62 protein-coding genes and 3 pseudogenes (2 of these 65 running past the window's edge) are annotated in these 57671 nt (G+C 37.9%); 18 read left to right on the forward strand and 47 right to left on the reverse strand.

Annotated elements, in window-relative coordinates; all coding sequences use genetic code 11:
• The 4 genes from J2S07_RS04775 to J2S07_RS04790 form a co-directional block, all read left to right on the forward strand.
• On the forward strand, positions 1-703 hold the 3' portion of the coding sequence (locus J2S07_RS04775; RefSeq protein WP_307149261.1) for a type I restriction-modification system subunit M. The gene continues 866 nt to the left of window position 1, outside the view; 703 of the gene's 1569 nt are visible here — the last part of the coding sequence; its start codon lies beyond the left edge, outside the window; it ends in the stop codon at positions 701-703.
• A complete protein-coding gene (locus J2S07_RS04780) occupies positions 700-1896 on the forward strand; it encodes a restriction endonuclease subunit S (protein WP_307149262.1) in 1197 nt (398 codons plus the stop codon). Before J2S07_RS04775 ends, J2S07_RS04780 begins: the two co-directional genes overlap by 4 nt.
• Entirely contained in the window at positions 1893-4994 is a 3102-nt protein-coding gene (locus J2S07_RS04785) for a type I restriction endonuclease subunit R (RefSeq protein ID WP_307149263.1), read from the forward strand. Before J2S07_RS04780 ends, J2S07_RS04785 begins: the two co-directional genes overlap by 4 nt.
• 70 nt (positions 4995-5064) lie before the next feature.
• Complete coding sequence (locus J2S07_RS04790; RefSeq protein WP_307149264.1) at positions 5065-5961, forward strand: abortive infection family protein; 897 nt, start codon at positions 5065-5067, stop codon at positions 5959-5961.
• A 90-nt stretch (positions 5962-6051) separates the two neighbouring features.
• Here the strand turns inward: J2S07_RS04790 and J2S07_RS04795 are convergent, their stop codons facing one another.
• The 18 genes from J2S07_RS04795 to J2S07_RS04880 form a co-directional block, all read right to left on the reverse strand.
• On the reverse strand, positions 6052-7557 hold the full coding sequence (locus J2S07_RS04795) for an FAD-dependent oxidoreductase (protein WP_307149265.1): 1506 nt from the start codon (positions 7555-7557) through the stop codon (positions 6052-6054).
• Positions 7558-7949: 392 nt separating this feature from the next.
• Positions 7950-9764 (reverse strand): tetratricopeptide repeat protein, encoded by a 1815-nt coding sequence (locus J2S07_RS04800; protein WP_307149266.1) that lies wholly within the window; start codon positions 9762-9764, stop codon positions 7950-7952.
• Between the two features lie 13 nt (positions 9765-9777).
• The gene (locus tag J2S07_RS04805) at positions 9778-10719 is read right to left on the reverse strand and encodes an ATP-binding protein (RefSeq protein ID WP_307149267.1); all 942 of its coding nucleotides are present in this window, start codon (positions 10717-10719) and stop codon (positions 9778-9780) included.
• Positions 10716-10943, reverse strand: coding sequence for a hypothetical protein (locus J2S07_RS04810; RefSeq protein WP_307149268.1), 228 nt, complete (start codon positions 10941-10943; stop codon positions 10716-10718). The genes J2S07_RS04805 and J2S07_RS04810 overlap by 4 nt, the downstream gene beginning before the upstream one ends.
• A 454-nt stretch (positions 10944-11397) precedes the next feature.
• Complete coding sequence (locus J2S07_RS04815) at positions 11398-11826, reverse strand: SMI1/KNR4 family protein (RefSeq protein WP_307149269.1); 429 nt, start codon at positions 11824-11826, stop codon at positions 11398-11400.
• Between the two features lies 1 nt (position 11827).
• Positions 11828-11950 carry a hypothetical protein gene (locus J2S07_RS04820; RefSeq protein WP_307149270.1) on the reverse strand — a complete coding sequence of 41 codons (123 nt, stop codon included), beginning with the start codon at positions 11948-11950 and terminating at the stop codon, positions 11828-11830.
• A 411-nt stretch (positions 11951-12361) separates the two neighbouring features.
• Complete coding sequence (locus J2S07_RS04825; RefSeq protein WP_307149271.1) at positions 12362-12664, reverse strand: barstar family protein; 303 nt, start codon at positions 12662-12664, stop codon at positions 12362-12364.
• A 17-nt stretch (positions 12665-12681) separates the two neighbouring features.
• Positions 12682-13935, reverse strand: a complete 1254-nt coding sequence (locus tag J2S07_RS04830; protein WP_307149272.1) for a T7SS effector LXG polymorphic toxin — start codon at positions 13933-13935, stop codon at positions 12682-12684.
• A gap of 14 nt (positions 13936-13949) precedes the next feature.
• Positions 13950-14231, reverse strand: a complete 282-nt coding sequence (locus J2S07_RS04835) for a YwqI/YxiC family protein (RefSeq protein ID WP_307149273.1) — start codon at positions 14229-14231, stop codon at positions 13950-13952.
• Between the two features lie 5 nt (positions 14232-14236).
• Positions 14237-14566 carry a hypothetical protein gene (locus J2S07_RS04840; protein ID WP_307149274.1) on the reverse strand — a complete coding sequence of 110 codons (330 nt, stop codon included), beginning with the start codon at positions 14564-14566 and terminating at the stop codon, positions 14237-14239.
• Entirely contained in the window at positions 14556-16277 is a 1722-nt protein-coding gene (locus tag J2S07_RS04845; protein WP_307149275.1) for a sulfate adenylyltransferase, read from the reverse strand. Before J2S07_RS04845 ends, J2S07_RS04840 begins: the two co-directional genes overlap by 11 nt.
• A gap of 82 nt (positions 16278-16359) precedes the next feature.
• Positions 16360-17895, reverse strand: a complete 1536-nt coding sequence (locus tag J2S07_RS04850) for a solute symporter family protein (protein ID WP_307149276.1) — start codon at positions 17893-17895, stop codon at positions 16360-16362.
• Positions 17896-17907: 12 nt separating this feature from the next.
• On the reverse strand, positions 17908-18237 hold the full coding sequence (locus J2S07_RS04855) for a DUF485 domain-containing protein (protein WP_307149277.1): 330 nt from the start codon (positions 18235-18237) through the stop codon (positions 17908-17910).
• Positions 18238-18385: 148 nt separating this feature from the next.
• Positions 18386-19135, reverse strand: a complete 750-nt coding sequence (locus J2S07_RS04860; RefSeq protein ID WP_307149278.1) for a LytR/AlgR family response regulator transcription factor — start codon at positions 19133-19135, stop codon at positions 18386-18388.
• On the reverse strand, positions 19132-20901 hold the full coding sequence (locus J2S07_RS04865; RefSeq protein ID WP_307149279.1) for a LytS/YhcK type 5TM receptor domain-containing protein: 1770 nt from the start codon (positions 20899-20901) through the stop codon (positions 19132-19134). The genes J2S07_RS04860 and J2S07_RS04865 overlap by 4 nt, the downstream gene beginning before the upstream one ends.
• A complete protein-coding gene (locus tag J2S07_RS04870) occupies positions 20889-22442 on the reverse strand; it encodes a solute symporter family protein (RefSeq protein ID WP_307149280.1) in 1554 nt (517 codons plus the stop codon). Before J2S07_RS04870 ends, J2S07_RS04865 begins: the two co-directional genes overlap by 13 nt.
• Positions 22439-22714, reverse strand: a complete 276-nt coding sequence (locus J2S07_RS04875) for a DUF485 domain-containing protein (protein ID WP_307149281.1) — start codon at positions 22712-22714, stop codon at positions 22439-22441. The genes J2S07_RS04870 and J2S07_RS04875 overlap by 4 nt, the downstream gene beginning before the upstream one ends.
• Positions 22715-22895: 181 nt before the next feature.
• Positions 22896-23438 carry a hypothetical protein gene (locus J2S07_RS04880; protein ID WP_307149282.1) on the reverse strand — a complete coding sequence of 181 codons (543 nt, stop codon included), beginning with the start codon at positions 23436-23438 and terminating at the stop codon, positions 22896-22898.
• 206 nt (positions 23439-23644) lie between these two features.
• Here J2S07_RS04880 and trmL point away from each other — a divergent pair, with 206 nt between their 5' ends.
• Positions 23645-24115: a tRNA (uridine(34)/cytosine(34)/5-carboxymethylaminomethyluridine(34)-2'-O)-methyltransferase TrmL gene (trmL, locus tag J2S07_RS04885; RefSeq protein ID WP_307149283.1), complete on the forward strand. Its 471-nt coding sequence runs from the start codon at positions 23645-23647 to the stop codon at positions 24113-24115.
• A gap of 177 nt (positions 24116-24292) precedes the next feature.
• Positions 24293-25990: a M3 family oligoendopeptidase gene (locus J2S07_RS04890; protein WP_307149284.1), complete on the forward strand. Its 1698-nt coding sequence runs from the start codon at positions 24293-24295 to the stop codon at positions 25988-25990.
• A gap of 120 nt (positions 25991-26110) precedes the next feature.
• Here J2S07_RS04890 and J2S07_RS04895 read toward each other — a convergent pair whose 3' ends face one another.
• The 6 genes from J2S07_RS04895 to J2S07_RS04920 all read right to left on the reverse strand — a co-directional run bounded on the left by J2S07_RS04895 (position 26111) and on the right by J2S07_RS04920 (position 32951).
• Positions 26111-26695, reverse strand: coding sequence for a HipA domain-containing protein (locus J2S07_RS04895; protein WP_307149285.1), 585 nt, complete (start codon positions 26693-26695; stop codon positions 26111-26113).
• Positions 26696-27020: 325 nt separating this feature from the next.
• The gene (locus J2S07_RS04900; RefSeq protein ID WP_307149286.1) at positions 27021-28322 is read right to left on the reverse strand and encodes an McrC family protein; all 1302 of its coding nucleotides are present in this window, start codon (positions 28320-28322) and stop codon (positions 27021-27023) included.
• A gap of 12 nt (positions 28323-28334) precedes the next feature.
• On the reverse strand, positions 28335-30683 hold the full coding sequence (locus J2S07_RS04905) for a DUF8426 domain-containing protein (protein WP_307149287.1): 2349 nt from the start codon (positions 30681-30683) through the stop codon (positions 28335-28337).
• Between the two features lie 346 nt (positions 30684-31029).
• A complete protein-coding gene (locus J2S07_RS04910; RefSeq protein ID WP_307149288.1) occupies positions 31030-31494 on the reverse strand; it encodes a hypothetical protein in 465 nt (154 codons plus the stop codon).
• Positions 31495-31607: 113 nt separating this feature from the next.
• Positions 31608-32285 (reverse strand): DUF6946 family protein, encoded by a 678-nt coding sequence (locus J2S07_RS04915; RefSeq protein ID WP_307149289.1) that lies wholly within the window; start codon positions 32283-32285, stop codon positions 31608-31610.
• A gap of 204 nt (positions 32286-32489) precedes the next feature.
• Positions 32490-32951: a glycine zipper domain-containing protein gene (locus tag J2S07_RS04920; RefSeq protein ID WP_307149290.1), complete on the reverse strand. Its 462-nt coding sequence runs from the start codon at positions 32949-32951 to the stop codon at positions 32490-32492.
• A gap of 139 nt (positions 32952-33090) precedes the next feature.
• Between J2S07_RS04920 and J2S07_RS04925 the strand changes: the two genes are divergently transcribed.
• On the forward strand, positions 33091-33900 hold the full coding sequence (locus J2S07_RS04925) for a DUF4362 domain-containing protein (protein ID WP_307149291.1): 810 nt from the start codon (positions 33091-33093) through the stop codon (positions 33898-33900).
• 63 nt (positions 33901-33963) lie between these two features.
• Here J2S07_RS04925 and J2S07_RS04930 read toward each other — a convergent pair.
• The 3 genes and pseudogenes from J2S07_RS04930 to J2S07_RS04940 all read right to left on the reverse strand — a co-directional run bounded on the left by J2S07_RS04930 (position 33964) and on the right by J2S07_RS04940 (position 36458).
• Positions 33964-35033 (reverse strand): annotated as a pseudogene (locus J2S07_RS04930) (RNA-guided endonuclease TnpB family protein).
• A 30-nt stretch (positions 35034-35063) separates the two neighbouring features.
• Positions 35064-35483 (reverse strand): DUF4275 family protein, encoded by a 420-nt coding sequence (locus J2S07_RS04935; RefSeq protein WP_307149292.1) that lies wholly within the window; start codon positions 35481-35483, stop codon positions 35064-35066.
• 99 nt (positions 35484-35582) lie between these two features.
• Positions 35583-36458 carry a YitT family protein gene (locus J2S07_RS04940; protein ID WP_307149293.1) on the reverse strand — a complete coding sequence of 292 codons (876 nt, stop codon included), beginning with the start codon at positions 36456-36458 and terminating at the stop codon, positions 35583-35585.
• Positions 36459-36889: 431 nt separating this feature from the next.
• On the opposite strand from J2S07_RS04940, the gene J2S07_RS04945 reads away from it, so the two are divergent.
• Entirely contained in the window at positions 36890-37072 is a 183-nt protein-coding gene (locus tag J2S07_RS04945; protein WP_307149294.1) for a hypothetical protein, read from the forward strand.
• A 128-nt stretch (positions 37073-37200) separates the two neighbouring features.
• Here the strand turns inward: J2S07_RS04945 and J2S07_RS04950 are convergent, their stop codons facing one another.
• The 4 genes from J2S07_RS04950 to J2S07_RS04965 all read right to left on the reverse strand — a co-directional run bounded on the left by J2S07_RS04950 (position 37201) and on the right by J2S07_RS04965 (position 41279).
• A complete protein-coding gene (locus tag J2S07_RS04950) occupies positions 37201-38214 on the reverse strand; it encodes a C45 family autoproteolytic acyltransferase/hydrolase (protein WP_307149295.1) in 1014 nt (337 codons plus the stop codon).
• 169 nt (positions 38215-38383) lie between these two features.
• On the reverse strand, positions 38384-38668 hold the full coding sequence (locus tag J2S07_RS04955) for a hypothetical protein (protein ID WP_307149296.1): 285 nt from the start codon (positions 38666-38668) through the stop codon (positions 38384-38386).
• A gap of 109 nt (positions 38669-38777) precedes the next feature.
• Positions 38778-40388, reverse strand: coding sequence for an ABC transporter permease (locus tag J2S07_RS04960; RefSeq protein WP_307149297.1), 1611 nt, complete (start codon positions 40386-40388; stop codon positions 38778-38780).
• A 9-nt stretch (positions 40389-40397) separates the two neighbouring features.
• Positions 40398-41279, reverse strand: a complete 882-nt coding sequence (locus J2S07_RS04965) for an ABC transporter ATP-binding protein (protein WP_307149298.1) — start codon at positions 41277-41279, stop codon at positions 40398-40400.
• A gap of 181 nt (positions 41280-41460) precedes the next feature.
• Between J2S07_RS04965 and J2S07_RS04970 the strand changes: the two genes are divergently transcribed.
• The 4 genes and pseudogenes from J2S07_RS04970 to J2S07_RS04985 all read left to right on the forward strand — a co-directional run bounded on the left by J2S07_RS04970 (position 41461) and on the right by J2S07_RS04985 (position 43471).
• Positions 41461-42042 (forward strand): TetR/AcrR family transcriptional regulator, encoded by a 582-nt coding sequence (locus J2S07_RS04970; RefSeq protein ID WP_307149299.1) that lies wholly within the window; start codon positions 41461-41463, stop codon positions 42040-42042.
• A 182-nt stretch (positions 42043-42224) separates the two neighbouring features.
• A complete protein-coding gene (locus J2S07_RS04975) occupies positions 42225-42611 on the forward strand; it encodes a hypothetical protein (RefSeq protein ID WP_307149300.1) in 387 nt (128 codons plus the stop codon).
• 98 nt (positions 42612-42709) lie between these two features.
• Positions 42710-43015: pseudogene (locus tag J2S07_RS04980) on the forward strand (NUDIX hydrolase); the annotation flags it as partial.
• A gap of 210 nt (positions 43016-43225) precedes the next feature.
• Complete coding sequence (locus J2S07_RS04985) at positions 43226-43471, forward strand: hypothetical protein (RefSeq protein WP_307149301.1); 246 nt, start codon at positions 43226-43228, stop codon at positions 43469-43471.
• A gap of 128 nt (positions 43472-43599) precedes the next feature.
• Here the strand turns inward: J2S07_RS04985 and J2S07_RS04990 are convergent, their stop codons facing one another.
• Positions 43600-44493, reverse strand: coding sequence for a LysR family transcriptional regulator (locus J2S07_RS04990; RefSeq protein WP_307149330.1), 894 nt, complete (start codon positions 44491-44493; stop codon positions 43600-43602).
• A 134-nt stretch (positions 44494-44627) separates the two neighbouring features.
• Here J2S07_RS04990 and J2S07_RS04995 point away from each other — a divergent pair, with 134 nt between their 5' ends.
• Both J2S07_RS04995 and J2S07_RS05000 read left to right on the forward strand, forming a co-directional pair.
• The gene (locus J2S07_RS04995; protein WP_307149302.1) at positions 44628-45815 is read left to right on the forward strand and encodes a YbfB/YjiJ family MFS transporter; all 1188 of its coding nucleotides are present in this window, start codon (positions 44628-44630) and stop codon (positions 45813-45815) included.
• 21 nt (positions 45816-45836) lie between these two features.
• Positions 45837-46040: a tautomerase family protein gene (locus J2S07_RS05000; RefSeq protein WP_307149303.1), complete on the forward strand. Its 204-nt coding sequence runs from the start codon at positions 45837-45839 to the stop codon at positions 46038-46040.
• 149 nt (positions 46041-46189) lie between these two features.
• On the opposite strand, the gene J2S07_RS05005 is transcribed toward J2S07_RS05000, so the two are convergent.
• Both J2S07_RS05005 and J2S07_RS05010 read right to left on the reverse strand, forming a co-directional pair.
• Positions 46190-46516, reverse strand: a complete 327-nt coding sequence (locus tag J2S07_RS05005; RefSeq protein WP_307149331.1) for a YnfA family protein — start codon at positions 46514-46516, stop codon at positions 46190-46192.
• A 208-nt stretch (positions 46517-46724) separates the two neighbouring features.
• On the reverse strand, positions 46725-46904 hold the full coding sequence (locus J2S07_RS05010) for a hypothetical protein (RefSeq protein WP_307149304.1): 180 nt from the start codon (positions 46902-46904) through the stop codon (positions 46725-46727).
• A gap of 209 nt (positions 46905-47113) precedes the next feature.
• Here J2S07_RS05010 and J2S07_RS05015 point away from each other — a divergent pair, with 209 nt between their 5' ends.
• Entirely contained in the window at positions 47114-47554 is a 441-nt protein-coding gene (locus J2S07_RS05015) for a cell wall hydrolase (RefSeq protein ID WP_307149305.1), read from the forward strand.
• Between the two features lie 71 nt (positions 47555-47625).
• Here J2S07_RS05015 and J2S07_RS05020 read toward each other — a convergent pair whose 3' ends face one another.
• The 4 genes and pseudogenes from J2S07_RS05020 to J2S07_RS05035 form a co-directional block, all read right to left on the reverse strand.
• Positions 47626-47982 (reverse strand): VOC family protein, encoded by a 357-nt coding sequence (locus J2S07_RS05020; RefSeq protein WP_307149306.1) that lies wholly within the window; start codon positions 47980-47982, stop codon positions 47626-47628.
• 48 nt (positions 47983-48030) lie between these two features.
• Positions 48031-48389, reverse strand: a pseudogene (locus J2S07_RS05025) (PEP-utilizing enzyme); the annotation flags it as partial.
• A gap of 385 nt (positions 48390-48774) precedes the next feature.
• Entirely contained in the window at positions 48775-49110 is a 336-nt protein-coding gene (locus tag J2S07_RS05030) for a DUF6054 family protein (protein ID WP_307149307.1), read from the reverse strand.
• A 104-nt stretch (positions 49111-49214) separates the two neighbouring features.
• Entirely contained in the window at positions 49215-49469 is a 255-nt protein-coding gene (locus J2S07_RS05035) for a hypothetical protein (protein WP_307149308.1), read from the reverse strand.
• Between the two features lie 216 nt (positions 49470-49685).
• Between J2S07_RS05035 and J2S07_RS05040 the strand changes: the two genes are divergently transcribed.
• The gene (locus tag J2S07_RS05040) at positions 49686-50021 is read left to right on the forward strand and encodes a PTS sugar transporter subunit IIB (protein WP_307149309.1); all 336 of its coding nucleotides are present in this window, start codon (positions 49686-49688) and stop codon (positions 50019-50021) included.
• 168 nt (positions 50022-50189) lie between these two features.
• On the opposite strand, the gene J2S07_RS05045 is transcribed toward J2S07_RS05040, so the two are convergent.
• From J2S07_RS05045 to J2S07_RS05060, 4 genes are all read right to left on the reverse strand, one after another.
• Positions 50190-51104, reverse strand: coding sequence for an MBL fold metallo-hydrolase (locus J2S07_RS05045; RefSeq protein WP_307149310.1), 915 nt, complete (start codon positions 51102-51104; stop codon positions 50190-50192).
• 259 nt (positions 51105-51363) lie between these two features.
• A complete protein-coding gene (locus tag J2S07_RS05050; protein ID WP_307149311.1) occupies positions 51364-51801 on the reverse strand; it encodes a VOC family protein in 438 nt (145 codons plus the stop codon).
• Positions 51802-51971: 170 nt separating this feature from the next.
• Entirely contained in the window at positions 51972-52343 is a 372-nt protein-coding gene (locus J2S07_RS05055; RefSeq protein WP_307149312.1) for a hypothetical protein, read from the reverse strand.
• Positions 52344-52698: 355 nt separating this feature from the next.
• Positions 52699-53619, reverse strand: a complete 921-nt coding sequence (locus tag J2S07_RS05060) for a YcnL family membrane protein (protein ID WP_307149314.1) — start codon at positions 53617-53619, stop codon at positions 52699-52701.
• A gap of 219 nt (positions 53620-53838) precedes the next feature.
• Here J2S07_RS05060 and J2S07_RS05065 point away from each other — a divergent pair, with 219 nt between their 5' ends.
• Entirely contained in the window at positions 53839-54402 is a 564-nt protein-coding gene (locus J2S07_RS05065; protein ID WP_307149315.1) for a Uma2 family endonuclease, read from the forward strand.
• A 44-nt stretch (positions 54403-54446) separates the two neighbouring features.
• Complete coding sequence (locus J2S07_RS05070; RefSeq protein ID WP_307149316.1) at positions 54447-54689, forward strand: carboxymuconolactone decarboxylase family protein; 243 nt, start codon at positions 54447-54449, stop codon at positions 54687-54689.
• 69 nt (positions 54690-54758) lie between these two features.
• On the opposite strand, the gene J2S07_RS05075 is transcribed toward J2S07_RS05070, so the two are convergent.
• The 5 genes from J2S07_RS05075 to J2S07_RS05095 form a co-directional block, all read right to left on the reverse strand.
• A complete protein-coding gene (locus J2S07_RS05075; protein ID WP_307149317.1) occupies positions 54759-55181 on the reverse strand; it encodes an NUDIX hydrolase in 423 nt (140 codons plus the stop codon).
• Between the two features lie 89 nt (positions 55182-55270).
• Complete coding sequence (locus J2S07_RS05080; protein ID WP_307149318.1) at positions 55271-55774, reverse strand: phosphoribosylanthranilate isomerase; 504 nt, start codon at positions 55772-55774, stop codon at positions 55271-55273.
• Between the two features lie 132 nt (positions 55775-55906).
• A complete protein-coding gene (locus J2S07_RS05085) occupies positions 55907-56374 on the reverse strand; it encodes a regulatory YrvL family protein (RefSeq protein WP_307149319.1) in 468 nt (155 codons plus the stop codon).
• Positions 56375-56454: 80 nt separating this feature from the next.
• Positions 56455-57111, reverse strand: coding sequence for a DUF6518 family protein (locus tag J2S07_RS05090; RefSeq protein WP_307149320.1), 657 nt, complete (start codon positions 57109-57111; stop codon positions 56455-56457).
• Between the two features lie 29 nt (positions 57112-57140).
• Positions 57141-57671 carry the 3' portion of an FMN-binding negative transcriptional regulator gene (locus J2S07_RS05095; protein WP_307149321.1) on the reverse strand. 93 nt of this gene lie beyond the right edge of the window, so 531 of the gene's 624 nt are visible here — the last part of the coding sequence; its start codon lies beyond the right edge, outside the window; its stop codon occupies positions 57141-57143.

Genomic DNA, 57671 nt, shown 5'->3' on the forward strand with positions numbered 1-57671 from the left:
ACTAACAGATCCGCAACATTGGGATGATGAGCCTTTTGAAGCCATTGTATCAAATCCACCTTACTCTATTAAATGGAAGGGCGACAATGATCCTATTTTGATTAACGATCCCCGTTTTTCTCCAGCGGGAGTATTGGCTCCTAAGTCTAAGGCAGACCTTGCTTTTATTATGCATAGTCTCTCTTGGCTTGCAACAAACGGAACAGCGGCTATCGTTTGTTTCCCCGGTGTAATGTACCGAGGAGGCGCTGAAAAGAAAATCAGGCAGTACCTGATTGATAATAACTATATCGACTGTATCATTCAGTTACCGGATAACTTGTTTTATGGTACCAGCATTGCTACCTGCATTATGGTGCTGAAGAAGTCTAAATCAGAAAATAGCACCTTATTTATCGATGCATCAAAGGAATTTGTCAAGGTTACGAATAACTACAAGCTTACACAAGAAAATATTGAGACCATTCTTAACGCATTCAAAGATAGAAAAGATATAGAGCATTTTGCTAGGCTTGTGCCAAACAGTGAAATAGCTGAACAAGATTATAACCTGTCTGTTTCTACCTATGTTGAACAGGAGGATACCAGAGAAAAGATTGATATTGTTGCCCTCAATGCTGAGATAGAAAAAATTGTGGCGAGAGAGCAGATTTTGCGGGAAGAAATAGATAAGATTATTGCAGAAATTGAGGTGGGCAAATGAGTAAGTTAGATGAATTGATTGCTGAACTTTGTCCAGATGGAGTGGAGTTTGTAACAGTGGAAGAAATTTGTGATATTACACGTGGGAGAGTAATGTCCAAAAATTATCTAAGAGAAAATACTGGTGTTTATCCCGTTTATTCATCACAAACAGCAAATAACGGTGTTTTTGGCTACATAAATACTTTTGACTATGACTGCGAATCCGTAACATGGACAACAGATGGAGCAAACGCTGGTTCTGTTTTTTATCATATTAACGAAAAATTTAGTATAACAAATGTTTGTGGATTATTAAGGGTTAAAAATAATGAACTGGTAAGTACTAAGTTTCTATTTTATGTTTTGCAAGTATATGCAAAAAAATATGTTAATGATGGTATGGGTAACCCAAAATTGATGAGCAACGTCATGGCAAGGATTTCCGTTCCCCTTCCCCCTCTAGCTGTTCAGCAGGAAATTGTCCGTATTCTGGACAATTTCACAGAGCTTACAGCAGAGCTTACAGCAGAGCTTACAGCAGAGCTTACAGCAAGGAGAAAGCAGTATGAGTATTATAGGGATCTACTATTGACTGATCTTAACGAAGATACTGTTAAATGGATTTCGCTTAAAGAATGCACCCTACCAACATCAAATATAAAATGGTCTTTGGAAGATGAATCAACAACTTACAAATATATTGATTTAACGTCAGTTGATAGAGAACTACATTATATTACTGAAACACAGGAAATCAATAAAAACAATGCACCAAGTAGGGCACAACAAATCGTAAAGGCAGGCGATATTTTGTTCGCTACTACAAGACCTTTATTAAAAAGATATTGTTTAATTGATAGTGAGTATGATGGACAAATATGTAGCACTGGATTTTGTGTTTTAAGGGCAAATACAGATATTGTTCTACAAAAATGGGTTTTATATCACATTGCATCTTCTTCTTTTTATTATCATGTTGAAAAGTATCAACAAGGTGCAAGTTATCCAGCAATATCCGACACAAATGTTAAGGATTATCGGATTCCTGTCCCTCCCATTGAGGAACAAGAGCGCATCGTAGCTATCCTCGATCGCTTTGACGCTCTCTGCAACGACTTAACCAGCGGCATTCCGGCCGAAATCGAAGCACGGCAAAAGCAATATGAATATTACAGAGATAAACTGTTATCTTTCAAGGAGGTGACGGCATGAGCATTTACAACATCGTTGCCAGTACTGATGAAGCAACGGTTGTTGCTGAATATGCAGCTGAATATAATGTCCGTCCTGAAAAGTATCAGAGCGAGGCAGAACTTGAGCGGGAGTTTATCAGGCAACTAACTTCACAAGGATATGAATATATTTCAGTACACAATGAAGCTTCATTGATAGAAAATCTCCGAAAGCAACTTGAACTGCTTAATGACTTCACTTTTACTGACAGTGAATGGGATAGATTTTTCACAGAATGTATTGCCAATACAAATGAGGGTATTGTTGAAAAAACCAGAAAGATTCAAGATGACCATATCCAGATTCTAAAACGTGAAGATGGAACAACAAAGAACATATACCTTTTGGATAAAAAGAATATCCATAACAATCGCCTGCAGGTTATTAATCAATACGAAGAAGCTGGTGGAAAGCACGAAAGCCGATATGATGTGACTATACTTGTCAATGGACTTCCACTAGTTCATGTGGAGTTAAAGCGTCGCGGTGTTGCTATCCGTGAAGCCTTCAACCAGATAAAAAGATACCAGCGTGACAGCTTTTGGGCGGCTTCTGGTTTATTTGAGTATGTACAAATATTCGTAATCTCCAATGGCACCCATACAAAGTATTATAGTAACACCACAAGAAATGCTCATATCAAGGAGCAAAGCAGCAGTGAACGTCGAAGAAGCAAAAAAACAAGCAACAGCTTTGAGTTTACCAGCTTTTGGGCAGATGCAAATAACAAAATTATTCCTGACCTTGTGGACTTTACTAAAACATTTTTTGCCAAGCATACCCTCTTAAATATACTAACAAAATATTGTATTTTTACATCTGAAGATCTGCTACTTGTAATGCGTCCTTATCAAATAGCTGCTGCAGAACGTATATTATCACGTATTGTAGTATCAACCAACTACAAGAAGATGGGCACAACTGCAGCTGGAGGATATATTTGGCATACAACAGGCTCTGGTAAGACATTGACCAGTTTTAAGACAGCCCAATTAGCTTCTGCCTTGCCTTACATAGACAAGGTATTGTTTGTTGTTGACCGTAAAGACCTAGACTATCAGACCATGAAGGAATATGATCGTTTTGAAAAAGGGGCAGCTAACGGTAATACGTCCACAAGAGTTCTTCAAAGACAATTGGAGGACAGGGATGAAAAAGGAAATCCTCATGAATACAAAATCATTGTAACCACTATTCAGAAGTTGGATATATTCATCCGTAAAAACAAACAGCATGATATTTACAAGAAACATGTGGTACTGATTTTTGATGAGTGCCACCGTTCCCAATTTGGTGAAATGCATCAAGCTATTACGAAGAGCTTTAAGAACTATCATATCTTCGGCTTTACGGGAACCCCAATTTTTGCTGCCAATGCTAGTTCAGGAGGTAACCCATTGCTCCGTACAACCGAGCAGGCCTTTGGAGAAAAGCTACATACTTATACCATTGTAGATGCCATCAATGATGGGAATGTTCTGCCTTTTAGAATAGATTTTATCAATACCATTAAGATGCCTGATTACGTTAATGATAAAAAAGTCTATAGCATAGATAGAGAAAAAGCCTTAGCAGATCCACAGCGAATCAGTGAAATTGTTTCTTACGTTCTTGAACACTTTGATCAGAAGACGAAGCGCAATAGTTATTACACATTCTCTGCGAAATGGGAAGAAGCAGATAAGCACAACCCTAAAAAGATGATTGAAAAGCGTGAAACAAGGCGAGTTGCCGGTTTCAACTCCATATTTGCTGCTGCATCCATCCCAATGGCAATCAGATACTATAATGAGTTTAAGAAGCAGATAGCGGAAAAGAACCGTAACCTTACCATTGCAACTATTTTCAGTTTTAGTGCAAATGAGGAGGAGCCAGATGGACTGTTGCCTGAAGAGGATTTTAATATGGAAAACCTTGACCAGAGCTCCAGAGATTTTCTTGAGGCAGCTATCCGAGATTACAATTCCACATTTAGTACGAATTACGATACTTCCTCGGATAAGTTCCAGAATTATTATAAAGACCTTTCTCTTCGTGTAAAGAATAGGGAGATTGATATATTGATTGTTGTTAATATGTTCCTGACAGGCTTTGATGCAACAACCCTGAATACGCTATGGGTAGACAAAAATCTGCGACAGCATGGACTGATTCAGGCTTTTTCAAGGACTAACCGCATCCTAAACAGCGTTAAGACTTATGGTAATATCGTTTGCTTTAGAGATTTGAAAGAAGAAACAGACAAAGCTATTGCACTATTCGGCAATAAGGATGCTGGCGGTATTGTACTGTTAAAAACATACGAAGAATACTATAACGGCTATGATGATAAAGGTGAGTATAAGCCGGGCTATGCAGAACTGATTGCAACTCTTACAACACAGTATCCCCTTGGCCAACCTATTATCGGAGAAGAAGCAGAAAAAGACTTTATCCGGTTATATGGAGCAATACTTCGACTCAGAAATATTCTTACTTCCTTCGATGACTTCGAAGGAAACGAGATTTTATCTGAAAGGGATTTTCAGGACTATCAGAGCATTTATATTGACCTGTATCAGGAATATAGAAAAGGTGCTGATGGTGACAAAGAAACTATCAATGATGACATAGTTTTTGAGATTGAACTGGTCAAACAGATAGAGGTAAATATTGACTACATCCTTATGCTTGTAGCTAAATATCAACAATCCAACTGTAAGGATAAAACCATTCTTACGACCATTGATAAGGCTATCAATTCGAGTATTGAACTTCGAAGTAAGAAAGAACTTATCGAGCGTTTTATTGAGCAAGTCAATGTATCGACCAAAGTGGATGAGGATTGGCGTAAATTCCTCGACGAGCGTAAGGAAGCGGATATTTCAGCAATTATAGAAGAAGAGAAATTAAAGCCTGAAGAAACCCGCCGATTCATCGATAATGCTTTCCGAGATGGAATGCTTAAAACGACCGGTACAGCCATTGATAAAATCATGCCACCTGTGTCTCGCTTTGGCGGAGGCAGAGCTGCGAAAAAGCAAGGAATTATTGAAAAACTGATGTTATTCTTTGAGAAGTATTTAGGGTTGGTGTAGCAAATAATCAATACAGCAGATTAAATAAATTGATAGGTTACTATAGAATAAATATTGTGAGGTGAAATGATTGCATAAAAAGCAAAAATCTCCATTTGAGCTATTAAGAAATAAGGCTATTCTAGCTATTTTAGACGGTGATTCTCAATTTGGAGAAATAGATGATGTAGAGATTTCAATGCCTTATTTAAGTGGCCCGACTATAGTAGAAATTTCCCAATTATTTGGACTGTCTGAAACATACGGATGGAATGGAGGAGCATTAAGTAGATGGAATTACTTAGATAACCTTCTTAAGCATGGAATTGAGACTAACCGAATTAATGATATTCTTTCCTATCTATTTTCAAAACAGCAATTTACAGATAAACTTAAAAGGAAAACACCAGATCAGATTGAAGAGATCTATAATTATATCGTTAAGACAGTAATAGAACAGATTAATGGAATACTTTATTTTGGTGGCAATAAACTTACTATCATCAATCAAAGATTTCATATTATTCCAATAAATTCTACGATTAAAGTAACTACTCCTCAAGTAAAAAACATTGATCGAGAATACATTAAAGATATTTCTGAGAGGGCAATGCTTGATGTGGTAAATGGAAGTTATGACAGTGCAATCACTAAATCTAGAACATTATTAGAAGAAGTATTTTGTTATGTTATCGAAAACAAGAATGAAACGCCAACAGACAGTGGAGACATAGGTAGGCTTTATAAGCAAGTAAAAGGGTTATACAATATGCACACAGATAAAAACCTTGATAGACGAATCAATACACTACTTTCAGGTTTGGAAAAAATCGTTTCATCTATTGCTGAGATGAGAAACAATAATAGTGATGCGCATGGTGTTGGAAGTCAAAGAATTAGTATATCTGAGCATCATGCTAGACTTCTTGTAAATTCTGCAATGACTATGGCTGAATTTATACTTTCAGTGGGAAATAATACAAAATAATAAAGAGACCAGCCACATCAAGCCATTAAGTTTAAATGTGACTGGTCTTTTACTTTTGCCCCGCTTGAAGCTGTTCATTTAAGTTTTTCTTCAATCCCTAAGTGAACGCTTCTTTACGCCGCCTTTTGTTCCTATATCACCAGGATATACCCGTAATGCATAAAAAGGGGCTTTATCTAGTACATCTAAGTTCGGATTCTTCAATGTCGGATCTCCATAATATCGGTCGTAAGGATTATCGCCTCTGCCGAAATCCTCATCCTTCCCGTTTCGAGCAAAACCGTTGAAACGCTCGATTGTTTCTTTTAGTTTTTCAGGTTTCATGCCTAATTTCTCCGCCAGCTCTTCTACAGTGTTGCCTATTCTTACGATGTCTTTTTCATAGTATTCTTTCGGAAAATCTTGTCCTGGAAAGAGAGTATCAAATAGATATCTCGATTTGGTTCTTTTATCAACAATGATCCAAGAATGAATCGCTTTTCCTTTTGTTTTTGTATCATGTTCATACATTTTATCGACAAACTCATGATATGGAATGGCTTCGTTTAAGTATCGATCTCCATTTTGGTCAATGATGATCATACTTGGAATGGCCCTGTCAGCAACGAGGAAATAGGGCTTCCCTTCATGGTCAATAATGGAGGGCGCTCCCCATACCTTATCCATTAAATCAAATTTCACCCCTAGTTTTTCAGCTGGTGTCAGAAGGTCTCCTGTTTGACCTTCTGGAGAGGAAGTCCATTCGTGATTGGTTGGTTTGGGCAAATATTTTTCCCTTTTTTCTTGATCCTTTGAAAATCCACCAGAGCCAAAAATCACTCCTTTTCGGGCTTTTAAATACATCTCTTTGCCGTCTTTTTTCACCTTGATCCCAATGACTCGATCATTTTCTACAACAAAATCTTCAAAGGCTGTATTAACGCAAAGCTCCCCGCCCGCTTCCTTGTAGGATAAAGCGAATCGAGCAATTAATGCTTGACCTAAAGACACAAAGCGGGCACCAGTTATTTTTGATTTAATCATCCTTAATCCCAAACGTAATGCTCTCATTTTGCCTTGCCACGTCCGGGTTAACATATTGACATAACGAAAATCTTGTCCTGTCATGACAAATCCAGCAGTGTCTAAGGTTGGCTCTAACATGAGTTTTTCCCAATCATCTAATTTTCTCGCATCAAAAATCAGTGGTTCAATGGAACGACCATGAGCCTTGCCACCTGGAAAATGAGCATAATAATCCGAATAATCCGTTGCATATGAAAAGCGCATATGATTGGTTTTTGTATGGAAATAGTCTAACATTTCAATACCCTTATGCAAATACGTCTCCTTCATTAAATCGGATGTTCGTTCTCCAATTGTGGAGTCCATGTATTGTTTTGCCTCTTCAAAGGTATCAGCAACACCTGCTTCCACCAAATAGCGATTATTCGGTACCCACACTCCTCCGCCAGAGAGTGCTGTGGCCCCGCCAAATTTCCCTTCCTTCTCGATTAAAAGCGTTTCCATTCCTTCTAATTTTGCAGTTAACGCGGCAGAAAAGCCCGAGGCCCCCGAGCCTACCACCAAAACATCATACTCTTTATTCCAATTCATTTATATTCCCCCTAGACATAAGCGTTTACTGATTAATTACCTATCCTTTTTTTTACATAAAAGTGAGAGTTTTACTATTATATGATAGTTATACTATCATAGTACAACTTTTTGGTCAATTCAAAATAATTAATGAAATCATCATCGGCTTTTAATCAATGAAAGGTAAGTATAAAAACGGGAACGGATCCTCCATTTCCTTTGTTTAGCAGACCGTACTTCCCGCTAAATCCACTTAACAACCATAAAAAATAACCCGCCCACGATCGGACAGGTTATTCTCATACTAGGTTGGGTGCAGTTGCTCATGATTATTTTCTCACTAAATCTCGCTCTTTTTTACTTGCTAGCAAAAAACAAATACTCTTTCATAGAGAATTGATATACACCATTTATAAACTCTGTTCAGTAATTTCGGCAATATCGATTCCCTTCGTTTCAATATGGTTTAACCATTTTTGATATTCCTCTATTTCCGTTTCGGTTTGACTCCAATCTTCGGCATAGAGATGAGTCAGCTTTCCAAAGGTGATTTCTACCACTGCCTTTATATTTTCCTCCTCATTCACCAATAAAAAATACGATGATGTTATCGAGGTGCTAGCCCTTTGTATGTTAGCATTCGCCAATTGACTAAGAAGTGGATGGTCAATATTTTCCTTGATGACCTCTTCGTAGCCTTGATAAATAATATCGCTCATATTGCCGATAGCATTCTCATCCCCTAATGATTGCGTAAATTGGGTAACAACAGGCAGATAATTTTGTATATTCATTTTTACTTCATTCAGCCTTTGGTCCTCTTTAAACGCTGTCATTGATTGTTGGGTTTCAACTGGAAGAGGTTTTGGACGATTCGCTTTCTCAATCATTCCTGGGACGTACCGAATGGTTATGCTAAGTGCTATGGCAAAGATCATGACAAATACAGGCCATCTACTATATTCTTTTGGCCATTCAATCGGTGTTGGATTCTCCGTCTTACCTGGAGTATTTTTAGATGATTCTTTTTTCGTAAGAGCAGCTTTTTCTTTTTCTTTTGCCTTTTCCTCTTCTTTTGCTCTTTCTTCTGCCTTAGCTTCCGCTTCAATTTTTATTTCTTCAATATTAGCTGAATCCCATATTTCGGATAATTGCATTTCTAGCTTCGCAGATGGTAACATTTCTTCTTTTTCAATGGCAACCTCTTTGTTTTTGGCTATTTCCTTTTTCATTTTCTTTAATGCTGCCTTGCGCTGTGATTTCGCTTCCTTTTCCATCGTTTCTTCTTCTATATTGGATAATCCAGCGGCTTTGAGCATTGATTCTTTGATTCTCAAACCGACAAATATGATAAGAAAATAGAGTCCAAGCAAAATAAAAAATGATTTCGTTCCTATTATGAGATAAAGTCCACCCAATTCCGCAAGAAAAACAAGGAAGAGTAGAAATTCAAAGGAAATTTTGTTGCCAATAATCTTTGAAATATAAATTGCTGGGTAACCTACAAGCATTTTAAACAAAAAAACATGTAACTGAATTCCAGAACGTATAAAAACATTTTTAGTAGGATAGATAGTCTTATAAGAATCACGTACGTTTTGATTGTTCGGCTCCAGTCTCATTGCTTCATCTATTAGCCATTGTGCTTTTTTGAATTTTTCATCATCAAAAGCAATCTTAGCAAATTTTAGCAAATTATTTACATCTTCAGGATTTGCTTGAAGAGCCAATTGTTCATATTTTTCAGCTTCCGTTCTCTCGTTTAATGCATATAAATAGGCAGCGTAATTCCCTAAATATAACTCCTCATGCGGCTTAAGCCGAATCGCCTCTTGATAAGACAATTTCGCTTGTTCAATATTTGTTGCTTTATGAATATGTGCATACTGCGCATGGAAACTAGCATTCTCAGGAAAGAGGCGAAGACCCGTCTCGACAAGTTCTTTCCATTTCTCTTGATCACATTGCAAATCCTGATAAATATAGGAGATAAACTCGATGACAGCTTCATCCTCTGGTCCCCTTTGAAGCGCCTCGTCACTCCAATTGATGACCTCCTCATTTTGTCCAACCATATAGTAATGATAGACCATTAAAATATAGCCAATAGGGGATTCAGGGTTGTCTTGAAGGACTGCTTCAGCTTGCTCTATAGATTTCTCTATTTCGCCCTTATCTATATAATATTTCATTAAAGAAAATTGATTGTTTAAAGACCCTGTCATGTTATTCATTCCCTTATTTCAAATTATTTTTGTAAATATAATTAAGGACATCCTTATATTCCTGATTGACATCGCTGAACAGGGCATAGCTTTTCGCTGTTGCGAACCATTCAAGCGTTGTTGCTTGCCGTTTCTCCATTGCCTTCATGAAGTCTTCATTCGTCAATGGTTGTATCTCGCCAGTCTCAAAAGAACGTGCAATAGCAAAATTAATCGCATCCTTCACGAGGTGGTCTAGGTCCGCACCAGAAAAATGTTCTGTATACGCCGCAATCAGATCCAACTGTATTTCTTCTTGAGGTTTGCCTTTTATTTTCAAAGCTAGGATGGCTTTGCGTTCCTCTAATTGTGGCGGCGGAAGGAAAATTAATGAATTAAAACGACCTGGCCGCCTCAGTGCTGGGTCTAAATACCATGGAGTATTGGTTGCACCGATCACGTAAATCCCCTCATTATTTGACGCCGAACCATCCAATTCGATCAGTAACTGGTTAACTAGTAATCGATCATGATGGGCAGACATCTTTTGCCTATTTCCGCCAAGTGCGTCTAATTCATCAATAAATAGAACACAAGGCGTTCTCTTTCGGGCATCCTCAAAAAAGTCATGTAAATTTTGTTCGGCCTCCCCTGACCATTTTGATAAAATGCTTTGTAAATCTAAATGAACGAAGCGAGCATTGATTTCTCCAGCAACAGCACGGGCTAGAAAGGTCTTTCCACAACCAGGAGGCCCGTAAAACAAAAGCCCGCCTCCTATTTCCTTTCCGAATGCTTGGAAAATCTCGGGTGACTGGATAGGAAGAATAAAATCTATTTTTATTTGTTTCTTCACTTCCTCTAGTCCACCCACATCAGCAAATGTATCTCTTTTCTCCTCTATTTCTACTATTTGATTCTTTTCCTTATCGAAAGAAATAACCTTCAACTTATCTCGTTGGGATTCTTGATTCATGTGTTTTCCTCCTCTTCATCCGCTAAATGTAAAATACTCATCGCAGTCAACAGTCGGATGTACTTTTTCTCTATTTGAAGCCACTTTGCATTCCTTATTCCTAATACAGACATAGCCACTACTCCTCCGAAAAAAGCAACATAAAATAGATTCGCAATATTATAGCTTTTTGTTCTTTCTACTTCCCTGGTGGCTAAAGTAGGAGAATATAAGTCCTCTCGCATTTTGGACCTCCTATTTTTTGCATAATTATGTATATTATACCTATTTGTTTTTTATTCAACCACCGTATTTCTGCCTAATTTACTATGAGGCTTATAGGTGAAATCTATTTCGAAAATCCTATTCCAACATGCCCCTATATCAATGCTGTGAGTTTGGTTCTAAACCTCCACCTAGGGCTAGTACCTTGTTTCTAGCTTGTTCATATGTTTTGACCTTATCTAATGTTTGTTCTCCTTTTCCTATATCCTTAGATAGGTCATAGGTTTTAAAGGTTTGTACGTACTAAAGAATTTGTTAAAACATCATATAGAGATTACAAGGATTAGCCTTATTCTCTGTATGAATAATGCTTTATTCGGCACTAGGTTAGCCCTCACAAAAAAGAAACCTTGAAAGGCATTTAGCCATCAAGGTATTAAGAAAATCTTTGAATTAACTTTTATTGGACCATAATTAACAATTAAAATATGCCTTCAAGAAATCAAAAAACGATGACCAACTTGCCTTTAACTCACCTTTAATAAGCAGTTCATCTCCACCCTCAAAATTAACTATATAAACTTTATCTGTTACAGTATCCAGTGCTAATACAGCATTTGCTGACATTGCACTTAAAACCAGATATTGCTTCGGAAAACCATGTTCCTTTCTAGAAATGAGTGTGTATGATTCAATATTGTTTTCTTCATCTGCTATATCTAGTAATTCAAAGGGTATATGCTCTTCCCAAAAAGGTCCTGCATACTGGATATAAAATTCTTGGAAAGTATCCGATGCGTTTACACCTAGCCTTATTAAAGCATCCTGAACTAGATTGCTATCTTCACGTTTATATATTTCTTCTCCTAGAACTTCATCTAGTCTCTCAGGCAAAATACTCATATTATCTTCCTCCTAAAGCATCTTCTCCTCGAATTTTCCAATAATTAATAGAATCTACTTTTTGAAACGCTCCTCTAGTTGTCTCATCCATTGGATAAAATGGGTTTAATCCGACAACGTTCAATTTTCAGCCTCCGTTACGAAGATTACAATTTATGTAACACTTTTTAAACGAATAACGAGTATTATACGACCATCTCTAGTAAAAATACAACCCAAAATTAATGAGTCAAAGACAATAAAAGAGCGCTCTTTTACGTTACCCATTGTTTATCTCCAAGAGCTTTGTCAATCTCGTTAGTTTGTTAGCTATTCCATGTCATAACACCCCTGCCATATAAAATGGTTTATCGCCAAATTCTCACACTTGTCATCCCTCCAAATATTAAAACGATACTCCATGATGCTACAACCATCATGAGCTCGATTCTCAAACAAATCATTATCGTATTGTCCCACTCAAATATTAGCCGATTTAATCTAAACTAAAGTAAAAAACCTTGAAAAGCATTTAGCCAATCAAGGTTTTAAAATATTATTTATAAACGACTTTGCATTTCCAATGTGGATATTGTTCGTTAAAATCATTTAAGAGGTTAATGAAGATTTGGGAATCTTTTGGTAGTCTCTCTTCAACGTTGCTCCACCCCTCAAAAATCAAAGTTTCAGGTAATTCAATTAGTCCAGTAATTGCATCCCAAAATGCATCCCAGTTCATTCCATAAAAATCGGGTAATTCAAGATTCTTTTTTAACAAACAATGAAGTTCAGTTGAATTTTGAACTGCACTCACATCCAATATAAGTTTATCTTGTTTTGATTCATTCTCCTGTGTCATCAATATAATCCCTCTCTTTATTTATAAGTTCCGATAAAATGAACTGTTTTATAATGATCAGTAGTAATATACATTTGCCCATCATTAGAATAAAGTAGTCTTGAACCGGGCTGTTTACTTCTTGCCATTGTGTTTTTTAGGCCTACATCCGCTTCATACCACACTCTTCCAGGGGCATTAGGTAGCACATTTGTAGTATTTTTGAATACATCTCCTCCAAGTTGCCCACCAGATACATAGTTATTAAGTGCTTTTCCCGGTTTCCAGCCGTTTAATACAGCCACATCTTTATTAACATAATATGAAGGTAATTTACCAGTTTGTCTTAAACTATCAACTATTGGATTAGCTGACTCAGTAACTTTAAGAACTTCCTTGTATTTAGCATAAAATGCGATATTGTCTGCCCCAGATTTACCCGTACCCTTAGACATCTTAGGCAACAATCGCTTACTTATAACCTTAACAACTTTTCCGAGTTCGCCAACCTTGATGATTCTTCCAGGGCCCCAGGGTATCTCCCCTTTTGAAATAGGTATTTCAGTTTTCTCAAGTCCTATTATCTTATCGAGTGCACTTTTATTTTCTTCCTCTGTAAACGAATATAATTCGGCAACTAGATTCCGATATCCTTCCCCTTCCATTAATTTCTCTGGATTGAAGTCGATGATGATACGTTTGTCACCTTCGAACATCGCATTTGCTTGTTGGACAAATTCAGTCATCGTTTGAATATCCTTCTCGACGATGTCTAGGGATCGGGTTGCTTGCTGGTCGAAAAAATAGAGATCCTCAATCGTCTTCTTCGCCCTTACTCTCCCTTGTTCGATTCCTCTTAAGGTTGCCTCATCCTGCAATCTCGGTAAGAAGACGATATCCTGTACGGATGCCATGATTTGATTGGCTTCATTTGTGAGCGATTCAGTAATATCCCTTATTTTCTTCAGCCCTTGTGGGACATTCATATCGACGAATCCCTCATGGATAAATCCATTTTCGGCTGGTTCAAATTGCTGCAGCGCTCGTTGCATTTCTCCGATTATCGTATCATAGTTGGTTAGGAAACTTTGAAAGAATTGGAGAAAGGTCTCGTGAATGTGTTGGTAGTAGTTGCGGATCGATTCTCCACCTTTTCCCTTCAGAGAATCTTCTAAGTGGATGATCTGATTCACTGCCTCCCGAATGGCTTCGATTTGCTCCTGTAGAAGCTTGATATTTTTCTGGATTTCCTTTGTCCCTGTATGGAATCCATGCACATCTAATACTTTCATCCTCTCCCTCCCTACTAGTTCGGTCCAATGAATGGTTTCGAGATTCGCCCGTCAGTTTCGATCCATTGTTGCACCGCCTCGTTTGTAGCTTTTTCACTTCTGTGAAGGAAGGCTTTGTATTCAAGGAGGAGCTGTTCAAGAGAGACTCCGAGTTCATTTAAGCGGGTGACCACATCCAGGGCATTCCTTTCCCCAATAGCGGTAGGAAACGTAGTTTGAAGCAGCCCTGCCTTTTCCTTCAACTGCACTAACGCCTCATCAATCTCTGAATATTTCCATTTTACTTCCACACTCATTCATTTCACATCCTTTTACTCGATGTACTCTCTTTTAAACGGGCTGATTCTTGTTGGATAGCTATTTCGAGAAGGGCGATCTCTCTTTTTGTTTCTTCAATTTTCATGCTTAACACCTGAAGAGAACGATTCATTTGGTGACTTTCTATGTCTTGATAGTTTAGTAGGATTTCATGGTGACGGATGCGCTCAAATTGTCTAGCGAGCTGACCATGCCATGTCACATTGCTTAATTCAGGTAGCAGACAGAATGGTTCGTTCGAAAAAAATAACCCGCCCACGATCGGACAGGTTATTCTCAACGAACTTATTTCTAAGCAAATCCTATTCCTCATCACTACCCCGATACCGCTTATATGGCAGTGGGTTCCATGTTCGGTATTCGAGATCCTCTCTACGCAAAGCAGCAGGAATATCCTGAAGGATTTTTTCCGCTACCTCTAGCTCTTGCTCGGCTTCTGATTTATCCTGATACAAGAATTCATCTGACGCTTTCTCCATGGCACGCTCTACTTTTTCCTTCAAGTTCTCAACAACCATTTCCTGCTGACGATAGATCGATTCTCGAGCTTCCGCCACCCACTGGGGCTGCACAGAACGAAGGTGATCGGTAACATAGCTGAACTCTTCAAAGATGTCCTTGTACACACGGTCTGCATTTTCGCGAACATCTTTAATGGCGGCTTCTAAATCTTCAATCGTTAGTTCACTCACCTCTAATGGGCGCTTGCGCTTGGAGCCTCCGATTCCTTTTGAATGGAGATAGTAAGGAAAAATAGACTTGATCGTCTTTCCAACCGGTGCAATGGCAAGCCCTTCCTCATCTACCCCTTTAGGCTGCACACCTTGCATAGCAATACGGGCAGACTCTGGCCTGACGATTTCCTTCGGCGGTAATACACCATACCTTAGCAGCTCACGAATCCCTGTTCCGGAAATATTAATTCGGTAGCGATCATCATGAGGACAGGTTTGCTCAGTTGCGGAGGTGTCACAGCGAGTGCAATAGAACACCTCATGAAATAGCCGAATATCAATACCTAGCTCCTCTTTCGTAAACTGATCGAAAATGGTGTGACTTGCGTATTTATCATAATAATCACCAACCCCCGCATGATCTCGACCGATTAATGCATGGGTACAGCCATAATTCTTCATAATGAGGGCATGGAGTACGGCCTCACGAGGACCCGCAAAAATATAGGTCACACGTAACGGGGAAAGAATGGTTCTTTCCTTGGGATAATACGTATCAAGCACCGCCTGATAGGATAACATCCGGAATTCATGTCTCGTATACTCTCGCTTCGCCATCTCGACTAACGGCTGAACAAATAGACCATCCATTTCCTCCAGGGCATTGCGATGAATGTATTCGTGACCACGATGCAAAGGATTTGCCCCTGTGATAAAACCAGCCACCGAGTTGAATTTTTTCTCCTCGTAAAAGAGCTTCCAAGTATCCTTCGGTTCAATTCGTAATTGTTCAAAGGGCCCCCAATGGACACGGCGAAGTAACTGTATCGGACCCCCTAATGCGGTATCCCCCATTCTGCGATAGATGGAATCGACCCCGGGGTGATTGCGGTCTGTCGTCCCAAATAGCTGCTGGGCACGGAATTCTCGGTCGTAATCGAAAATATCTTCCAATTGTAAGATCGCTACCGGCTCCTTCGATTCATCCACTAAGGCGACCTCTTCTCCCACCGATAGAGATTGAATCACCTGCTTATTGATTTCACCAATCGGTGCAAAGCTTAGCGGTACAGGCCATACAACTCCATTCGCAAGGCGCCCTTCGGTTAATACGGACTTATAATCTGCTTCATTCATGAACCCTTCATTTGGAGATAGTACGCCCGTTGCAATCATTTCAAGAGTAATGACCGCCTCTAAATCAACCATAATATAAGGAAGCTGACGTGCCCGCTCCATCGCTCGGTCCCGCTCTTCTCCAGTTAAAACACGGTCAACTAATTTTCCCCCATGTGGCTGTTGAGGATATTTTGTCACTTTTTCTTCAATTATTTCTTTGTTCAATACCAATCCGTCTCATCCCCCTAATCAAATGTTTAATATATTTTATTTTTATAAGCTCTCTATCTCTAAATCGATGTCAAATTGACACTCAATCCGCCTTCTTATAGCCTGTATGTGCCCTCACTGCAACTTCTGCGTAGCGTCTAAAATCATTTTCCTTTGAGAAAATGGTTCCGAGATAACCACCAAGGAAGCCTAATGGCACACTCACAAGGGCGGGATTGTCTAATGGGAAGATCGGGTTGCCGACAAATAAAGCGGCCCCTTCCACAGGGGAGAATACGCTTGGACTCATTGACACGAGAACCAATGCAGAAATCAATCCTGATAGAACTCCCCAAACAGCACCAGACGTATTAAAGCGCTTCCAATATACTGTATATAGGATAACTGGTAGGTTTGCACTTGCTGCGATACAGAATGCTAAAGAAACAAGGAAGGCTACGTTTAAGTACTGAGCCCCTAATGATAATAAAATAGATACAACCGATACACCTAGTGCGGCATAGCGAGCGGCTAACATTTGTTCTTTTTCAGTTATCTTTCCTTTTTTAATGATTTGTCCGTAAATGTCATGGGCAAATGCCGATGCTCCTGATAACACAAGGCCCGCAACGACCGCTAAGATGGTCGCAAATGCAACCGCTGAAATGAATGCAAATAGGATATTTCCACCAATTGCCTCAGCTAAAAGTGGTGCAGCCATGTTACCGCCCTTGTTCGCTGCCAGAATTTCACTTTCCCCTACGTAAATGGCAGCTCCAAAGCCAAGGAATAACGTTAGGATATAAAAGATACCAATTGTCCAAGTAGCTGTAATAACAGAGCTTCTAGCCGTTTTTGCATCCTTTACCGTGAAGAAGCGCATCAAGATATGTGGCAAGCCAGCAGTTCCAAGGACTAAGGCAAGCATTAATGAAAGCGTTCCCAAAGGATTTTTGTATTTAATGCCTGGATTTAGATAATCAGCACCATGACTCGTTGCCGACTTCACTTCCGTAAACATAGCCCCGATATTAAAATTAAATTTCATGAGTACGAGGAAGGAGATGATAATCATTCCTGCCATCAACAGGACAGCCTTTGTAATCTGTACCCAGCTCGTTGCGATCATTCCACCAAAGAGAACGTAAATCGTCATCATAACCCCAACAATTAACACGGCGATCCAATACGGGATATCGAATAAAAGCTGAATAAGAGCACCGGCACCAACAAGCTGTGCAATCATGTAGAAGAGAACAATCGTAATTGTACTAAGTGCAGCAGCCCCTCTTACCTTTTTCGCATCAAAGCGCGAATTGATCATGTCTGCTAATGTGTATTTCCCAAGGTTCCGTAATGGCTCTGCCACTAACAGCAACACAACTAAATAGGCGATCAAGAACCCAATACTATAGAAAAATCCGTCAAATCCTTGTAAAGCAATCATTCCTGCAATCCCAAGGAACGAGGCAGCCGATAAATAATCGCCAGCTATCGCGAGGCCGTTCTGCCATCCAGTCAGTCCACCACCTGCCGTATAAAAATCACCAGTGGATTTCGTTTGTTTTGCTGCAACATAAGTGATAATCAATGTAAGAATGACGATTGCAAGAAAAAGTGTAACGACGATCGGATCCATCTACATTCCCCCTTATCTTAATTGTTCTTGAATAATTTGTTCAGCCTCTTTATCAAAGGTCCCTGCCTTCTTGACATAGATGCCACTTAACACCCACACCATCACAAACTGGGAGAAAGCAAAAATCCAAGTCCATGAAATATCTCCAAAAGCTGAGGTGTTTAGAAATTTCGTGTAGGAGGTGAAAATCGGCAATAAGAAGTAAAAAATCATGAAAAATATGGTCATCGGTACAATAAATTTGTTCTTTCTGCTCAAAAATTGTTTAAACTGCGGACTGCTTTCAACCTTCACAAAATCAATTTCCTTCATGCTGCTCGTCACTAATTCCTTTTGAGCCAAAATCAACCATCTCCTTCCATTTATATAAAAGTAATTATATATATTCTGAATATTATAAATTTGAAAAATGGTTAAACGGTTGAAATCCATGCATGAATGGTTATTTATGAGATGTGAATGGTTACCCGGCCTCACGGAAGCCAGAACCTCATTTAAAGATATCCAATATGGTTTTGCTCGCAGCGCGACTGACCGGGATTTTTGTCCGATTTTTATCCTTTAATGTCAAATTGCTTGTTCCATTGAACCATGGGGTTATTTCTAAAACATGATTTAGATTGACTAGATAACTACGATGGGGACGAAAGAATACATGTCCCTCCAGCTGATTCTCTAATTCTTGTAAAGTCATCCGACTCATAATCACCTTATCCTCAGTATGAATCTCTAAATATCGTTTATTTGGTACGGCATAGTAAATAGACTCTGGAGAAACGACCACCATCCGTTCTCCGTCATCAATTAACAGCTTAGATACAGTGGTTTTCACCTTTTTTTCCGTTGGTGCAAGATGATTCCTTCGATTTGCGATACTTTTTCGTATACGGCTCATCGTCCTTTGAAATCTGATCTCGTCATATGGTTTTAATAAGTAATCCACTGCTTCTACGTCAAAGGCATCCATCGCATACTCATCATAGGCCGTGGTGAACACAAATAAGGGAGTCGTCGCCGTTTCCTGTTTGATAATCGTTCGGGCTGCCTCCATTCCTGTTAAGCCCGGCATCTCCACATCCAAAAAGATAACATCCGGTCGATGTTCAAAATAGAGCTCAATTAATTGCTCACCTGTCTCAGCATGAGGAGTAAGAATAATGTCCTTCTCTTCTTTCAATAAATAAAGCAATTCCTTTCTTGCCATCATTTCATCCTCAGCAATCATCGCATGTATTTTCATCCCATCACCTCACTGGCTTCAAATTGATTTGGAATTGGAATCGAAAACTTCACTTCACTGCCCCCAGAGGACAAATTTCGAATATGCAATCTTGCTGACTCTCCTAACAAATGAACCAATCGTTGGTTCACATTAAAAATACCCGTCCCATTATGCTCGTCACTTACTAATGGCTGTAGACTGACAATCGGTAGAATCTCTTTTGGAAAACCACTCCCATTGTCCCGAACTATAACGACAAGTCTCCCAGCCTCTTTTTCAATTCGGATTTCTATCCTTGCACCCTCTGCGATATTCTTTAGGCCATGTTGGACCGAATTTTCAATCAAGGGCTGAATCGTCGATGGCGGTATATAAATGTTGGAAAGATCGTCTGGCTTATCAAATTGAATATCCAACCTTCCTTTAAAACGTTCCTGAATAATCGAAGTATACGCCTCAGCATGCTCACACTCTTTTTCCAGTTCAACCAATGATCTCGAGACCAAACGCAAATTAAACCTCATATAGCTTGCTAACTGCAGCGTTAAATAGCGTGCATTCCCGGGATTTTCTCGAAATAAACCAGCAATTAATTGAAGGGTATTAAATAAAAAATGCGGATTGATTTGGGCTTGTAGATTCCTTAATTCTGCATCTCGAATATGTGCCTTTAGTTTTTCCGCCCCAAGCATGTTCAACTGGTCGGAGATAAATTGTCCGAGCCCTTGTGCCATCATCATTTCAACTGGAGAAATATGCTCAGATTTTCGGAAATAGAACGTAATCAGATACGTAACCTGGTCATCTTCAATAATCGGAATGAAAATCGCTGCCTCAAGACCACATTTTTTATGAGTACAGATAGAGTCTGATTTCACATCAGTAATCTGAAGCTTTTTCAGTTTAATCGCCCTTTGTGCTGGAAGTGCGGTAATCGGATCGCCAAAACGATGATGATCCTCTCCCATTCCCTTATGGGCTAAGACCTCTTTACCATCCGTAATGGAAACCGCAGCAAGTCTTAAGCGACTATACAATAGATGGGCTAAACCATTCGCAACCTCAAAAGGAGAATCTTTTTTTAAAAATGGCAGTGCTTCCTTGGCGATCGTTAAGGCTTGTTTCGATGCCAATGCCGCCTCATTTTCCTGCTCCCGTAAAACAATGCCGATCATCGCTGTAAAAATAGCGATCGCTGCACTATTTGATAGTACAAGAGGTAAGCCAATCATATTGACAAGGGCAATCATATCGATTTGATCTGTGTACATGATCAGTAATAACTGCATATGTAGCACTGGAGGAAAAACGCCTATAAATAAGGCCTTCATCGGAGAAATGACCCGTTCATTGGAAAAGAATCTCGCTGTCAAGCCTGCCAGCAAACCAGTAAGAGGATTGACAAGCGCATTGGCTACTGCTCCGACACCCCCTAGAAAAAGGAGGTGGATCCCGGTAATCACCCCTGCTCCAAACCCAAGGACTGGTCCTCCTAATAATCCAGCAATCACAATGGCAACAAGGCTCATGCTCACAATTAAATGACCTTGCTCTAACGGAAATATAACGAGATGATGACTGAACACTCCATCCTCATGGATGACAATCCCGATCGTGGTACTAGCTATTCCAAATAAACCAAACACCCCTGCATGAACGAGCGACATTTTCACATTATAATTACGGTACAATAATGACTGGAATCCAGGTGTACGTGTCATCACAAAAGCAATAATAAGGAGGAGACCCAAGCGTTCAAACAAAATAATTGTTAAACTTTCCATTTCTTTTCTCTCCTTGAGGTAAGTCCCGACTGCGATTGAATATAAAACTCGTTAAACTCTTGCTTTGATTGGGATTGCTTGCCTGAAAGAATGGATCCCACAATGGCTCCGAGAAAGCCCATTGGAATGGTAATAATACCGGGATTATAGAGAGAAAACACGGCCTCTCCTCGAATCCATCCATCATTAGGATTCATAATATACGGGCCCAAACAGACGAATAAAAGGGAAGCAGCAAGTCCGCTAAAAATCCCGACAATGGCCCCCACTTGAGTAAAGCGCTTCCAATAGATCGTTAATAAAAGAACCGGGAAAATGCTTGATGCGGCCACAATGAACGTGATCGAAACGAGAAAGGTTACATTAATGGTCTCCAAACGTAACGCAAATAAGGTGGACATCATTCCGATTCCTAATGCCGACCACCTGGCAGCCTGGAGTTGCTCTTGCTCAGTTGACTTCCCTCTTTTTAGCACATGATGGAAAATATCATGGGCAAACGCAGTCGTGGCGGAAATGACAAGACCCGCAACAACGGCAACGATGGTTGTAAAGGCAATCGCAGAAACAAATGCCAGCAAGAAGTCACCTCCTACCGCTTTCGCAAGTAATGGGGCGGCTAAATTTCCAGTAGGATCAAGCTCCATCAGCAAATCGTATCCTAAGAGCGCGACAGTCCCAAGGCCCAAGACGAGTGTCATGACATAAAAAATGCCAATAATCCATGTTGCGCTTATGAGAGACCTACGAACCTCAAGTGCATTACTAACCGTAAATAATCTTATTAAAATATGGGGCAATCCCGCAGTACCAAGCACTAACGCAAGCTGTAGTGAAAGGAATTCCAGTGGATGATCAAACAAGTTGCCGGGATTGAAAAATACTTCACCTAGTGGTGTCCCTGTCTTTACTTCTCCAATTAACCTCTCTACATCAAAGTTAAAATGAGAAAAAACGATTAGCGTGAGTAAAAAGGTTCCTGACATTAGCAGAACGGTTTTCACAATCTGAACCCAAGAAGTCGCGATCATCCCCCCTATAACAACGTAAATCGTCATTAATCCCCCGATCACAATCACCGAAATGGAATAGTCGATATCTAGCAGTAATCGAAGTAAAAATCCTGAAGCAACTAGCTGAGGGATGATGTAGAGGATGGAGATAATAAACGTACAAAAAGCCATAATTAATCGCATCTTCTCACTTGGAAACCGGGAACAAATCACATCTCCAAGAGAATATTTCCCGAGTCGATGAATCGGTTCAGCAATTAAAAATAAGACAACAAGATAAGATACTAAAAATCCAATGGAATATAAAAAACCATCATATCCACGGATGGCAACCATCCCAACGATTCCTAGAAAGGAGGCTGCACTAATGAAATCTCCCGCAATCGCCAGTCCATTTTGAAAGCCTGTTAAAGTCCCAGCTGCAATATAAAACCGATTCGTCGTTTTACTTCGCTTCGCTGCCCAATAAGTAATAATCAATGTGCAAACAATGATATAAATAAGAAATAAAAAATAAGTAGGATTCACAACGATTCCTCCTTATCGATTGCATCCAGCTGTCGTTCAATTTTTTTGGCGGTACGATGATATAGTCCACAGAAGAACCAAGTCATCGGAATCTGTAAAATCGCATACAACCATGCCCAAGAAATACGAAACATAAAGCTCGGTTGATTCATGACATCAGGAATGAAAATCAGAGACAGAGGAAGCAAAAAATAAAACAGTAAGGCGGCAGCTAAAGCAGGTACCATCCGCTTCTTTTTCTGGTGAATCAATTCTAAAACTTTTTCCTCCATTCCCCTTCCTCCTGTTTAATAAGTCTGAAAAATCAGTAAAATATATCCAAATAATACATGAAGAAGTTGGACTTGTAAAGTTGAACCTATCGCTTCATAATTAGAAAAACCGTACTATCTTAAAATTAGTACGGTTACTAGAGTCCTATTTTCATTGCTCATTTAATAGTTTCAAGTCCCCTCATTGCATATGCTCCGACAGAAGGTACGAGAGCTTCACTTTCATTTCTTCCGTTGTCACAATGCAGCTGGTACCGGAGAATCGCTCTTTTATTCGCAGCTCGTAGCCGTGATTCACCTCTTGTGAATACCCATAGTATTTATGATTTGAATCGATGGGAACAAAGCTGAAATCTTTGATATTGTTCCACGGGATGAAACGTCCTTCACTTAATAATCCATCCTCTACAAAGGCAAACCCATTTACAAGGTTACTAGAATTGATCAGAAGCAATAATAGCATCAAATCGAAGGCCCATTGTTCACTCCCAAAGTATAGGCCCAACACATATAAAATAATAATAAATGTAAGTATGAGTGCATAGGTGGCCCGATTTTCCTTTTGGCGAGAGGCCTTGTCCTGAGGATATTTTCGAATCGCAGTCCACTCTTCCTCTGCAACTGGAAACAAAATTACCCCCTTTCTCTTTTTGGAATAACAGACAAATTGATAAAGCTTGTAGCAAATCGCCACGAGTAATAAAACCGTTGTGAATAGCTTCAATATCATCACCCTCTACTTATGTTAGTAAACTATTCACTTACTATATTACTATATTTTCCTTCCCAGTGTAAATTTGGTTCGACCTTTCGCTTCATGCTTCTCTATCCAGATTGCAGAAGAACATATGAGGATTGAACCAAGTCATTTATCTTCCCGATAAATATGCTATAATTTAGAAGGTAAAATAATGATCGAGGTGACGATTTTTGGGAATACATGTTGTACTATATCAACCAGATATCCCAGCTAATACTGGTAATATTGCACTTACTTGTGCCGCAACAGATACAGCTTTGCATTTAATCCGGCCACTTGGCTTTTCAACAGATGAAGAAATGTTAAAACGAGCAGGCATTGATTTCTGGGATTCTGTTAACATCACATATTACGATTCATTGGATGAATTCTTTGCAAAAAATGAAGGGGAATTTTTCTTTATCGAGACGTTTGGTGAAAAAACACATTCAGCCTATGATTTCAGTGATGTAGCAAAGGACTATTATTTTATGTTTGGAAAAGAAACAACGGGCTTGCCTATGGATTTACTCGAAAAACATAAAGACCATTTTCTGAAAATCCCTATGAATGAACATGTTCGTTCCCTAAACCTCTCCAACACTGCTGCGATCTTAGTGTATGAAGCATTGCGCCAGCAGAGATATCCGAATTTAAGATGAAAAATCTTCCGTTTGGAGGATTTTTTTGCTTTAAATTTCAATTGGGGCCTTCATCTATCCAATGAAAGACCGAACTCCCTCCAGAATCCATCACTAAGGCCTTCATTTGAAAAAACTAGATAAAACAACTATGTTTCGATATTATAAATATTGAGATAATTAGGAGGGATGAAATCCATGACACAAGATCATAGTCAAAAATATTATAAAGAATTAATTGATTTACAAGATGTAGAAGGGCTAGAAGCTCAGTTCCAAAGTTTGCTAGATATTCCGATTGAATCCGTTTCTGACCTTGAAAAATGGTTAATTGATGAAAAGAATTTAATGATAAAAATTATGGAAGCGATGACAGGTCACGAAGTCGACTTCTACCGGAACACAGAGGATGCAGATATCAAGTCGACATACCTTCACGATCAGCAAGTCATTCAGCCACTTTTACTGAAGTATGAAGCAAAGCTTAATGAAAAATGCTGTAAGTCTCCTTTTTTTCTTCAATTAGACGAAAAGCGTTATGGCTTAATGCGACGCGTTCGTGAGTCCAAGGTTACCTTGTTCAGAGAAGAAAATATTCCATTGATAGTAAAAGAACAAGAGCTTTCCACGAAGTATAGCGAAATAATGGGAGGATTAACTGTTGAATGGGATGGGGAGGAAAAGCCTTTTCCATTTATCCAATCCCAACTCGACAATCTAGATAGAGCCGTAAGAGAAAAAGCTTATCACAAGATGATCTCAGCCTTTCGTCCAATTAAGCCCGAATTGGATGCCATCATGGACGAGCTCGTTCAAATACGCCATCAAATCGCTTTGAATGCAGGCTTCGAAAATTATCGGGATTACATATTTGTAGCCAAAAATCGTGAGTATACGGTTCAAGATTGTTATGACTTCCATGAAAATGTTGAGAAACATATTATTCCAGCTTGGAATCGACTCGCAGAGGTTTTTAAAGCCAAGCTTGGTGTCGATACCTATCGTCCTTGGGATAACACCGCTAAATTGATGAAAAACCCACCGTACTCAGAGGTGTCTACTCTTATGGATGGCGTTTCTGAGATGTTAGGGAAGACCGACCCATATTTTGCAGATCGTTTCGATTACATGAGAGAAAATGGTTTACTAGATCTTGGAGATCGGAAAGGAAAAAGCCCTGGTGGTTTCTGTACATCCTTACCTGTTTCAGGGGAAACCTTTGTCTTTGCAAACTTTAGTCCATCCTTTTTCTCTCTGATCGCATTAATTCATGAAATGGGCCATGCCGTGAATGGCTATCTCGAGTTCTCCGAACACGGGCCTATTGAAGACTACCAACACCGATCAGAAATTGCTGAACTGTACTCTCATGGAATGGAATTGCTCTTATTGGATAAGCTGGATCGTTTTTATCCTGATGAAGAAGATTTTAAGAGTGCACAGCGTGAAGAGCTTAGACGGGCATTTACCATGTTAATCGGCCCATTATCAGGGGATCTTTTCCAGCATTGGATGTATATGAATCCTCAGCACACTGCCAAAGAACGTGATGAAAAATACTTTGAAATCTCAAAGCGTTATGGCTTAAATCCTGTCGATACTTCTGGATATGAAGAAGAAATTGGGATGAGCTGGGTAGGCACCATCCATTATTTCCAATATCCTTTCTATAATATTGAATACTCCATGTCGATGCTTGGTGCTTTACAATTACTTGAAAATTATCAGAATAACCCTGAGCAAGCTGTCGAATCCTTTAAAAAAGGAGCAGGTGCGGACTACAATCAATCCATTGCAGCTATTTATGAAGAAACTGGGGTCAGTTTTGACTTTTCAGAGCCAACCGTTAAACGAATGGGTGAATTCCTAGAAAAAGTTATTCAAAACCTTCATTAACGAAGAGCATGGGCAAAAAAGTCACAACTAGTGAGGTGATCTAGTTGTGACTTTTGCTTTCTCGTCAAGGGATCTATTCAGAAACATCCCAATTGCCCTGCAACCTGGCGTACAGTATTGTTAATAGTGTTCATCAAACATTTTTTTATCTCTCAGCATCCTTTTGATTCGCTCTTCTGGCAATTGAAATCCTAAAGAAGCACCATTATCATAAATGGGAGCCATTCTATATCCACTTTCTCCATATATTATTCCCCAATTATCACAATGTCTATCCTGATTCCCTATTAAAGCATCAAAAACAGGGATTTGAATAAATTCCTGTTCAAGGTTGAATCTGGATAAGACGTTCATCATATTAAAGAAATCATAATATTTTAAGTTATATCGGTCGAAGTCCTCTGCAATGGTAAAAAACAGGTCTCCCCCTTCATAGAACTCCTCTTTTTGGTTAACAAAGTTTTTAGCTAAAACAGCGATAATGTTATCACGTTTTGCCAAAGTTACATCCATGATGGAAAGTCCCATTGCTTTACCAATTTCAGAAGCCACCTTCTCAGCCCAAGCTTCCCCAGTATTCTCTTTTGGTATTTTAAAGAGATAACGATGTCCCGTTTGAGGATTTATTAACCAAAATTTCGTTCGAGTCCCTGATACCTGTCGCTTTTCATCAATTTTCCAATTAGTTACGTCTAATAACTCCATTATATTATCCTTTTTTCAGGTTCTTAAATCAATTATAGAATACACCGACCATAATTGTCACTAATATTGAGACTGATAAAGGAGCATAAAACTTAGATTTCAGAATAAATACATTTTTCCTTCCTTTATTAAAATCTTTAATATTTAGCATATAGAACAATACCATAATGCTATTTAAGAAATACCAGCCCTCAATTCAAAGACTGGTATTTTTGATCGATTCTTCGTAAATAAATTGCCTATTTCGATCTTTGACAAACACGATGTAAAAAGGGCTTATTCTAATTATAGGGCTTGTATGAGTCCCCGTGCTCACAACTACTGCCTAGTAACCGGATAGCCTCTCTTTCAACACAGCAAGACTTTCCTCAATATTCGCCACATCGACAAAAAACAACCGGACCTGCGTTTCAATCGCATCGTCTTGAAGGGACTCAAAGCGTATATCCAAATCCTTCATTTCCTCATTCACCGGGTAGAGCAGCCAAATTTCCTTCGTGTTGTATTTCTTTGAGTAGGCATACATTTGGTACATATCTGCTTGCGAGATGCCGTAATTTTTCCGTGGTTGATTGGTAAGAGACTTCCATTTTGTATCTAGTACGATAGGGCTTTGCCCGTGACGTGTGATCACTATGTCTGGTCGCAAGGCAAATTTCTTCGGCTGATCAATTAAATAATAACCCCGGTCTTGTGTGGAGACCTCCCATGGAAGATCTGCTAATGCTTGCTTCAAGTGCTTCGCGACATACGCTTCAAAGACTTTTTCCATTGGAAAAAGGAGTGCTCTAGCGGTCGTATTTCCCGAGAATGTGGTAAAGCTCTGATTTAAGAGGAATACCTTTGACCACTGCATGAGCGCCTCGTAATCCTCTGTATTTCGGTCAATGACAACGAGTGAAAAGTCTCTCGTATAATTACTGGAAGGCTTCACCATTTCAAAGTGCAGGAGTAACTGCCTAATTTCTTTCAAATTCGCTGTACTGCTTGATAGTTTTTGTAATTTTAATAGCGTAGATTTAATTAATCGATTCTCCGGCCGATTGATGTCAAATTCATCATATCCTACATAGAATCGTTCTTTGTGGATCAGATTTCTCTTAATATGCTCGCCAACATTTAGCTTCCCTTTATAGTAATTTAGGTTGTCCTGCACAGGCAGATAGACCGAACGCAATCCCTTTTTCATCAGGTTACGAACTTCTTGGATGTACATATTTATGAAGATTTCATAGAGATTCATTTTATCAATTTTCAAGTGGGCTTCATTGAAAACCTTACTCGGAAAGTCCTTCATGCTTCTTAGCATCTGGAGGAACGTCTTTTTCGTATCCTCCACTTCACTAGAAGAGACCTTCGGAAGAATTTGAATCTGAAATCCATTCTTCATTTGGATAAGACCAACGTAGTTCCTTGCCTGAATGACCTTGCCTACATGTCGCCGTACGCTAATTTTCAGAAAGTCCATCGCTTCTGCTTGTTCATGTTCACTAAATGCTAGGATGAAACTTTCAAGTTCTTCGAACGTCTTTTGATTTAAGTATTTGTAATGAGGATCGTCCTTGTCCTTATAATCTTCATTACAGGTTATGGACTCAAACTCTCGAACTTCCAACCGCTTGTCCATCATGTCACCACTTTAATAGATTAATTTATAGCTTTCTGGCTGGTAGAAAGCACTCTTTTGAATCGCATACTTTGTTTCAGGCAAGTCGTCAATATCTGGATTTCCTTTGAAGACTTCCCTTACCTTTATGTCCTGATCTAGAATGAATTTATGATCGGGATTCTCCTTGGCGTTATCTCCTAAGACGAGCTGAATTTTACGATAATCCTCATAAAAATATTCTTGTAGCAGCGGAAGAATCGCATTCAAGAAGATTCCAGCGAGATTTTCTAATGTCGGATTCTTAGCTAAAGAGGTGAAATAGGAGTGACCAATCGTATGCTCACGATCATATAAATACTCGATCCGGTCATTTATCGTCCTCAACATTTTCGGTACATCAATACCCTCAACATCCCCGATGCCTAATTTCGTTAAAATGTTTTCGTCTGGCATCATTTCAATGAAGTGAAATCTTCTTCTAAGGGCCGTATCCATCAAAGAAATCGAGCGATCCGCAGTGTTCATCGTACCAAGAATATAGACATTTTTCGGCACACCAAATTCATGGCTTGTATACGGAAGAATCGCGGTTGCGGCTTCGTCTTCCCCTAATCGCTTCGTCGATTCAATCAAGGTAATTAACTCTCCGAAGATTTTGGATATGTTGCCACGGTTGATTTCATCGATGATGAAGACGTAAGGATCCTGGTTTTCTTCTATATTAAGATCATCACTCTGAGCGTATTTTTCGACTAGTGCCATACCCTTTTTAAGATCTATATTGCGAAGTGGATAGACAGTTTTTCGGTCTAGCTTAGTCTGTTTGTTCATTTCATATACTTTCTCATCGATGTCAGTCTTAATCCACTGAACTTTCCGTGTTCTAGGATATTTTTCGGCTGTTTCGTCGTATTCATAAGGACCTGCAATGACACCGATCCCATCAATCGAAGTATTATTTTTTTGAATAAAAACAATGTCCCCTTCTTGCATTTCTTCCTGGAAGTTTAATAGAATTCTTCTCTCGCTCTGATTGATCCCTTCTGTTTCGTCGGTCACGGTCTTTTCGATTTTTGCCCAGCCAATCTTAATATAATCGTTCAGGAAGCAATCCTTTTTCAAGTCGGTTTGGCCAGTTCCACCAAGTAAAACATTCCAGATGACAGGGTTTTCGCGAATCTTTAAAGAAGAGGTTTGAACCTTTACTTCCTTCGCTTTTTCACAAAATCTCTTAAACACCCCTGATGCATACTCATATTGAATCTCTGAAGGGGCATCATCCTCTTCTTTGTTAATCACTGGCTTGATCCCCTCAATAAATTCCTCATATCCGTAGGATTGATGGAAGGTTGTGAATGCTATTCTCCCTACGGATTTATACGAGAGATATTTTTCATAAATAGCTGCATATTCTTCTTTTTGAACCTCTTCTAACGGTCTATTTTCAATAATTGAAACCGCGTAGGTCACCGTATGATAGGTCTTCCCTGTTCCTGGTGGCCCATATAAAATCATATTTTTATTTTTCATCAAAGCATCTCCACCTACATTTGTCTCTTCTTGAACCCAAAGCGCCGTGTAATCCGTTTGCACAAATTTCTTCATCTCTTCCACCGTCTTAATCCCAAAGGAAGTCTGCACGTGATTTTCTAAATCAAGATTCGGCTGCTCTTTGAACCCATTGAACTCACCATGGAAGGAGATCCGTCTCGTCGTATCTTCTCCTTCTCGAAGGTATTTATATGTATGATTATCATGATCCGCATTACACCATTGTGAGATTCTGGCGTTATCCACATTTTGCCTACACAGTTGTTGTGCCTTTTTCTGAATGTCACTTTGTTTGAAATAAAGCATTTCTTTTTTCGGATTTTCGGTTCTTTTAAAAGTTTCATATGTCAATAGTCCAGTTGCCAGCCATACCGAGGCAGCTACATCCTTCAGCTTCGTAAAAATGACTGGTTCCGGATATTCCAAATCGGGATAGAGCTCCTTTAATGCCTTCGCCAGTTCTGGTCGAAGCTTCCATTCAAAATGATTATTTACCTCTTGCCCATAAAAAAGAATATACCAATAGACATCAGCCTCACTGTCGTCCTTAGTTGGTAGATTCTTAATTTCCATCTTCTTTACGATTCTCTTTGCTAAAGCATTCGCTAAGCCAATATAGTGATTAGGCGTATTTCCCAGCTTTTCACTTACTTCCTTACAAGTCGCTGCGTGATTTTCAAAGGTATAAATACATTTTAGATGTTCAATATTACTCTCATAAAAAACACTAGGGTTCTGAAGCATTTCCTGCCACTGTTCCTTCGTAATATTACCCTCGTAATCGTAGTACCGTGGGTATGCCTCATCAATTTTTTCCTGTAAGTTCATTCCGTTCGCCTCTCGTTATATATGTCGCATTTTGTTGTAAACTCTTCAAGAAAAAGTATACCATAATCTTCTAGGCGGTATATCTAACTCAATTCGATAACGGCGACGCTAATGAACCAATTAGATGTTCCGAAATAAAAAAGGGAAACTCCTATCTATTAGGAATTTTCCCTTTTTGTATTAATCCACACTACTGTCAGTTCATTACGTTACTTAGAATTGGAGGTAATAATAGTAGTATTATCGCAATAAGCTTAAGCAATAGTGATATTTTCTTCGGGAGTTTTTCCTGCCCTTTTCCTCTATACCACCCACTAAATTAACTTTAGCATATGTTGACTTTATTCTACTTTATGACCACATTCCCCACATACTGAGCACTACCAGCTGAATTCGTAAATACCACTTCTAAAATATAATGCCCCCTCGTCTTAGGAAACTGAAACTCTCGAGAGTCGTCTAAATCAAGTTCGATTCGTTTGTCATCTTGTAAGAGGGCTGCGGTTATCTTTTGGTCCGTCCAAATATCGCCCCCATTGTTTTCGTTCTCTTTAAAATTCAAGTAACTCTTTTGTCCTGAGAACACAATGATTTCATCCAGTGATGCTGCGAATTCTTCCACATCTTCAATCTTTTGCTGTACATCTTCACTAGCTGTCTTCCAACTAACATTTGCTTCTGTTAATTGAACAGAGGTAAGATCCAAATCTAAATGAGCTGTGGGTACGCCCACATCATAGTCTTCTCCAAAACATCCAGTAAGTGCAAAAGCTAAGAGCAATCCTGCACATAATTTGAAAAATAGCTTCATGTTACACCTCAATATGTATTTAAAAATTGATGAAAAATGATTTGACCCCTTTTCTTATTTAGCAACTCGTATTTTGAAAGATTGATTCTTTCATAGTTAGAGCAGAACTCGGATCATTTTTGTTTCTCCCCAGTGACCCATGCAAAATATACATGAATCCCATCAAGTAGGATTGGACCGACGATTTCATTCTTTTTGGCAGATAGTTCAAATAATTTGACAAAATCACGATAATCCTCAAACCATTCCCCTGTCTCACTAAACGAATGGACAAGCATAAGTGCATGATTCGCATTCACTTTTCTCGCCTCGAGCAAAGCTGATGCGGTTCGATGGAGCAGTTGATACCTTTTGTTTTTAATCGTTTTCTCTTCCAAATTGAGGAGATTGAGCAAGAATTCGAGCCGCTTTTTCTTGCCATCACTTGGTCGTACACCTAACCATGCCTCAACTGTTTCACCAAAAGGCTCCGAAACCTTTCCTTCAACCATGATCGTCAGCAGTTCATCACCTGATTTTGCCATAAGATAGAGATCGTTTTGCGAACCGGCACCCCCTCCAGGCAATGCAACCTTATACTCAGGAAATGCGTACAATATTTCCACATCATGAAACACAGGAATTTGGCATTGCTTAAAAACTCTTTCAACACATGATGGTAGATTCCTAGCTCCTTCCCAGCAATGTGCGAGCTCATAAGCCGAATATCCTGCTTTCCATTGTTTTTCTGGATTTGCTAATAGAGCTTTCCATGATTCAGAACCGTTTGTTGAAACATAATATTTTCCCATTAAAAATCTTCCTTCCAAGAATCTATTTTCCCACTAGAAAAACCGTACCTTTTCCATAGGAGTACGGTTTACTATCATCCTATTCATTTCGTTCTCGCACCATAGCATTTCACGTGCTCCAACCGAAAGTCCTATTTGCTATTGTAGGAATATGGTGGATCATAACAGCCATCGTAACAGATGTGCCGCTTCCACGATTTAAGCCTAAATCGTATTTCCTTTTTTCTTCGCATCTGCATCCAGAGCTGCGCCAATCGCCAAACCTATACTCAGTCCTATTGACATTCCAAAACCAATATTATCAAAAATCGTTAATCCAAACACGACGCCCATACTTAGTCCGAACGACATGTAGATAGCTAGATAAGTTCCCTCTGCCACAAGCTTATGCCGCTTTTGCAGATGTGAGGCAATCTGATTGATAACTTTATTATGAGGTTTCAAGGTGTCCGTTTGCAGCAGATCCAACCTCTCTTGAAGATCAGAAAAATGTGACTTCAGCTCAAGAAGTTTTTGTTTGCATTCCATGCAGCTATCTGAAAAGGAACTTAGCCGATCAATCAATCGTTCGCATTTATCTAGATTAAGCTTCTTCGCAGTCTGCTCATCAACGGCATCCTTCATTTCTCTAACCATAGTCTTTAAATGCTCCACTTCATTCTGCAACGAAAACACCTCCGATATGTAATCAGCTACTTAGTTATACGATTTCGTATGGAAAAGGTTTCAAAATATCCTCTCCAATATGGCAATTGTAACCATAAAAGGAATCGGTACGTCTATGTAGTAAAGGATGTGATTTATTTTGAAGAAAAGACCGCTTTTATTTGTTGCTCTTGCCATATGCATTCTTCTTTTTGGCGGTTGTGGGAAAGGTGGAAAATTTTCTCCGTCATATACTGAGCCGAACAAGGCTAGTCATAATGAAGTCATAGATAGGCATGGCCAAGTGGAGAATATGGAAAGATTAGATTCCTTCGTTGAAAGAGTTCAAGCAAAATCTAAGGATAAGGTCAGATTAATACGGTACACGATTGAGGGAGATCCGATTTATCATGACTTGGATTTCGATGGAACCACATTAACCTTGACATATGATACTACGGAGGATAAGTTCGGGCAGGGAGAAGTAACTTCATACAAATGTAAAAGTATTCAAAAACAAGAATCAGACACGGAAACGAAATATACGCTTGAAGGCTGTCCGAAAGAATATATGGGTGAATTATTATACATATCCCATGATGTAGAACAGCAAGACTATTTCGCTTTCGAATTAAAATATGGTGAAGATAAGAAAAACGAGATTGATACGAAAGAACAGGTTTTGACGAAGGACTTGCCAAACGGTGAAACGATGAACATCAGTGATTTTCAATTATCAACAGACCAAATGAACCGGATATATAAACAAATGGTCTATGCGAACTACCTTCAACCGAAAAGCTTATCCAACTCCTGTAAAGATAAATCCTACGACATGTATGAATTAAATGTTTGGATAAACGATGGTGAGCGGAGCTATGAATGGACCTCCTGCGACCAAAGTGAAGATGGCCTGGAAATGACGAACCTAGCACAGACTATAGTTGAAATCGTGGAAGAATCGCTCTAAGATACGCTAGAATCCCATTAAAAAACAGTTGCTTATAGCAGCTGTTTTTTAAATAAGTTGTGTTTAACGGTAATGAATTATTTGTGTCGCCACGTAACCACATGAACAAAGGTAGGTACGTTCAGATAGTTTCATAGGTTTTTCTGCACCACAACAAGAACACTTCTTAGTGGAAGGAAACCACTTGTCAATTTTCACAGTTGTTTTCCTTGTTCTTTTAGTTTGTATGCTAAAAAAGTGGTGAACATGCCCCAACCATTATCGTGAACACTTTTTCCAAAGTGAAGGGCCTGTGACATTCCTTTCATGTTCAAGTCCTCAATCACGACGGCATCGAAGTTAGAAGCTAATTCTTTTGACTTATGGTGAAGGAAATTCATGCGTTGGTTCACTACCTTTTCATGTAACTTAGCGACTACTAAGCGTTGCTTGTTCCAACGTGCAGAACCTTTCTTACGCTTGGATAAAATACGCCCAGCTTTTGCTAACTTCTCTGACATAACACGATAATAGCGAGGATAATTGGCTTTCTCATTCTCGCTGCTTACGTATAATTCAGACATAGCAAAATCTAATCCAACAACATGCTCTACGGCTTTGGGCTTTATATCTTTTTCGTATTCTGTTCGTACAGATACATAGTATTTTCCTGATTTTGTTTTAGAAATTGTACATGATTTCAACCTGTAGTTTTCAGGAATTTCCCTATGTTGTTTGATTTTGACTAATTTTAGTTTAGGTAATTTGATATGACCGTCTTGCAATTCAATATTTCCGTTTACTCGATTCGTTGTATAGGATTGCTTTGTCTTACGATTCTTGAAATTTGGAAATTCAGCATTGACTTCAAAGAAGTTTTTATAAGCGTTTTGCAGATTGAGTTGTGCGTTCGCTAAGGCTAATGAATCCACTTCTCTTAGGAATGGGAATTCTTCTTTATATTTTGCTGGAGTCGGAAACTTTTGTTCCTTTAGTTTTTCTCTATCATTTTTGAACTTTTCATAAGTTTGCTTGCGTTCTGCTAACATTTTGTTGTAGACAAAACGGACACAACCAAAAGTCTTTGATAATAACACTTCTTGTTTTTTGTTCGGCAATAAACGGAATTTGAAAGCTTTGTTTTGCTTAGTCATATCAATTCACCTCCTATTTGGCTGCGCCCTTCACATTCCTTGAGTATGGGAGACTTTTTTCGGAAATCCGTTAAATTCCTTGTCTACTATATAAACATCCTCTTCATTCATAACATCATCGGCAGTTAAGGATGAAGCATTTTCAAGGATATAAGCATCATCGACATGCTGATAAAAAATATAGCATGACTGTTTGGGCACATGATAAAATGCTGTGTCAGCTTCTTTTTCTTTCAAGCAGTTCTTTTTTTCATAACTAAATACATGCCATAAGTATCCACAACAACCATCTTCATCATAAAGATAAATAGATTTCTTTACTTGCTCACTAAGATGATTGGCAAAACTGTCCTCCCATAGTTTTCTCAAATACACTCCCCATTTAGGGATTTCTATCACTTTCACCTTTTTACTTCTAAGAGATTCAACAAAATCTATTAAATGCTCCAATCTGACACCTACCTATTTGATATATAAAAACATGGTTGCTTTTTATCATTTATTCAAAAGCAACCATGTTTGAGAAAAGCGCCTTTATACGAAATTTAATTAATGAATATCTTTCTTGCTGAAGTTGCCGCCCTTAACTTCAGCAACATCATACACAGCGACAAAAGCATGTTTGTCTATTTCATTAATAATTTCTTTCATTTTACTGTCTTCTAAACGGTTAATAATACAAGTAATTTCTTTGAATTTTTCATTTGTATAACCGCCTTCGACTAGATTATATGTTGCAGTACGACCTAAGCGGTCACGAATCGTTTCAACCATTAACTCGGGTTCGCTGGTGATAATTTTGAAGGTTTTAGAACCACTCAAACCTTCTTCAACCGTGTGAATCACCTTTGAAGCAACAAAATAAGCAATCCCTGATAAGAAAGCTCCTTGAAGACCAAATACTGTTGAAACAACAATGAACACAAATAAGTTTAGGAATAAAATGAGATCACTTGTTCCAAAGGGCAATTTGCGGGAAAGTAATACGGCAAGCATATCAATCCCATCTAATGCACCACCATTTCTTAAGGCTAATCCCATGCCAAAACCTATGATAATCCCTCCCACAACGGTTACAAGCAACGTATCTCCTTGAATAATGGTCGGTATATGGTGCATAACGCTAGTTCCGTACGCTAATGAAGCAATCCCAATTACGGAGTAAATAGCAAAGCTCTTTCCAATTTGTTTATATCCTAAGAATACGAATGGAATGTTCAGTATCGAGATGAGAATCCCTAATGGTAATCCAGTTAATTCAGAACCGACGATACTTAGACCTGTCACGCCGCCATCTGATACATTATTTGGAATTAATATTGCTTCTAGTCCATATGCGGTTATAAATGCCCCGATAATAATGGCTATTGCTCGTGTCAATTTTTTAACTCGTATGGTGCTTTCTTTCTTTGTGCTTTTACTCATTTAGTTACCTCTTTTCAATCTAGATTCAATTGGCGGAAAGCTACATCCGCTTAATGATAAAATTATTCCATAAAAACTCGTTCTAGGGCAAATAGGAACGACGTATTTGAGGCAATATTTTGTTTCAATGATATTTTTCTCACTGATTGTGGTTGTGGAATGTCCTTAATGCCGGCCATTCTGTTTGATACTGGGGGTGCGATGGATAGAATGAGTAGCACTTTTTTCCATTGCTTTATAAATATTTTTTGTTCAATTGCAACAGTGTTTGAGAAAAGAGCCTAAATTGAAGTATTTTCTATACCCTCATAAATTGTGCAACAGTTCCAAAATTGACTAATATAAATCATTTAATCCAATTCAAAGGAAAATAGCAATTTTTCATTTCCAAATATTTCATGATAAGTTACACTAAAAAGAGAGGTGATCTTATGATTTTGCTTTACATATTCGTAGGTACATTAGTGGGATTTATTCTTCACGAATTTTCTGGAAGCCTAATTGGGGGTGTTATTGGAGCATTAGCGTTTATTTCGTTTCAACTAGATTTGATTCTGCTAGAATTGAAAAAGTCTAGACAGCAACGGGGAGTAGAGCCGAAGGAAAAAGAATAATAGAACAGAAACGAGAATTATTGGATTATTGACACATCGAAATAAGCATTCGTTCCGCTGGTTTTTCAAAGAAAAAATGCGTTTACTTGGTCAGGAAAAGAGTAGGACACAAAAATAGTATATAAAATTTAATCTATTATCCCTCTTAACATTTGTTCTTCTACATTTTCACCATCAACCCAATCTTGAAAATTAAAATCCAAGACATGTTCACTTTGCGCAATGGTAGTTATGATTCTTGAATTTTGATAAGAGTATGATAACGTATGAAGGGTTCCAAATAGGTTTTCATAATCAGTAAAAAATAATGGTGAATTTTTATCCTTAAATTCATCAAACATTTCTTCATGTGTGAGATTTTTATTTGAAATTTCTTGAAGATAACGATTACGTTTAACCGAACCGTCAATAGACACTCTGTTCTTATTTTGTAGCATCTCGTCCTGAAAATGATTGACACAAGATAATGATGATTGTCCAAGCCTTACCATTACTTTCTCTGGGCTCGCTTCAACAACGGCCATATTGTCATTTTTATCACCAAGTGAAAAATTATAACACGCTGCATGAGGGATTTCTTTCAACATTTGAATTGCCTCATCAACTGAAGAACACATATCCAAAACCATCCTAATCGCAGTCCATGGAGATATTCCTTTTGAATAACTATTATTACTCACAAAGTGCAATCCCGCTACTAAACCTTTTTCGTTAATTCCATCATGCCTTCCTAAAACTTGAAGATTATATCCTGCTGTTGCAAAGGCTTCCTCAGATTGAACCAAGCTAAATATCCCATCATAAAGGGCTGGAGAAAAATCATAATTCCTCACATAATAATCTTTTGTTATAATTGCAGAACAACCCATAGCTTCAGTCATTGGGACATCATAACCGCTGAGCAAAGAAGCAGACTTCTTGGAGGAAATCTCTAATCCATTAGCTAGCCCATCTAACTCTTCAATTAAATGCGGTGCTAAGGCCGAATAAATGGTTTTCATGTTTTCATAGTCTATCTCTGGTCTTGTTATTGAATCCAAGACTTTTAACAGTGGTTTATTTTGTAAATACTTGCCGAGCTTTAATCCAATATTAAATGAAGTATCTCTGATTTGAAATATATTTACAAAAAATTCGGACATGTGAATCCTCTCCTATCTTCCTACCTTAGTCTGGCCGTTTGTTTAAGTACAACTTTCACAGTGCAATTATTAAATTTGTCTTTTTATTCTTCCTCCAAAACGTCCCCACTTTGTTGTAGAAACGCACACCTGACTACTTATTACAACTTCCCTCGTGATATGATGATACCTAAATACTGAAAGCAACCATAAAGCCAACAAAGAAGAATAGAACAGAACCTAATACAAAACAGTTTACACTTAAAGAACCAAATGTTCTTTTAAACTTATAATTGTTTTTTATTCCTGTATAGCTTAAAGCTATCCTAATCTCACTATAATTTGTGGGAAGACCACCAGTGCTTGAAAAAAAGATAAAGAAGACAGAAGAAAATAATCCGACGTAAAACATCATATCCAAAAGATAATAATTAAATTTTTCTGCCAAAAGATAAGACAACCCTAATTCAGCCATCATTACAATAATCGTATAAATCCTTTAGTTAAAAAATAACCTGAATTATCTCTATATAAAAGCATAAAGTCTAGCTGGAATATCTATGAGTTCATCATCTATAAGCTTTTTACTCATGCACTAAATCCCGTTTCTTATAACCGATGAAACCAATAACGATCATGAAGAGTGCCAATAATTTAATGAGGATTATCGTTCCCCATTTCCATTCTTCAATTGGAACCTTTGGAATATAGCTAAATATATCAAGATTAATGATGAATTCTGGGATGTCCATCATTTGCCCAAAATAACTAACAAAGAAAGAGAATACTAGATAGCCCCAAATTATGGCCGTCCAACGTGGAAGCCAACCAATTAGAATAGCTAAAATACCAATAAAGAAGAATTCTGCTGGTACCCATACAATTCCAGCCTTAGTGATTTCCCACAGACTTAACGGTGTTTCCATCACACTTCGTTGGGAAAGATAGAGCCCCAATATCGCAGAAAATTGTCCCAGCACCCCTAAAATAAAAGTCAAGATTACATGGCACCAATAGAATTTCGCCCGACTTAATTTAGTTGCATATAGCTGATCCCAGTGACCTTTCTTTTCTTCGTTGATGAGTTTCATAAGGCTTCCAACAATAAAAACAGTAGTTAATAAAGATAAGACAACAAAAAGTACGCTCATAAATTGCTCTTGTATGGTGTAATTTGCATTATGAAGGAACATCTGTTTCATCATTTCGCTATCACTAACAAACTCATCCATTTCCTCGAAAATGGACCCATACATAGCTCCGATGATAAAAATAGAGATGAGCCAGCTAATAATAAATGTCTTTTGCAGCCGTAAAATTAGGCCATGGAGGCTTAGCAACCTTTCTTTTGCATGGTCACGACCAGAGCGTTCCGGTAAATATCCACCTCCCATATCACGAGCATGTTCTAAAATATAGGAAAATACTAGGCAAACGATACTGGCAACAACAGCAATGACGATTGGAAGCCAGTCGTCACTAACGTAAACATTTACAAGATAGCTCCATCCGAGTGGGTTGAACCAAGAAGCATCCGGTGCGCTCATATCAGTCGCCATTCGGATAATGTAAAACAAGCCAAGCGTCAAGAAGCTCAGTCCCCTTGCACCGCCAGCACCAGTAGCTATTTGTACAAAAATGAGTGCAATCATAGCCCATAAGAAACCTTGCACTCCTAGTGAAATGGAGTATAACAAATTACCAGAAAAATTTAACCCTGGTATATCTTGAACTTGAAGCAAAACGGTAGAAAGAGCAATGATTACTACATGTAAGAGTAACATTTCCAGCACGATTGCAGTTGTCTTGGCCAGCCGTCCAACTTGAAAGGAACGGATAAGCTCTGATATTCCATCATCCTCTTCTTTCCTTGTACGACTAATGACATGCATGATCGATACAATGGCAAATACGAGTGCCGTAAAGAGAATCATTTCATGTGCGTACATGGCGCCAATCGTATACGTTTCGGCAGTGGCTGCTGTCGGTCCAAGCATGGCAATCATTACTGGATTTTTCATCGTTTCATACATAGCAATCAATCCAGCAGGGTCTTTTCCATACATTTCATACAATGCTGTGGCAAAACCACCTGCAAAAAGACTTAAGGCAATAGCCCAAATGAGGAGCTTGAGCCAATCTCTACGTAATGAAAGAAGAAAGAGCATCCCAGTCTTATTAAATAGATTATTCATCCTTCTCACCTACTTCCCAGTGTAATGACGCATAAACAAGGATTCAAGAGTCGGTGGGACACTCTCTAGCTTGATTACATGGTATGGCATGATGGCTTCCAGAATGGCTTCAATTTGATCGCTATCTGCTTGAAAAACAGCTTCCTCTCCATTGATTTCTAGGTTATGCACACCACTCACTTGTTTTAATCCCGTAGGTTCATTACGAGTAGTAATCTTATATTGATAACGAGTTAAATGTCTTAATTCGTCTAGTGTTCCAGTTTCGATTACTTCTCCTTGACGAATAATCGCAACGCGGTCACATAAGCGCTCGACCTCACTTAAAATATGGCTAGATAGTAGGATAGACTTCCCTTGATTTCTTAAATTGTCCACTTCCTCTTGAAAAACAGCCTCCATCAGCGGGTCCAGACCACTGGTCGGTTCATCAAAAATATAAAGTTCCGCATCACTGGCAAGTGCGGCAATAAGCGCAACTTTTTGACGATTTCCCTTTGAATAAGTCCGTGCTTTTTTCTTAGGATCGAGTTGAAATTTTTGAATGAGTTCATCGCGTCGGTGATTGTTCTTTGTTCCTTGTAGGCGCATAAAAATATCAATAATTTCACCGCCTGTTAAATTCGGCCAAAGATTTACATCGCCTGGAACATACGCAAGTTGCTTATGGATTTCAATAGAATCCTTCCAGACATCCTTTCCGAATATCTTGGCCGTTCCCCCACTAGATTTTATTATACCAAGCAAAATTCGGATGGTAGTCGATTTCCCCGCCCCATTAGGTCCGATAAATCCTAATACTTCACCCTTTTTTAAATCCATCGTTACATTTTTTAAAGCAGCGGTAGATTTATATTTTTTTTGTAAACCCTTAATTTCTGCGATAATCATTCATCTCATCTCCTACTCCAGAAAATAATTATTTACTGGAATTAACTTTATGGTTCATAATACACACCCAATTATCCAAGAAATCAAATTGTTTTTTACTCTCGTATTTGATTTAGTTCAAAAAATGAAATACTATATATAATTAGAAAATGATTGGAAAAGGAAAGAATGTGGTGAAAAAATGAAGAAAAATGGTTTTGATTTAAGACGTGAGAAGAAAATGAAAAATATTGAAGAAGCGATGCTTCAATTGCTTAATCAAAAGGACATATCAAATATAACGATGGATGAAATCGCAAAAAATGCTGGCGTAAGTAAGGTAACATTATTTAATTATTACAATACAAAAGATAATTTAATTAATACCGTAATTCTAAATTTTTTTTCCTCCGTTCAGGAAGAATATGAACGCTTGATTGAAAGTGATTTGCCTTTTGAGCAAACATATAGAGAAATAACAAAATACAAAATGGAAAAAGTCCTAAGTATGACATCCGTATTTTTCCATAATATGATGCAGCAATATGCAAGTGAAACGACCTTTTTTGATAAGAATGCTCAAGAAACGAGTGATCAATTGATATTAAGATTATTCCAAAAGGGGCGTAAAGAAGGAAAAGTTAATCCGGCTTACACTGATGAGGTTTTACTAACGTTTATGCATATTTTCACGGAGGGATTAAAGAGTCCTTCGATTAATAGTAATCATATGATGAAATATGGCGATCAAATTTCTCAAATATTTTTGAATGGTTTGCGTTGAAAGTTTGAAGTTATCCCCCCTGCAACATAACCAAAATTCATACGTCTATGATATAAACGAATATTCTTTGGGAAGTTTCAGTGGAAATCAATGGGAATCATTTTGGAGAATTTATTCTAGAGGTAAAATAGTTTTTTGATTTGGCTAAACTTGTCTTAATATATTAGGTGGTGTGGTGTGGTGTGAGAATTCGAAGGGAATTATTAACTTTGTTTTTAGTTCTTTCCCTTTTAGCGGGGTGCGGGGCTGATGGTGGAAAAGTATCAGCAAGAGATGTATTAAAACAAAATTCAGATGCGGATATTTTTCAGTATGATGGATTTATTTATAGTAATATGACGGATGTTGAGTGGTTCCAAAAAGAAAAGGAAAGGTATGTCAAACATCATTTATTAGGTGAAATTAAAAAACAATCGACAAGTCGTTTTGGATTTAAAGATTTGACCGCAACTAAGTTGCCTATTGGTACAAAGTTATACTTGTCAAGCGAGAATGAAAGAGATTTGGGAATTATAATCGTCGAAAACGAAGAAACAGATTTGTATTATATGAAACTACTTGAGGGTTAAACCAATGAATAGATGAAAAAATATATTTAAACAACCGGGTGCGTTTCTGCATTTAGCAGGAACGCATTTTTACTAAAGAGGCCGTTTATTTTTTGATTCCTGGAGAAGTTGCGGTTAAGGAAGTAAAAGAAGAATCAGGATTTGATGTTAAAGCCGTAAAATTGATTGCTGTGCTCGACAAAAAATGTCATCCACATCTACCTTCTCCTTATCACGTTTACAAAATGTTTATTCAATGTGAAATCATTGGTGGACAACCAAAAGAAGGTATCGAAACAACTGCGGTTGAATTTTTTGCAGTGAGTGAACTACCTTCATTATCGATAGCAAGGAATACAGAGTCACAGATTCAATTAGCATTTAAACATTTACATCATACTCAAGAACCTGTTTATTTTGATTGATATAACATTTTCATACAATTCTTCAACAAAAGTGGCGATAATCCAAGAAGGGTTATCGCTACTTTTGTTGAAGTAATTCAGCGAACGAGGTAGTTTAGTAAAGTGGCCAGATTGATCTTTCTTCAGCAATCGGCCATTTTTTAATAAGGTAAGAGGAGTTGTATTGGCAATGAAACAAAATAACCAGAAGAAGCTTTACAAGCTGCATTAATGACTGGTCTTAACTTTGCTGTTAAGGCTAATATTTGTAAATTGATTGGTGAGGAAACTCCATATGATAAAAGGGATAAAATTGAGGAATATCTATCTGAGCTAAATAAAACGGATATACCAATAGAATTAATATTAATCTCTTCCTGGCGTGCTATTTTAAAGGAGATTTCTACTAATCAAATCTCACCTGAACAAGGGCAGCAGTTGATAAAGTGGATATTTAAAAGGGATAATAAAAATTAATTATCCCTTTTTGTCGTTCTTCAACTAAACTGATTTCGTTAGGAAAAATGGTATCTAACGATCGCCACTAAATTTCTTTCTTATCCATCCGTTTACTTATTCAATTGAACTAGCTTACTAAATTGCAATCAAACTAGCCGTGCATGATTCCCCAATAAGGTTCCATTGTTAGACATTTCAATAAATTCTTTCAAAGATGTAGACATATATTTATCTTTCCGATAGATGAAGAGCGTATGGACTTTTCCGAATTGGCTTGGAATAGAGTGTAATAGGAGATGAGCCTCTTTTACATACTTTTCTACCACACTACGAGGAAGTAAGCTAATCCCCAGCCCTGCCGATACACAACCAATAATTCCATCAAGGGTTCCAAGTTCCATGATTTTTTCCGGAATAACCCCCTCAGATTGTAACCATTCTTCAAATCTTGTTCGGTATGAACAACCACTACGGAATACTAGTATCGTTCGATATTGAATTTCCTTTATCGAAGACAATGGTGGATTGAACGAATTCGTGACAAGTACTAACTCTTCTTCTATTACAATCTTACAAGTGAGATCAGGATGTTCAATGGGCCCTGCAACGAAAGCTCCATCTAGTTCGTATTGTAAGACACCTTGAACATTTTGTTCGGTTGTGCCCGTTTTTAATGTAAAATCGACCGTTGGGTACTCACGATGAAACTTTGAAAGTAATGTCGGTAATCGAACCGCGGCAGTTGTTTCCATAGAACCAATTACCAAGGGGCCTTTTGGTGTTTGATCATCACTTATCGCGATTTTAACTTCATCGATTAGTTTGAATATTTCATCTGTATACGAAAGTAGTACCTTTCCTTTATCCGTTAGAGTAGTCCCCCGATTATGACGATAGAATAGTTTTGTTTGAAGTTCTGATTCTAATTGCTGAATTCTTGCTGTTAGATTTGATTGTGCGTAGTTTAGTTCTCTTGCTGCTTTTGATATACTTCCCAACGTTGCAACCGCTTGAAAAAATTTTAATACCTGTAAATCTATAGACATCCTCTCTTCCCCCCTTTTGATATATAAAAAACTGATGGCTTCATATCAATTTTAAGTATTGTACCATATAACCAAAAGCAGATAAGATAAATATGGAAGTAGATATTATTTTAATCAGGGGTGAAGAATTGAATCATCGTCCTTTTCTCTTTCTGATTGGGGGAATTTTTTCATTAATGATCGCAATGGGAATTGGAAGATTTGCTTATACCCCCATTCTTCCATTGATGCAAAATGCTCTTTCGTTTTCTGATGCTATGGCCGGCTACCTTGCATCAAGTAATTACGCAGGTTACTTGGTTGGAGCGATTTTAGCAGGAGTTCTCCCTTTGAAAAAGCATAGAACCTTTTATTTAAGGATAAGCCTCGTATTAAGCGTTTTTACAACATTCAGCATGGGGCTTGCCCACTTCTATTTTCAGATGCTTTTAATTCGCTTTATTTCTGGAGTGGCAAGTGCGTTCATTTTTGTTTTAGCTTCAAGTATTGTTCTAGATAAACTGGCTGCCAGCGGTAAAACAAATTGGTCAGGCTTATTTTATGCAGGGGTTGGATGTGGGATCTTTTTCTCTACGCTCTTCATTCCAAGTTTAAGCAATTTATTTGAGTGGGAAGGTGTATGGATCGGACTAGCCATTATTAGCGCAATTCTTACTATCTTCGTTTGGATTTGGCTCAAAGATTCCAATAATGCGGTTATAAAAAGGGATGAACAAATAGTTGTTACACAAGTACCTCCTCTCAAATGGCTTCCTTGGTTAGTTATCGCTTATGGACTAGAAGGGTTAGGTTACATTGTAACAGGGACATTTATTGTATCTATTGCCGAAAAGACCTCTACCTTTAGCAGTGACCCTGCGTTTGTATGGATGGTTGTTGGCTTAGGTGCCATTCCATCCTGTATCATCTGGTCAACACTTGCTAATAAATGGGGATTTGTCAAATCATTAATGTTTTCAATGACATTACAAGCCCTAGGTATTGTACTACCTGTCTTATGGTTGTCTCAAACCAGTTTGATGTTCAGTGCATTCCTATTTGGAGCTACATTTATGGGAATTACCACACTTGCTACAACATTGGTGCGCCAAATGAATCCAACAAATAGCAGTCGAATCATTGGTTACTTAACCGCTATTTATGCAGTTGGCCAAATGATTGGGCCAGCAATTGCTGGAATTCTATCATCTTATACTCAAAGTTATGATACTGCCTTGGTAGGTGCTGCATGTGCTGTATTAATTGGAGCGGTCTTACTTGTAAATGGAATTCGATATGATCAAGTTCCAAAAATAGGTACTTCTCCATTAAAATAAAATTGAAAGAGGGTTATTTTAATGCCATACGTAAATATTAAAATTACCAATGAAGGTGTTACTCCAGAAAAAAAAGCTGAGCTGATTAAAGGAGCGACACAATTGCTTGTGGATGTTTTAGGGAAAAATCCAAATACAACCGTTGTTGTTATTGATGAAGTGGATACCGATAATTGGGGCATTGCAGGGGAAACCGTAACTGAGCGTAGAAAAAATGGTCAATGATCAACTGTATTGCTGGAAAAATTGATTTAACTTCAGAAAGAGAAGAAATGACCTTGAACAATTTCTTCTCTTTTCTTGATAGAGGTTTTGACTATTAAAGGGATTGTGCAATTCATTGGCTGTAATCACCCACCCATCCTTATTTCCGATTATTGACGTGGTGCTAATAATATGACTGCTACACCAATTAAACATATGCCTGCACCGACCCAATCGTACAAATCAGGTGTTTTTCTATCAATTCCCCATCCCCAAAGTACAGAAAGAACAATAAATACTCCTCCGTAGGCAGCATAAACTCTACCGAACGATGGAAAGGATTGAAATGTAGCAATAACACCATATAGAGCTAAGGCTATTCCTCCACCGATTCCCCAATAATAGGCTTTTCCTTCTCTTAACCATAGCCAAATCATATATCCCCCACCGATTTCTGCTAAGCCTGCAAGTATAAACAAAAATATGGCATACAGTATTTTGACCACTTCCTAAAACAGTATTGTGTATCAAAACATATTATAACTTATTTTTGTATTACACTGCTCCTTTGTTAGCTCTTGCTGCTCTCTACTTTGGATTCCACCGAATACTGAATGTAAGTTGGAGTGATGGATCATAATCAAGGGAAACCCCATAAGAATTTCCCTTGTTCTTTTCCAAGTTGGTTTATTCAGGAATGTCTGTCTACTTTTTAAAAATAGTTGTATTTTCAATACGAATCGACAAAACTTCTCCACATTTTAGACAAAATGTGAAAATCTTGTTTGAACCACTCAAGGACATTTTGCTTGGTTTAACAGGCATATAATCTGTAGCTTCTACGAATTCAGTACCACCACATTTAAGGCATTTTTTATCCTCCATATTCACTTTCCTCCCTAATATATTATTCATGCATCAATCTTTCTACTCTCTTAAGTACGGTTTTAGCTCCGTTAGGTTTCAAAAGTTTTCATGATTATAGACAACCGAATATGAACAGCGAATACACATTGAAATTGAAAAACGGGAACAATTATGGATATCTGTCATTTCAACTCAAATTTTTCATACAATAAATTTGGGGTGATTAAATGCCGAGAGTAGCATATCGAGATGCGGATATTGACTTAATAGCAAGGATGATGAGAGCAGAAGCTGAAGGGGAAGGAAATCAAGGCATGCTATATGTGGGAAATGTCATTGTCAATCGTCTAGTCGCAAATTGTTTGGATTTTAAAGGTTTGAGATCAGTGGAAGATGTCATTTTTCAGGTTCAAGGTGGAAATTATTCTTTTGAAGCTGTTCAAAAAGGGAATCTATTCTACAACCCTGCAAGGGCGAATGAACGAAGGTTAGCTCGACAAGTATTAGAGTATTGGAGAAATCACCCAGGAAAATATGCCCTTTGGTATTTTAACCCATATGCACCATGCCCTCCTACATGGTACGGTCAGCCTTTTGCTGGTCAGTTTAAAAATCACTGCTATTATGAACCAGCTCCTGGAACATGTGAAGGTGTTTATATTGGTTAGTTTGCTATGCTTTATTTCAATATGGGCAGAAACCAACTTTTTCCATGGGGGAGTTGGTTTCTTCTATTTTTTCAATATTTCTTTTGTATTAGTCCAAAACCAATTCCCGTAGGATCAATTAAGAAGGCAAGAAAAAATTCATCAAACTGCATCTTTTCTCTTACGATCATTGCCCCATTTTCCTTAGCTTTAGAGATAGCTGCATCCATTGAAACTACCTCTATTTGGATGCGTGTTCCGTGAGGGTAATCGGAAGGACCTTTACTGATACCGCCCATAATTCCTTTATTGTCGGAGCCTTTAACGTCAGACATTGCCCAGTAATCCCAATGCGGCTCAGAAAATTCCCATCCAAAAACATTTGAATAGAACTTAACTGCTTTTTCTGGTTCCTGACTGCTTATTTCAAATCCAACAATTTTACCCACTTTATTTCCTCCTTTGTGCTACAAATTAAAATCCAGCATATTCAACAATCACACTATTTCGATATACCCTTCTGTACCATGCACACGAATCCACTCTCCATCTTTTATCAATTTGGTGGCATTTTCCACCCCAACAACTGCTGGTATGCCATATTCACGTGCGATAACTGCTCCATGGGTCATCAAACCACCGACTTCAGTGATTAGGCCTTTGATGGATACAAACAATGTGGTAATTGCTTCATGCGCTCTAATAACTCTTGCTCTTTTTTCAAAGCAGCTTGCCGCCCTTGTTCAAATTTCCCATGGCGAGCATGAGGCTCAAAGCCTTTGATATTACTAAGAATCAAGGGGATGAGTGTAGTAGGTTTTTCGCTCCACCGCGTTTTAGTCAAATCGATCTCTCCGATTCAATCTGTTTAGTAAACACTTACTATTCCCCTGGCAACTTAATAAAGAGGTGATTCTATGATTCTACTTTACGTTTATGAAGACAAACCAGAATGAATATAATATTTTGCATTCTCCGCATCTTTTTTCTTAACAGATACTACATACCGTTTTTCGTAATTCTTGTTCATTCCGAAACTTCCAAAGTTTCCTCTAGTGGTCCCTTGCCCTAGCCATCGAGCTGAAAAGTCAATAACCTTGTAGGTACATTTAATGTTCTTACTTTTTAGGTTCCTTCTTACCTTTGAACATTCCTCCATTGAGTATCCAACATAAACCTCTTCTTTATTAAAGAAAATCATACACATGACCCTTTACATTAATTTCTTATAAAAGTAAGCATTATTCCATTTGTTCTATACTTTTTTGCACGATTTCCACCATTTCACTTTCGGCACCAAGACTATAGTTAAAAAATATTCCACTTCCTCCACCAGCACCGATTGCAGAAATAAAGATATTACTGTTAGAACCTACTACAGTAAGGCTCAAACTTGCTCTGTTTCCATTTCTCATGAAATATTTATCGTAAACACGAACAGCAATTCTCGTATCTCCAATTGTGGAGTTGCTTTCATCAACTTTATTCATAGTTACTCCACTATTACTAATATCATTTTCCAAATGTTTTACTACTTCCTCAAATTGACCAACAATGGTCTTTTCATATTTGGCCATGCTAACCCCATCCTCCCCGAAAACTTTTTTTCTCTATATCACACGATTATTTAGTATGCTTAGTTTCTCTTTTATCAATAAATCAATAAATCTGTTGAAAAAAATCAATCTTTATCTCTTTGACTTAATTGCAATAAATTATTAATAAGAATTAATGCACCAACTATAATTAATATAATACTGAAAATATAAGGAGCCCATCCTATCATTTCATTTAATACTGTTGCAAGTTTTCCAGGTGGGGAACTCCAGCCTCCTAAATGTGGAATGAATAAAGCAATAGCAAGATGCATTAGACCGAATAACATAATACCCGAAATAAATAATACATACCCTAATATCTGTAAACTCTTTTGCATCTGATCTCTCCTTGAATTTTTTTATCTAATTAATATTCGAGAAATAACAAAATAATCCTTCTTACACTCACCTGTTCCTTCTGTAGAAATAGAGATGACCCTTGTTAAACGATCACCACAACCTTGATGTTTACAATAAATAATAGAATAATTGAAATATTCCTTACCATTCGTTCTAGAAATGATAATATTTTTAAAAGGAGGTGAACACTGGCCATGCATAAAGAATTTATGGATAAATATATTTTGGCTTGTGCTGGTGGAATGTCAACTTCAATTTTAGCAAGAAAGATGCAAAATGAGGCTGTAACAAGAGGGTTGAATATCGAAATTGAAGCAATTTCGGAATCAAATGTAAAAGAAGAACTTAATCGAAACTCTGATAGAATTAAAGCTATCCTTCTAGGACCACAAATAAGGTATATAAAACAACAGGTTGCTAATATGGCAGCTCCCTTTAATGTACCTGTCGATGTAATTGACATGATGGATTACGGCACTGTAAACGGACCAAAAGTATTGGATCACGCCCTATCACTTGCAAATCAATAAGGGAGATTAACGATAACAAACGTATCCCTCTAACAGAAAATAGACACGTATTTTGATTTAACTTAGTCAAAATACATGTCTATTTTTTGGGCATAATTTCACTTAAGATTTGATATAGTGGTTTACTTCTCAAGCTCCACCATGCTTCCAAAAAGCGTTGTTTTTTTACTATAACATTACGGTTTCCCCTATAAGCAAGATCTGTAATTGTTCCTTCGGCAGCTCCTGTTTTTCCCATGCTTGAACTAAACGCTCTAAGGCTTCGGGCCCTGTGTCATCTGCCAATCGATAGGCACCATAATGCATCGGAACAAACTGTTTCGCCTCTAATTCGATAAAGGCCTTCACACTATCTTCTGGAGAAATATGTGAATCAGCCATAAACCACTCCGGTTCATAGGCGCCTATTGGCATAAACACCATATCAATTGTGAATCGTTCCGCTATCTCCTTAAACCCTGAGAAATAACCTGTATCTCCAACAAAATAAAACGTTTCGCCAGCAGTTTGAAAAATCCACCCGCCCCAATGGGATGTGTTCATATCGGTAAGCGTTCTTCTTGTCCAGTGCTGCGCCGGGACAAAGTGTACATGGATCCCTTTGTATTCAGCCCTTTCCCACCAACTCATTTCGATTACATTGTGATAACCCTTTTTCGCAAACAATGACTTCATCCCAACAGGAACAAAATATTGCGGGTTTCCTTTCAGCTTCTTTAGCGTACGAAAGTCGAGATGGTCGTAATGGCCATGGGAGATGACGACAGCATCAATTTCTGGTAGCTCCTCCAATGGAATTCCCGGTTCAGTCAATCGTTTCTGAAAACCCATTCGCTTTGCCCATACCGGATCAGTTAGGATATTAAGCCCATTCAGTTGAATCAAAAAGGTAGAATGCCCGATCCAAGTGTAGGAAGTTCGGCTTCTATTTTCTTTAAGTTCTTGAATCCTCTTGTTTGGATATTGCGGGATATTTTCCGATAAATCTTTTGTTTTATTTCGTCTTTCTTTTTGCCACTTACGCATATCCTGAAACGATTTTTTGTTCGAAACATTATTTAAATTGCTATATGTCTTCTTCATGATCTCACCCTTGCAAATAGCTTCTTATTCATCATAACAAAGCTTTATTTGGTTATCTATTTTAAACGCACTATAGAATTTAGGATAGAAGCATCATGAGAGAAACAATTTCTATGTTTTTTTATTTCTTCTACTTGGTCAGAAAGGTACCAGATGAAATCAAGGTTAATATCAAGGGAAATCACATACTTAAGACTACAAAATCACACAGCAAAAGTATAGCGTCCCCAATTGTTTCATATTTTTTAACACCCCGTGCTTATTTGATTTCCTCAGCCAACTCCAAAATAATTCCCTCCGGACCACGAACGTAGCATAATTTATAACTTTCTTCATATTGCTGTATCTCACTAAAGATTTCCGTACCCTTCTTTTTCAATTTGGCAATAATCGCTTCAATATTTTCCACAGAAAATGCAATATGTCGGATACCCAGCGTATTCGCAAAGGATTGCTGAATACCTTTTTCATCTGACGGCGTATAAAATTTGATTAGCTCTATCCATGCCCGACCGTCTGGCGTTCCCAATCCTACACACGCTACTTTAACGTCATTAAGCCCAACTGCATATCCCATCAACTCTCCTTCCATTTCCCATTCCCCTTTTAGCTCAAGTCCAAAATCGAGAAAAAACTCTTTAGCAGAAGCGAGATCATTTACGATTACACCCACATGATCTATTTTTTGGATCTTCAAATTTCATACCTCCTATGTTCCTGTTATTTTTCCATATTCTGTATTAAAACTCATAAGCAGTGGTTTATCTTTTTGTCCTCGGTGAACAATTCTATGAGAACGCATTTTCGATACGGTGTGTAAAAAAGTACCTGCTTACTCAAGGATTGCCTCCATGCTGGTTGTATTGATTATTCTTCGGGAAGCCATCTATAATATAAGATTCCCCGATCTTCCGTTTCTGCTAATATTATGAGTGGTTTCATCCCTTCTTTTGTATCATTGGTATGATACAAAGCAGTTCCTTTCGGTAATTTTGTTGCGGAGAAATTCCATAGAGTGAGAAAAGATTTTGATATTCTTTTAATTTCACCAATACCTTCCCCCTTTTGGTATTTGTTCTTTTCCTTTTCAAACCAATCAAGTTCCGTAATATTGGAATAAATACGCCCCTCATATTTGATAATATCCTTATCTAATTTCAGTAAGCCGCTACTTGCAGCCACAAAACCCCCAAAAACTAAAATACAGATTGAAAGTGAGACTTTGATGAATCTTTTCATTTCAAATCCCCCAAACCTTTGCTAATTCCTGTATATCTATATTTCTATAATGTTAGTGCACAATCCTGCTCTTTCCATAAGGAGTATAGCGGTCCTTGCTTATTCAAGAATGGCAAACCCTATTGTGAAATATATGTACCTGTTAAGTCTTAATATCCATGTAATTTAAGCAGTTATCAGTTATCGAAGAGACTGGTTCTAAATCGCAATTAGAATAGCCATACTTCCTTCCTGAAGTATGGCCTCTCTCTTGATTCATTTACCTGTTCAAAGTATTCGGGAGTCCGTTTTTTCTTGATTCACACAAACGCCCCTCCTATTTTTTACCAAAAATAAATCAAAACTATATTAAATTCTATATTCCTTTTAGCTTCTCTTTGCTAACTTGATCGATTAAACCAGGAAGTTCGGAAATTGGAAGAAGAAACATGCTTTCCTCATAAGGTCGGAATTCTATGTCGCCGACCTTGACAGCAAGGTCATATTCACCGACCATTGCATCTAAAAGAATGAAGGCGGCGGCCAGAAAGTCATCATCGTTGGTGGGTGAGTCCTTTAAATATATATCCAAATCTAATGACCCATCGAGCCTTGTATAGGTAAAAAACATATTTTCAGGTTTTAAAAGGACATCACCAATCTGAATGTCAGAAGCTTCCTCTCTTTGTCGGAATGCAATAACCTTGAATTTTTCCATCACAGGTGCGGCCATTGTAAGTTTTTCTACGGCAGGAAATGCATCAAGATTTCCATCAGCACTAATGATGAATTCCCGTTTTCCAGCAATAAGATCGACGCTGAATTCGAAAGTCAGAGCAGGATTTATTTTTAGAAGCTGTTTTTCGATGGCCTTAAACGCAGACTCAAAATTTTCTTCATTCAAGTGAAAATAATCATCCGAATGTTTTAGAAACCATTCCCAAAAATCGTTGTACGAATGCTTCAAATGAAGATTTCCTTTATTAAACATGACTAGTCCGTTAAAACGTTCATACAGAGCAAAAACAGGATACAGGACACACAAAAAAATAATGATCAAGGGTATCTTTTCAACAACTGGAATGAAGCCTGCCAAAAAATTTTGTACGAACTCCGTTAAATAAATGAATAGAGGAATCATCAGTGCACAGATCAATAGCAATAAAGGGGTGACCCTGGTTTCTTTTAGCCTTACCCTGCAATGTGGACACTTCATTGTAAATGGCGTAGAGAAAGCTTCAAAATCATCAAGTGTAATAGGAATCTCACATTGTGGGCAAGGCACAGATGTTTTCATGGGGAGCGCCTCCTCAGTAGAAAATTAACTTCTAAATTATATATGAAAGATCAATATTACGAAAGAAAAACTTAATTAATTCATTCAATCTTGTTAAAGGCTCATAAGAAAGGAACCCATATTAATTGAACAATGAGAAGACATGATTGGATGAAACAGGATATTAACGTATAATAGAAGTAGAAATTCAGTGCTCGGAAATAGAAAGGGGAGGATAGGGTGAAAATTCCAAAAGAAAATCGAATGACACTAGAAGAATACTACGAATTCAGAGAGTCAAATGATGGATTATGGGAGTATATAGATGGAATGGTCTTTATGTCTCCTTCTCCTTCGACAAAGCATCAACGTATTTCCATGAGATTGTCATCCCAACTATTTAATTTATTAAATGAGAAATCATGTGAAGTGTTTTCCGCTCCTTTTGATATAGAATTGAAGAGCGAAACAATTGAAGATACAAAGGTTGTCATTCCTGATATAACTGTGATTTGTGACAAATCAGGGCTTGCGGAACAAAAATATGTTGGTGTCCCTACGTTGATTATTGAGATTGTCTCGCCATCAAATCAATCCCATGACTTGGTTGTAAAATTAAATCTATATATGCAATATGGAGTGAAAGAATATTGGATTGTCAATCCACTTTTTAATATGATTCAAGTTTATCTTTTAAACGAAGATGGCCAATATATTCAAACAACGGTTATAAAGGAAACTGGAAAGGCATGTTCCTCTGTCATAGAGGGCTTCGTTGTACTGGCAGAAAGTTGTTTTGAGTAGACGGAAAAGGACCTTGGCCCCTGCCTAGAAAGACCGAACAACGTTTGTACTGTGTTACCGTTTGGAGGGAGTGTGATTTTTACACCGACGTTGAGAAGGCTGCCCTAGAGCTGACTGAATATGTGGCACAGGTAGCAACATTAAGGGTTCCAGACGAACTATATGAACGTACCCGCCAGCATTTCAGTGAAAAAGAATACGTCAATTTAGTATTTGCGATCAACCAAATCATTAGTTGGAATCGATTGTCTGTGTCGCTGGGATTCTTTGCAACAGCTAGCGAGTAATGTTGAAAATGGCTCCTCTTTTAAAAAAGAGGAGTCTTAAGCCTTTCAACTATATTAGTAGGAGTTTTATTAGCTCACTACGCCTTGAAATACATAAGGAACTGATTTATCCAGCAAATATTTAATCCCATTTTTATGATAAGGCATCATTTCACCGGCTGTTTTTAAACTCACCCATCTTACTTCTGAAATGGTTTCAGTATCTTGTATTAAAATTTCACCGCTAATTATTCTTGCTTTAAAAGTTATAAAAATGGCATGATTATTATGCTCCATCATAAAAGCTTCATTTACAGCAAGTATGTGGTCTATCTCAACGGTTAAGCCTGTTTCTTCCTTTGCCTCGCGAATAGCCGCTTGTGCTAGTGTTTCACCCTGTTCAACTGAACCACCCGGTAAAGACCAATTATCATATTTGGTGTTTTTAACCATCAATACCTTTTCTTCTTTTTCATCATAAATAAGTGAATAAACCACATCTACTCTTTTCATGAACACGCTCCCATATCTTTTTCTAAAATACACTAATTCTATTTTATACCAATTAATATTTTTCTTAATATATGAACACAAAATATTGGTTAGTCATCAAATACCATACTCTTTAAGAATTCGATTTTTTTAAGATCTTTATGATTATTTTTATCTGCTCGATAACTATCTTTCGAAGAAGACTCGTAAACAGATAGATATCGCTTAGGATTTAATAAATAATACTCTACTTCTCCCTCTCGATGTAATTCTAATTCTTCTAATGGTACTCCTGCAAAATCTGGTAATGTGTCAATAATACCGAATTCAACGGATAATCCTTCTTTCGAAAACTCATGCTCATGCAAATCAATTAGTTTATATCCCATTGAATTCATGATTGTCATGATAGGATTCCAGTTAAATATAGATAATTCCGGCGGAACCTCCCAGCCTCTTTTATCACCAGGTACATGAATGTCTAAGTCTTGGGCATTCCAGCCCTTGCCAGTAACGATTTCTAATCCAACTGAACCCATTAATAAGGGAATAATCTCAATTTCATTTAGTCTTTTTGTAATTTCAATAAACTCTTTAAACTTGTTATTATCCATGCCTTCCCCCTCCTCTTTCGCCATGAAGTCACTTTTTATTAACTAAGCTGACCCTTTGCTGAATAAACCTCATCTTTGCTTACACCCTACACATCCAATACCCCTGGTAATTAACATAGTTCTACCTGTTTTTTACAATTCCCTTTGCAATAAGCTACTTTTCTTTTTGTTATCAAAAATTACTTCCAATAAGGCTAACAGGAAGGAAACGATTAATTTCGCTTTCAAGGAAAGGGTAATACTCTCCATAAACGCATCCACTGAAAAAAGAACGAGCCAGTTCGATGTAAAGGCCAACAGCAGCTCAATACAGAATGATTTTACCCTTCCTGTTTCGTTTTCAACGGCTACTTTAGCCATAGCACCAAAAAATAGATCAACAAATATCCCTAAAATAAAGAAGCAGACAACAAATATAGCCAATGACGAAAAAGATTGATATTGAACACCAAGTAATTCGAATATTCCTACGAAACCAAAATAATAAATCCCGAAAACAAAACCGAGGACCAGAATAATTAAGAGCGCAATTCCGATAACTGTTAATACTTTGTCTTTTAAATTCATATTTTTAAACGAATCGTCGTTTTGTTCAGGCATTTAATAACTCCTTTTACTTGTCCTTTTTCATCCAACAGCCAGTCCCCATCCCGATAGTTGATAAACAATTTCAACATATTTTAAAAACCACCAAAAATATACGATAGAATATTAAAATTTCTCAATATGATAAACATCAATATGGACAAAGGTACCACCTTTAAATACTGCCACTTTGATTTCATCAGCAATACAAGCAACAAAATAGCAACAAATAAATCAAACCCAGTCACAATGGAAAAGACATAAAAGAATGGATATCCTTGTGTGAGTAACAAACCGATAGGCAATGCCGCACAAATGGCTGCTCCCCATCCTTCACCTCTGCTGTACCAGACGATGTAAGCAGCAAAAGGAGAAAGCAATGCAATGATTCCCCAATGCAAAAAATAATAGGTTGGGAAAAAACCAAATAACATTTGCGAATAAATATAGTATGCTAGCAACATTCCGAAGAAAAATGTTAATACTTTTATAGCCGCAATGAAAGGATTTCTACTCCATACAGCAATGAGCGTTGCCAGTGCCACCCATATCCCAATATTAGTTGTAATGTCACTTATAAAGTTAAAGAACATTCCTATAGCACCATTCGCTGGGAAGGTATCACTAAATTTCGCTAATACCCCTAAAATAACTCCAAGAATGAAACAAAAAATCAATTGGATGATGATTTGTTTTGCGTTAAGTTTCGATTGATCTATCATTCTGGAATTCTTAAACCATTTCTTCGACATATTCCTCCCCCATTAATTAACTATTATCATTACTTGTTTTTAATTTCTTGAAGATTTTTCCTCATAAGTGCCGCCACTTGCAAATTATTCTGAATAGAGGTACTTTCCAATTGTTTAATGATTAACTCTTGTCGTTCCCTCGGATGATTTTGGCTTAATTTTGCTTTTCCTTCAATTTTCGTGATGTTGATTTTAAACGCCACAATTCCTTTCATCATTCCATCGATAAAACCAGGTTCAATTTCTGCTAAATTGTACGGGCTATCAGGGCCTTCATATTTATTAACCAAGTCATCCAACGAGTCGTATATTACTTTACCATCCTCTATTATTTCCAGTTGTCCATACACATGGACAGTCACGTAATTCCAAGTCGGTACAGCCTTAGTTGTTTCGTACCAGGTTGGCGAGATATAACAGTGGGGCCCTTGAAAAACAACAAGAACTTGCTGGTTTTCAATATCCTTCCATTGTTCATTGGTACGGGCAAAATGGCCATATAAAGCATGTTCATCTTTATTTAGTTCTAATGGAAGATGAGTCGCGTACGGTTCTCCTTT

This window comes from Anoxybacillus andreesenii, assembly GCF_030813005.1.
Classification (GTDB): Bacteria; Bacillota; Bacilli; order Bacillales; family Cytobacillaceae; genus Robertmurraya; species Robertmurraya andreesenii.

Coding starts and splice junctions, on each gene's coding strand:
- J2S07_RS04780 (WP_307149262.1), top strand. CDS start 700: ATGAGTAAGTTAGATGAATTGATTGCTGAACTTTGTCCAGATGGAGTG.
- J2S07_RS04785 (WP_307149263.1), top strand. CDS start 1,893: ATGAGCATTTACAACATCGTTGCCAGTACTGATGAAGCAACGGTTGTT.
- J2S07_RS04795 (WP_307149265.1), bottom strand. CDS start 7,557: ATGAATTGGAATAAAGAGTATGATGTTTTGGTGGTAGGCTCGGGGGCC.
- J2S07_RS04800 (WP_307149266.1), bottom strand. CDS start 9,764: ATGACAGGGTCTTTAAACAATCAATTTTCTTTAATGAAATATTATATA.
- J2S07_RS04805 (WP_307149267.1), bottom strand. CDS start 10,719: ATGAATCAAGAATCCCAACGAGATAAGTTGAAGGTTATTTCTTTCGAT.
- J2S07_RS04810 (WP_307149268.1), bottom strand. CDS start 10,943: ATGCGAGAGGACTTATATTCTCCTACTTTAGCCACCAGGGAAGTAGAA.
- J2S07_RS04815 (WP_307149269.1), bottom strand. CDS start 11,826: ATGAGTATTTTGCCTGAGAGACTAGATGAAGTTCTAGGAGAAGAAATA.
- J2S07_RS04825 (WP_307149271.1), bottom strand. CDS start 12,664: ATGACACAGGAGAATGAATCAAAACAAGATAAACTTATATTGGATGTG.
- J2S07_RS04830 (WP_307149272.1), bottom strand. CDS start 13,935: ATGAAAGTATTAGATGTGCATGGATTCCATACAGGGACAAAGGAAATC.
- J2S07_RS04835 (WP_307149273.1), bottom strand. CDS start 14,231: ATGAGTGTGGAAGTAAAATGGAAATATTCAGAGATTGATGAGGCGTTA.
- J2S07_RS04840 (WP_307149274.1), bottom strand. CDS start 14,566: ATGAGGAATAGGATTTGCTTAGAAATAAGTTCGTTGAGAATAACCTGT.
- J2S07_RS04850 (WP_307149276.1), bottom strand. CDS start 17,895: ATGGATCCGATCGTCGTTACACTTTTTCTTGCAATCGTCATTCTTACA.
- J2S07_RS04860 (WP_307149278.1), bottom strand. CDS start 19,135: ATGAAAATACATGCGATGATTGCTGAGGATGAAATGATGGCAAGAAAG.
- J2S07_RS04865 (WP_307149279.1), bottom strand. CDS start 20,901: ATGGAAAGTTTAACAATTATTTTGTTTGAACGCTTGGGTCTCCTCCTT.
- J2S07_RS04875 (WP_307149281.1), bottom strand. CDS start 22,714: ATGGAGGAAAAAGTTTTAGAATTGATTCACCAGAAAAAGAAGCGGATG.
- J2S07_RS04890 (WP_307149284.1), top strand. CDS start 24,293: ATGACACAAGATCATAGTCAAAAATATTATAAAGAATTAATTGATTTA.
- J2S07_RS04895 (WP_307149285.1), bottom strand. CDS start 26,695: ATGGAGTTATTAGACGTAACTAATTGGAAAATTGATGAAAAGCGACAG.
- J2S07_RS04900 (WP_307149286.1), bottom strand. CDS start 28,322: ATGGACAAGCGGTTGGAAGTTCGAGAGTTTGAGTCCATAACCTGTAAT.
- J2S07_RS04905 (WP_307149287.1), bottom strand. CDS start 30,683: ATGAACTTACAGGAAAAAATTGATGAGGCATACCCACGGTACTACGAT.
- J2S07_RS04910 (WP_307149288.1), bottom strand. CDS start 31,494: ATGAAGCTATTTTTCAAATTATGTGCAGGATTGCTCTTAGCTTTTGCA.
- J2S07_RS04915 (WP_307149289.1), bottom strand. CDS start 32,285: ATGGGAAAATATTATGTTTCAACAAACGGTTCTGAATCATGGAAAGCT.
- J2S07_RS04940 (WP_307149293.1), bottom strand. CDS start 36,458: ATGAGTAAAAGCACAAAGAAAGAAAGCACCATACGAGTTAAAAAATTG.
- J2S07_RS04945 (WP_307149294.1), top strand. CDS start 36,890: ATGATTTTGCTTTACATATTCGTAGGTACATTAGTGGGATTTATTCTT.
- J2S07_RS04950 (WP_307149295.1), bottom strand. CDS start 38,214: ATGTCCGAATTTTTTGTAAATATATTTCAAATCAGAGATACTTCATTT.
- J2S07_RS04955 (WP_307149296.1), bottom strand. CDS start 38,668: ATGGCTGAATTAGGGTTGTCTTATCTTTTGGCAGAAAAATTTAATTAT.
- J2S07_RS04960 (WP_307149297.1), bottom strand. CDS start 40,388: ATGAATAATCTATTTAATAAGACTGGGATGCTCTTTCTTCTTTCATTA.
- J2S07_RS04965 (WP_307149298.1), bottom strand. CDS start 41,279: ATGATTATCGCAGAAATTAAGGGTTTACAAAAAAAATATAAATCTACC.
- J2S07_RS04970 (WP_307149299.1), top strand. CDS start 41,461: ATGAAGAAAAATGGTTTTGATTTAAGACGTGAGAAGAAAATGAAAAAT.
- J2S07_RS04985 (WP_307149301.1), top strand. CDS start 43,226: ATGACTGGTCTTAACTTTGCTGTTAAGGCTAATATTTGTAAATTGATT.
- J2S07_RS05000 (WP_307149303.1), top strand. CDS start 45,837: ATGCCATACGTAAATATTAAAATTACCAATGAAGGTGTTACTCCAGAA.
- J2S07_RS05010 (WP_307149304.1), bottom strand. CDS start 46,904: ATGGAGGATAAAAAATGCCTTAAATGTGGTGGTACTGAATTCGTAGAA.
- J2S07_RS05015 (WP_307149305.1), top strand. CDS start 47,114: ATGCCGAGAGTAGCATATCGAGATGCGGATATTGACTTAATAGCAAGG.
- J2S07_RS05030 (WP_307149307.1), bottom strand. CDS start 49,110: ATGGCCAAATATGAAAAGACCATTGTTGGTCAATTTGAGGAAGTAGTA.
- J2S07_RS05035 (WP_307149308.1), bottom strand. CDS start 49,469: ATGCAAAAGAGTTTACAGATATTAGGGTATGTATTATTTATTTCGGGT.
- J2S07_RS05040 (WP_307149309.1), top strand. CDS start 49,686: ATGCATAAAGAATTTATGGATAAATATATTTTGGCTTGTGCTGGTGGA.
- J2S07_RS05045 (WP_307149310.1), bottom strand. CDS start 51,104: ATGAAGAAGACATATAGCAATTTAAATAATGTTTCGAACAAAAAATCG.
- J2S07_RS05055 (WP_307149312.1), bottom strand. CDS start 52,343: ATGAAAAGATTCATCAAAGTCTCACTTTCAATCTGTATTTTAGTTTTT.
- J2S07_RS05060 (WP_307149314.1), bottom strand. CDS start 53,619: ATGAAAACATCTGTGCCTTGCCCACAATGTGAGATTCCTATTACACTT.
- J2S07_RS05075 (WP_307149317.1), bottom strand. CDS start 55,181: ATGAAAAGAGTAGATGTGGTTTATTCACTTATTTATGATGAAAAAGAA.
- J2S07_RS05080 (WP_307149318.1), bottom strand. CDS start 55,774: ATGGATAATAACAAGTTTAAAGAGTTTATTGAAATTACAAAAAGACTA.
- J2S07_RS05085 (WP_307149319.1), bottom strand. CDS start 56,374: ATGCCTGAACAAAACGACGATTCGTTTAAAAATATGAATTTAAAAGAC.
- J2S07_RS05090 (WP_307149320.1), bottom strand. CDS start 57,111: ATGTCGAAGAAATGGTTTAAGAATTCCAGAATGATAGATCAATCGAAA.